This window comes from Streptomyces sp. NPDC050504, assembly GCF_044458065.1.
GTDB lineage: Bacteria > Actinomycetota > Actinomycetes > Streptomycetales > Streptomycetaceae > Streptomyces.
On sequence record NZ_JBITHO010000006.1, the window covers coordinates 1 to 56,264 of the forward strand.

The 56,264-nt window shown below is 70.6% G+C and carries 53 protein-coding genes and 4 pseudogenes (1 of these 57 running past the window's edge); 35 read left to right on the forward strand and 22 right to left on the reverse strand.

Features of this window, described 5'->3' with window-relative positions; genetic code table 11:
* Positions 1-145: 145 nt before the first annotated feature.
* Positions 146-397: a DUF5133 domain-containing protein gene (locus ACIBNE_RS22785; protein ID WP_399274291.1), complete on the forward strand. Its 252-nt coding sequence runs from the start codon at positions 146-148 to the stop codon at positions 395-397.
* A 223-nt stretch (positions 398-620) separates the two neighbouring features.
* On the opposite strand, the gene ACIBNE_RS22790 is transcribed toward ACIBNE_RS22785, so the two are convergent.
* A complete protein-coding gene (locus ACIBNE_RS22790) occupies positions 621-1,289 on the reverse strand; it encodes a flavodoxin family protein (protein WP_399275405.1) in 669 nt (222 codons plus the stop codon).
* Between the two features lie 188 nt (positions 1,290-1,477).
* Between ACIBNE_RS22790 and ACIBNE_RS22795 the strand changes: the two genes are divergently transcribed.
* On the forward strand, positions 1,478-3,934 hold the full coding sequence (locus ACIBNE_RS22795; protein WP_399274293.1) for a molybdopterin oxidoreductase family protein: 2,457 nt from the start codon (positions 1,478-1,480) through the stop codon (positions 3,932-3,934).
* Between the two features lie 96 nt (positions 3,935-4,030).
* Here ACIBNE_RS22795 and ACIBNE_RS22800 read toward each other — a convergent pair whose 3' ends face one another.
* The 4 genes from ACIBNE_RS22800 to ACIBNE_RS22815 are packed head-to-tail and all read right to left on the reverse strand — an operon-like array spanning position 4,031 to position 6,882.
* Positions 4,031-4,918 carry an SDR family oxidoreductase gene (locus ACIBNE_RS22800; protein WP_399274295.1) on the reverse strand — a complete coding sequence of 296 codons (888 nt, stop codon included), beginning with the start codon at positions 4,916-4,918 and terminating at the stop codon, positions 4,031-4,033.
* A 35-nt stretch (positions 4,919-4,953) separates the two neighbouring features.
* The gene (locus ACIBNE_RS22805) at positions 4,954-5,952 is read right to left on the reverse strand and encodes an iron-containing redox enzyme family protein (protein ID WP_399275407.1); all 999 of its coding nucleotides are present in this window, start codon (positions 5,950-5,952) and stop codon (positions 4,954-4,956) included.
* Positions 5,949-6,203, reverse strand: a complete 255-nt coding sequence (locus ACIBNE_RS22810; protein WP_399274297.1) for a CDGSH iron-sulfur domain-containing protein — start codon at positions 6,201-6,203, stop codon at positions 5,949-5,951. The genes ACIBNE_RS22805 and ACIBNE_RS22810 overlap by 4 nt, the downstream gene beginning before the upstream one ends.
* Positions 6,187-6,882, reverse strand: a complete 696-nt coding sequence (locus ACIBNE_RS22815; RefSeq protein WP_399274299.1) for a HemK2/MTQ2 family protein methyltransferase — start codon at positions 6,880-6,882, stop codon at positions 6,187-6,189. Before ACIBNE_RS22815 ends, ACIBNE_RS22810 begins: the two co-directional genes overlap by 17 nt.
* Before the next feature lie 572 nt (positions 6,883-7,454).
* Between ACIBNE_RS22815 and ACIBNE_RS22820 the strand changes: the two genes are divergently transcribed.
* Together ACIBNE_RS22820 and ACIBNE_RS22825 are read left to right on the forward strand one after the other, a co-directional pair.
* Entirely contained in the window at positions 7,455-7,601 is a 147-nt protein-coding gene (locus ACIBNE_RS22820) for a hypothetical protein (protein WP_399274301.1), read from the forward strand.
* Between the two features lie 661 nt (positions 7,602-8,262).
* A complete protein-coding gene (locus ACIBNE_RS22825) occupies positions 8,263-8,601 on the forward strand; it encodes an ANTAR domain-containing protein (protein ID WP_399274303.1) in 339 nt (112 codons plus the stop codon).
* A gap of 354 nt (positions 8,602-8,955) precedes the next feature.
* Here ACIBNE_RS22825 and ACIBNE_RS22830 read toward each other — a convergent pair whose 3' ends face one another.
* The 3 genes from ACIBNE_RS22830 to ACIBNE_RS22840 form a co-directional block, all read right to left on the reverse strand.
* Complete coding sequence (locus ACIBNE_RS22830) at positions 8,956-9,633, reverse strand: ANTAR domain-containing protein (RefSeq protein ID WP_399274305.1); 678 nt, start codon at positions 9,631-9,633, stop codon at positions 8,956-8,958.
* A 148-nt stretch (positions 9,634-9,781) separates the two neighbouring features.
* Complete coding sequence (locus tag ACIBNE_RS22835) at positions 9,782-10,522, reverse strand: ANTAR domain-containing protein (protein ID WP_399274307.1); 741 nt, start codon at positions 10,520-10,522, stop codon at positions 9,782-9,784.
* 354 nt (positions 10,523-10,876) lie between these two features.
* The gene (locus ACIBNE_RS22840) at positions 10,877-11,836 is read right to left on the reverse strand and encodes a hypothetical protein (protein WP_399274309.1); all 960 of its coding nucleotides are present in this window, start codon (positions 11,834-11,836) and stop codon (positions 10,877-10,879) included.
* 247 nt (positions 11,837-12,083) lie between these two features.
* Here ACIBNE_RS22840 and ACIBNE_RS22845 point away from each other — a divergent pair, with 247 nt between their 5' ends.
* Positions 12,084-12,635 (forward strand): hypothetical protein, encoded by a 552-nt coding sequence (locus ACIBNE_RS22845; protein WP_399274311.1) that lies wholly within the window; start codon positions 12,084-12,086, stop codon positions 12,633-12,635.
* 75 nt (positions 12,636-12,710) lie between these two features.
* On the opposite strand, the gene ACIBNE_RS22850 is transcribed toward ACIBNE_RS22845, so the two are convergent.
* Together ACIBNE_RS22850 and ACIBNE_RS22855 are read right to left on the reverse strand one after the other, a co-directional pair.
* The gene (locus ACIBNE_RS22850) at positions 12,711-13,277 is read right to left on the reverse strand and encodes a DJ-1/PfpI/YhbO family deglycase/protease (protein ID WP_399274312.1); all 567 of its coding nucleotides are present in this window, start codon (positions 13,275-13,277) and stop codon (positions 12,711-12,713) included.
* 46 nt (positions 13,278-13,323) lie between these two features.
* Positions 13,324-13,485, reverse strand: a complete 162-nt coding sequence (locus ACIBNE_RS22855) for a hypothetical protein (RefSeq protein WP_399274314.1) — start codon at positions 13,483-13,485, stop codon at positions 13,324-13,326.
* A gap of 805 nt (positions 13,486-14,290) precedes the next feature.
* On the opposite strand from ACIBNE_RS22855, the gene ACIBNE_RS22860 reads away from it, so the two are divergent.
* Both ACIBNE_RS22860 and ACIBNE_RS22865 read left to right on the forward strand, forming a co-directional pair.
* On the forward strand, positions 14,291-14,419 hold the full coding sequence (locus ACIBNE_RS22860; RefSeq protein ID WP_399275409.1) for an LPFR motif small protein: 129 nt from the start codon (positions 14,291-14,293) through the stop codon (positions 14,417-14,419).
* A gap of 668 nt (positions 14,420-15,087) precedes the next feature.
* Positions 15,088-15,564: a hypothetical protein gene (locus ACIBNE_RS22865; protein WP_399274316.1), complete on the forward strand. Its 477-nt coding sequence runs from the start codon at positions 15,088-15,090 to the stop codon at positions 15,562-15,564.
* Here ACIBNE_RS22865 and ACIBNE_RS22870 read toward each other — a convergent pair.
* Positions 15,478-15,876, reverse strand: coding sequence for a restriction endonuclease (locus ACIBNE_RS22870; RefSeq protein ID WP_399275411.1), 399 nt, complete (start codon positions 15,874-15,876; stop codon positions 15,478-15,480). The two genes, ACIBNE_RS22865 and ACIBNE_RS22870, sit on opposite strands and share 87 nt — an antisense overlap.
* A gap of 116 nt (positions 15,877-15,992) precedes the next feature.
* Between ACIBNE_RS22870 and ACIBNE_RS22875 the strand changes: the two genes are divergently transcribed.
* Entirely contained in the window at positions 15,993-16,850 is an 858-nt protein-coding gene (locus ACIBNE_RS22875) for an RNA polymerase sigma factor SigF (RefSeq protein ID WP_399274318.1), read from the forward strand.
* 106 nt (positions 16,851-16,956) lie between these two features.
* Positions 16,957-17,370 carry a hypothetical protein gene (locus ACIBNE_RS22880; protein ID WP_399274320.1) on the forward strand — a complete coding sequence of 138 codons (414 nt, stop codon included), beginning with the start codon at positions 16,957-16,959 and terminating at the stop codon, positions 17,368-17,370.
* A 415-nt stretch (positions 17,371-17,785) separates the two neighbouring features.
* Here ACIBNE_RS22880 and ACIBNE_RS22885 read toward each other — a convergent pair whose 3' ends face one another.
* Together ACIBNE_RS22885 and ACIBNE_RS22890 are read right to left on the reverse strand one after the other, a co-directional pair.
* The gene (locus ACIBNE_RS22885) at positions 17,786-18,286 is read right to left on the reverse strand and encodes a MarR family winged helix-turn-helix transcriptional regulator (RefSeq protein ID WP_399274321.1); all 501 of its coding nucleotides are present in this window, start codon (positions 18,284-18,286) and stop codon (positions 17,786-17,788) included.
* Positions 18,287-18,378: 92 nt separating this feature from the next.
* On the reverse strand, positions 18,379-20,490 hold the full coding sequence (locus tag ACIBNE_RS22890; protein WP_399274323.1) for an MMPL family transporter: 2,112 nt from the start codon (positions 20,488-20,490) through the stop codon (positions 18,379-18,381).
* A 135-nt stretch (positions 20,491-20,625) separates the two neighbouring features.
* Here ACIBNE_RS22890 and ACIBNE_RS22895 point away from each other — a divergent pair.
* A pseudogene (locus ACIBNE_RS22895) lies at positions 20,626-20,742 on the forward strand (fasciclin domain-containing protein); the annotation flags it as partial.
* Between the two features lie 344 nt (positions 20,743-21,086).
* Here ACIBNE_RS22895 and ACIBNE_RS22900 read toward each other — a convergent pair.
* Positions 21,087-22,514, reverse strand: a complete 1,428-nt coding sequence (locus ACIBNE_RS22900; RefSeq protein WP_399274325.1) for an erythromycin esterase family protein — start codon at positions 22,512-22,514, stop codon at positions 21,087-21,089.
* A 760-nt stretch (positions 22,515-23,274) separates the two neighbouring features.
* Complete coding sequence (locus ACIBNE_RS22905) at positions 23,275-23,619, reverse strand: STAS domain-containing protein (protein WP_399274327.1); 345 nt, start codon at positions 23,617-23,619, stop codon at positions 23,275-23,277.
* Between the two features lie 224 nt (positions 23,620-23,843).
* Between ACIBNE_RS22905 and ACIBNE_RS22910 the strand changes: the two genes are divergently transcribed.
* The 4 genes from ACIBNE_RS22910 to ACIBNE_RS22925 all read left to right on the forward strand — a co-directional run bounded on the left by ACIBNE_RS22910 (position 23,844) and on the right by ACIBNE_RS22925 (position 26,353).
* Entirely contained in the window at positions 23,844-24,617 is a 774-nt protein-coding gene (locus ACIBNE_RS22910; RefSeq protein WP_399274329.1) for a GAF and ANTAR domain-containing protein, read from the forward strand.
* Positions 24,618-24,894: 277 nt separating this feature from the next.
* Complete coding sequence (locus tag ACIBNE_RS22915) at positions 24,895-25,341, forward strand: DUF4383 domain-containing protein (protein WP_399274331.1); 447 nt, start codon at positions 24,895-24,897, stop codon at positions 25,339-25,341.
* Between the two features lie 523 nt (positions 25,342-25,864).
* The gene (locus ACIBNE_RS22920; protein WP_399274333.1) at positions 25,865-26,059 is read left to right on the forward strand and encodes a hypothetical protein; all 195 of its coding nucleotides are present in this window, start codon (positions 25,865-25,867) and stop codon (positions 26,057-26,059) included.
* 72 nt (positions 26,060-26,131) lie between these two features.
* Positions 26,132-26,353 carry a hypothetical protein gene (locus tag ACIBNE_RS22925; RefSeq protein WP_399274335.1) on the forward strand — a complete coding sequence of 74 codons (222 nt, stop codon included), beginning with the start codon at positions 26,132-26,134 and terminating at the stop codon, positions 26,351-26,353.
* 134 nt (positions 26,354-26,487) lie between these two features.
* Here ACIBNE_RS22925 and ACIBNE_RS22930 read toward each other — a convergent pair whose 3' ends face one another.
* From ACIBNE_RS22930 to ACIBNE_RS22940, 3 genes are all read right to left on the reverse strand, one after another.
* Entirely contained in the window at positions 26,488-27,714 is a 1,227-nt protein-coding gene (locus tag ACIBNE_RS22930; protein WP_399274337.1) for an alcohol dehydrogenase catalytic domain-containing protein, read from the reverse strand.
* Between the two features lie 173 nt (positions 27,715-27,887).
* Complete coding sequence (locus ACIBNE_RS22935; RefSeq protein WP_399274339.1) at positions 27,888-28,154, reverse strand: WhiB family transcriptional regulator; 267 nt, start codon at positions 28,152-28,154, stop codon at positions 27,888-27,890.
* Between the two features lie 928 nt (positions 28,155-29,082).
* A complete protein-coding gene (locus ACIBNE_RS22940) occupies positions 29,083-29,553 on the reverse strand; it encodes an SRPBCC family protein (RefSeq protein ID WP_399274341.1) in 471 nt (156 codons plus the stop codon).
* A gap of 1,301 nt (positions 29,554-30,854) precedes the next feature.
* Here ACIBNE_RS22940 and ACIBNE_RS22945 point away from each other — a divergent pair.
* Both ACIBNE_RS22945 and ACIBNE_RS22950 read left to right on the forward strand, forming a co-directional pair.
* Positions 30,855-31,448 carry a TetR/AcrR family transcriptional regulator gene (locus ACIBNE_RS22945; RefSeq protein ID WP_399274343.1) on the forward strand — a complete coding sequence of 198 codons (594 nt, stop codon included), beginning with the start codon at positions 30,855-30,857 and terminating at the stop codon, positions 31,446-31,448.
* A complete protein-coding gene (locus ACIBNE_RS22950; protein ID WP_399274344.1) occupies positions 31,445-32,233 on the forward strand; it encodes a GAP family protein in 789 nt (262 codons plus the stop codon). The genes ACIBNE_RS22945 and ACIBNE_RS22950 overlap by 4 nt, the downstream gene beginning before the upstream one ends.
* 24 nt (positions 32,234-32,257) lie before the next feature.
* On the opposite strand, the pseudogene ACIBNE_RS22955 reads toward ACIBNE_RS22950, so the two are convergent.
* Positions 32,258-33,075 (reverse strand): annotated as a pseudogene (locus tag ACIBNE_RS22955) (IS5 family transposase).
* A gap of 647 nt (positions 33,076-33,722) precedes the next feature.
* Here ACIBNE_RS22955 and ACIBNE_RS22960 point away from each other — a divergent pair.
* The 3 genes and pseudogenes from ACIBNE_RS22960 to ACIBNE_RS22970 form a co-directional block, all read left to right on the forward strand.
* Complete coding sequence (locus ACIBNE_RS22960) at positions 33,723-34,433, forward strand: AAA family ATPase (RefSeq protein WP_399274346.1); 711 nt, start codon at positions 33,723-33,725, stop codon at positions 34,431-34,433.
* 695 nt (positions 34,434-35,128) lie between these two features.
* Positions 35,129-35,572 (forward strand): hypothetical protein, encoded by a 444-nt coding sequence (locus tag ACIBNE_RS22965; protein ID WP_399274348.1) that lies wholly within the window; start codon positions 35,129-35,131, stop codon positions 35,570-35,572.
* Positions 35,573-35,787: 215 nt separating this feature from the next.
* Positions 35,788-36,072: pseudogene (locus ACIBNE_RS22970) on the forward strand (aquaporin); the annotation flags it as partial.
* Positions 36,073-36,349: 277 nt separating this feature from the next.
* Here ACIBNE_RS22970 and ACIBNE_RS22975 read toward each other — a convergent pair.
* Positions 36,350-36,643 carry a DUF1330 domain-containing protein gene (locus tag ACIBNE_RS22975; RefSeq protein ID WP_399274350.1) on the reverse strand — a complete coding sequence of 98 codons (294 nt, stop codon included), beginning with the start codon at positions 36,641-36,643 and terminating at the stop codon, positions 36,350-36,352.
* Between the two features lie 188 nt (positions 36,644-36,831).
* Here ACIBNE_RS22975 and ACIBNE_RS22980 point away from each other — a divergent pair, with 188 nt between their 5' ends.
* The 5 genes and pseudogenes from ACIBNE_RS22980 to ACIBNE_RS23000 all read left to right on the forward strand — a co-directional run bounded on the left by ACIBNE_RS22980 (position 36,832) and on the right by ACIBNE_RS23000 (position 42,864).
* Complete coding sequence (locus ACIBNE_RS22980) at positions 36,832-37,734, forward strand: LysR family transcriptional regulator (protein ID WP_399274351.1); 903 nt, start codon at positions 36,832-36,834, stop codon at positions 37,732-37,734.
* 392 nt (positions 37,735-38,126) lie between these two features.
* The gene (locus ACIBNE_RS22985) at positions 38,127-38,486 is read left to right on the forward strand and encodes a hypothetical protein (RefSeq protein WP_399274353.1); all 360 of its coding nucleotides are present in this window, start codon (positions 38,127-38,129) and stop codon (positions 38,484-38,486) included.
* Positions 38,483-38,730, forward strand: a pseudogene (locus tag ACIBNE_RS22990) (transposase family protein); the annotation flags it as partial. The gene ACIBNE_RS22985 and the pseudogene ACIBNE_RS22990, both read left to right, overlap by 4 nt.
* Positions 38,731-40,177: 1,447 nt before the next feature.
* Positions 40,178-41,794, forward strand: a complete 1,617-nt coding sequence (locus ACIBNE_RS22995) for a PP2C family protein-serine/threonine phosphatase (protein WP_399274355.1) — start codon at positions 40,178-40,180, stop codon at positions 41,792-41,794.
* Positions 41,791-42,864: a B12-binding domain-containing protein gene (locus ACIBNE_RS23000; protein ID WP_399274357.1), complete on the forward strand. Its 1,074-nt coding sequence runs from the start codon at positions 41,791-41,793 to the stop codon at positions 42,862-42,864. Before ACIBNE_RS22995 ends, ACIBNE_RS23000 begins: the two co-directional genes overlap by 4 nt.
* A gap of 190 nt (positions 42,865-43,054) precedes the next feature.
* On the opposite strand, the gene ACIBNE_RS23005 is transcribed toward ACIBNE_RS23000, so the two are convergent.
* Positions 43,055-44,002 carry a LysR substrate-binding domain-containing protein gene (locus ACIBNE_RS23005; RefSeq protein WP_399274358.1) on the reverse strand — a complete coding sequence of 316 codons (948 nt, stop codon included), beginning with the start codon at positions 44,000-44,002 and terminating at the stop codon, positions 43,055-43,057.
* A gap of 182 nt (positions 44,003-44,184) precedes the next feature.
* On the opposite strand from ACIBNE_RS23005, the gene ACIBNE_RS23010 reads away from it, so the two are divergent.
* From ACIBNE_RS23010 to ACIBNE_RS23060, 11 genes are all read left to right on the forward strand, one after another.
* Positions 44,185-45,600 (forward strand): 2-hydroxymuconic semialdehyde dehydrogenase, encoded by a 1,416-nt coding sequence (locus ACIBNE_RS23010; protein ID WP_399274360.1) that lies wholly within the window; start codon positions 44,185-44,187, stop codon positions 45,598-45,600.
* Positions 45,597-46,427: a 2-keto-4-pentenoate hydratase gene (locus tag ACIBNE_RS23015; RefSeq protein ID WP_399274362.1), complete on the forward strand. Its 831-nt coding sequence runs from the start codon at positions 45,597-45,599 to the stop codon at positions 46,425-46,427. Before ACIBNE_RS23010 ends, ACIBNE_RS23015 begins: the two co-directional genes overlap by 4 nt.
* A complete protein-coding gene (locus ACIBNE_RS23020; RefSeq protein WP_399274363.1) occupies positions 46,424-47,176 on the forward strand; it encodes a 2-keto-4-pentenoate hydratase in 753 nt (250 codons plus the stop codon). Before ACIBNE_RS23015 ends, ACIBNE_RS23020 begins: the two co-directional genes overlap by 4 nt.
* Positions 47,173-47,616, forward strand: coding sequence for a RidA family protein (locus tag ACIBNE_RS23025; protein WP_399274365.1), 444 nt, complete (start codon positions 47,173-47,175; stop codon positions 47,614-47,616). Before ACIBNE_RS23020 ends, ACIBNE_RS23025 begins: the two co-directional genes overlap by 4 nt.
* A complete protein-coding gene (locus ACIBNE_RS23030) occupies positions 47,613-48,185 on the forward strand; it encodes a 3-hydroxyanthranilate 3,4-dioxygenase (protein ID WP_399274367.1) in 573 nt (190 codons plus the stop codon). Before ACIBNE_RS23025 ends, ACIBNE_RS23030 begins: the two co-directional genes overlap by 4 nt.
* Positions 48,182-49,204 (forward strand): amidohydrolase family protein, encoded by a 1,023-nt coding sequence (locus tag ACIBNE_RS23035; protein ID WP_399274369.1) that lies wholly within the window; start codon positions 48,182-48,184, stop codon positions 49,202-49,204. The genes ACIBNE_RS23030 and ACIBNE_RS23035 overlap by 4 nt, the downstream gene beginning before the upstream one ends.
* Positions 49,201-50,115: an acetaldehyde dehydrogenase (acetylating) gene (locus ACIBNE_RS23040; protein WP_399274371.1), complete on the forward strand. Its 915-nt coding sequence runs from the start codon at positions 49,201-49,203 to the stop codon at positions 50,113-50,115. The genes ACIBNE_RS23035 and ACIBNE_RS23040 overlap by 4 nt, the downstream gene beginning before the upstream one ends.
* On the forward strand, positions 50,112-51,167 hold the full coding sequence (gene dmpG / locus ACIBNE_RS23045; protein ID WP_399274373.1) for a 4-hydroxy-2-oxovalerate aldolase: 1,056 nt from the start codon (positions 50,112-50,114) through the stop codon (positions 51,165-51,167). Before ACIBNE_RS23040 ends, dmpG begins: the two co-directional genes overlap by 4 nt.
* Positions 51,161-52,396 carry a kynureninase gene (kynU, locus tag ACIBNE_RS23050; RefSeq protein ID WP_399274375.1) on the forward strand — a complete coding sequence of 412 codons (1,236 nt, stop codon included), beginning with the start codon at positions 51,161-51,163 and terminating at the stop codon, positions 52,394-52,396. The genes dmpG and kynU overlap by 7 nt, the downstream gene beginning before the upstream one ends.
* 142 nt (positions 52,397-52,538) lie before the next feature.
* Positions 52,539-54,305: an LVIVD repeat-containing protein gene (locus ACIBNE_RS23055; protein WP_399274377.1), complete on the forward strand. Its 1,767-nt coding sequence runs from the start codon at positions 52,539-52,541 to the stop codon at positions 54,303-54,305.
* A 74-nt stretch (positions 54,306-54,379) separates the two neighbouring features.
* Complete coding sequence (locus tag ACIBNE_RS23060) at positions 54,380-55,834, forward strand: amino acid permease (protein WP_399274379.1); 1,455 nt, start codon at positions 54,380-54,382, stop codon at positions 55,832-55,834.
* 184 nt (positions 55,835-56,018) lie between these two features.
* Here ACIBNE_RS23060 and ACIBNE_RS23065 read toward each other — a convergent pair whose 3' ends face one another.
* Positions 56,019-56,264: the 3' portion of a quinone oxidoreductase family protein gene (locus ACIBNE_RS23065; RefSeq protein WP_399274381.1), read on the reverse strand. 765 nt of this gene lie beyond the right edge of the window; only the last 246 of its 1,011 coding nucleotides appear in the window; its start codon lies off the right edge, out of view — the gene reads right to left on this strand; the stop codon is at positions 56,019-56,021.

Below are 56,264 nucleotides of genomic sequence, written 5' to 3' on the forward strand. Positions count from 1 at the left end.
GCCGTTTCTCATGAACATCTGCCGAGGTTCGGACTCTCCCTCGCCTCCCAAACCGATGGACAAACGCTGCCGATGGAAGTGAACAAAGCCAGGCAACCGTTCAACGCCACCCCGTCACGTCTGTGAGAGGTACGGAGGAAGAACCATGTTGATGGCGCACCCGGCTGTGCTGGCCGATCTCGTGGAGCGGTACGAGACACTGAGCGTCCTGTACGCCAAGAGCGGCACGGAGAAGACGCGGCGGCGGATGGAGGACGTCGCCTACACGCTGTGCGTGACCACTGGCACCCGGCACGTCGAGGCGGCATTGGCCGCCGCGCGCGACCGGCTGCCGGGCGCTCTCGCCCAGGGCGACCCGCTCCTCACCGTCCCGCCGCGCCACGACGTGATCGGCTGACGAGGAGTCGACCGGTTCCTCCGTGGAACCAACGCGTGTGGGCGCGGGAAGGACCCCCACTCGGCGGGACGAGCCGAGTGAGGGTCAGGGGAAGGCACGGGCGCCGTCCGGCATCAGAGGGCACCCAACCATGCGGGTTGACCTCGCGACCGGGCCCGTCCTTGCGGCAGGGCCGACTCGCGGTCGGCAACGCGTGCCGCGCGAGGGCCCACCGGTGGAAGGGTCATGAAGGGTAGTTGGCCTGTTTGAGCAGGCGGGCCAGGTGGGCGGTGTTCGCGGCCAGGGTGGCCGTGGTGGCCGCGGTCTTCTCCGGGGTCGCGGCGAGTTCCTGGTAGTCCGTCCCTTGCATGGCCTCGCCCACCCAGTAGGTGACCGCGTTCGCGGGCAGGGTGAAACCCACGTCGTTGAGTCCCTGGTAGACCTCGGCACTGACGTGGTGGGCGCCGTCCTCGTTGCCCACGACGCAGACGCCCGCGACCTTGCCGTAGGTCAGCATGCGGCCCTGGGCGTCGGACTGGGAGAGCTCGGCGTCCAGGCGTTCGAGGACGCGCTGGGCGACACTCGAAGGGTGGCCGAGCCAGATCGGGGTGGACAGGATCAGGATGTCCGCGTGCAGGACGTCCTCCCGGATCTGCGGCCAGGCGTCGCCGTCCCCCATGTCGATCTCCACGCCAGGCTTGACGTCGTGGTCGACGATCCGGACGAGCCGTCCCTCGACACCGTTTTCGTCCAGTGCCTTCAGGGTCTGCTCGGCCAAGAGGTAGGAGCTGGAGGGCTTCGGCGAAGAGCCGGCCGGCCCGGCTGAAGGCGAGAGCGTGCACACCAGAGCGAGCGCGCGCAGGGGCATGGAGGGAGAGGAAGGGGTGCCGTCTGAGGCCCGTGTCGTATCCATGTCCGTCCGGGTGCCCGATTCCGCTCTGCTCATTTCTGCTCGTTGCGTGCGGTCCCGCTCCGACGCCCCCCTTTCCTGCCTCAGGACGGCCGGGTTAGGCGGCCCAGACGCCGGGGTACCCGGGGCGGCCGGTGCGAAGCCGTGCGGCTGCGGGCGGTCCGCGGCGGCGAGGGCCCAGGGAGGAAGGCATGGAGACTTCGGTGGACCGCGTCGCGCAGCCGTGGGGCGGACGCACCCCCTACGAGCGCCACCGCCCGTGGCCCGTACGCGTGGACTCCTTCCTGGCGGCGGGCGTCGCGCCCGAGGCAGTGCAGCGTTGGGTGCGGGCGGCGTCGGTCCTGCACTCGGACGGGGACGCGATGGACGTCGCCGTCGTCGACGGGCGCATGGTGGGCGTACGCGGCCGGGCGGGCGACCGGGTCAACCACGGCCGCCTGGGTCCCAAGGACCTCTTCGGGTGGCAGGCGGGCTCCTCGCCCGACCGGCTGACGCGGCCGCTCGTCCGCCGGGACGGGCAGCTGGCGGAGTGCGACTGGGACACCGCGATGGGCGCGGTCGTCGCCCGGTCGCGGGAACTGCTGGCGCGGCACGGCCCGGAGGCGATCGGCTTCTACACCAGCGGACAGCTGTATCTGGAGGAGTACTACACCCTCGCGGTCCTGGCCAGGGCCGGGGTGGGCACCTACCACCTGGACGGCAACACCCGGCTGTGCACGTCCACCGCCGCCGAGGCGCTGAAGCAGTCCTTCGGCTGCGACGGACAGCCGGGCAGTTACGACGACATCGACCACGCCGACGCGATCGCGTTCTTCGGACACAACATCGCCGAGAGCCAGCCCGTGCAGTGGATGCGCGTGCTCGACCGGCTGGAGGGCGGGTCGCCGCCCCGGCTGCTGTGCGTCGACCCCCGCCCCACCCCGGTCGCCCGCGGGTCCGCCGTACACCTGGCGCCGCGGCTCGGAACCAACGTCGCCCTGCTCAACGCCCTGCTCAACGAGATCATCCGGACCGACCGCGTGGACCACGACTACGTCGCGGCGCGCACCGTGGGCTTCGACGCCCTGGCCGCCCGCGTACGGAACTGCACCCCCCGGTGGGCAGCCGACGTCTGCGGCGTACCGGCCGCCCGCATCGAGGAGGCGGCCGAACTCCTCGGCGACGCGGAAGCGTTGCTGTCCACCGTGCTCCAGGGGGTCTACCAGTCCCACCAGGCCACGGCCGCCGCGGTCCAGATCAACAACCTCCACCTGATCCGCGGCATGCTCGGCCGTCCCGGGGCCGGAGTGCTCCAGATGAACGGGCAGCCCACCGCGCAGAACACCCGGGAGTGCGGGGCCGACGGCGACCTCCCAGGCTTCCGCAACTGGCAGAACGAGCGCCACGTCGCCGACCTGGCACGGGTGTGGAACGTTGCCCCGGAGGCGATTCCGCACGACGGCCCGCCCACCCACGCCATGGAGATGTTCCGCCTCGCCGAACAGGGGACGATCCGCATGCTGTGGATCAGCGGCACCAACCCCGCGGTGTCCCTGCCCGAGCTGTCCCGGATCCGCTCGGTCCTCTCCCGCGAGGACCTCTTCGTCGTCGTCCAGGACCTGTTCCCGACCGAGAGCGCCCGACTCGCCGACGTGGTCCTGCCCGCGGCGACGTGGGGCGAGAAGACCGGCGTCTTCACCAACGCCGACCGTACGGTCCACCTCTCGGAGAAGGCGGTGGAGCCGCCCGGCGAGGCACGCCCCGACCTGGACGTCTTCCTGGACTACGCGGCCCGCATGGACTTCCGGGACAAGGAGGGCGGCCCGCTGGTCACGTGGCACGACGCCGAGTCGGCGTTCGAAGCGTGGAAGCGGTGCAGCGCCGGCCGACCGTGCGACTACACCAGCCTCACGTACGCGAAGCTGCGCGGCGACGGCGGGATCCAGTGGCCGTGCGACGACCGGGCGCCCGAGGGGACGGCGCGGCTGTACGCGGCCGGCTTCGACTGGGCCCGCCCCGACTCCTGCGAGTCCTACGGCAAGGACCTGGCCACGGGAGAGGCGGACGACGAGGCCGGGTATCGCCTGCTCAACCCCCACGGCAAGGCGATGATCAAGTCGGCCGCCTACCAGCCGCCCGCCGAGGAGCCCGACGAGGAGTACCCCTTCCAGCTCACCACGGGCCGGACCCTGTACCACTTCCACACCCGCACCAAGACAGCGCGGGCGCCCCAGCTGGACGCTGCCGCACCCGACGTGTGGGTGGAGGCGTCCGTCCACGACGCGGCCGCCCTCGGGCTCGACGAGGGCGACGTGGTGGAAGTGCGTACGCCCAGGGGCGCCGTGCGGGGGCGGCTGCGCGTCACCGACATCCGGCGGGGTCTGCTGTTCCTGCCCTTCCACTACGGCTACTGGGACACCAAGGACGGCGACGCCCCGGGGGACGGAACGCCCGGACGCGCCGCGAACGAGCTGACGGCCACCGTGTGGGACCCCGTCTCCCACCAGCCCCTGTTCAAGACCGCGGCTGCCGCGCTCCGACTGGTCGAACGGGCCGACGGCCACTGCGCACCGGCACCGACCACCACGGCGTCCGCCCCCGCGCGCCCGGGTACCGTCCCTCCGACGCGAGGCGGGGCGGACGCGCGTGCGGCGCAGGACACCGGTTGAGGGCGTGCTGGAGCACGTCTCCCGGCCCCTGCGGTCACCGCGTGTCCCTCCCCCGCAATCACCTCACCGACCGTGAAGCCGGAGTCGGCGTTCAGCTCAAGGAAGTGGTGTGCCGCCGGTGGCGTTGAGGATTTCCGCGGTGATGAAGCTGGCGCGACTGGAGGCGAGGAAGACGTAGGCGGGTGCCATTTCAGCGGGTTGGGCGGGTCGTCCGAGCGGTGCTTGCTTGCCGAATTCCGTGGTGTCGGGGAGCGTCGCGGGGATCAGCGGCGTCCAGACGGGGCCGGGTGCGACCGCGTTCACGCGGATTCCGTCGTCGACGAGCATCTGGGCGAGGCCCTGGGTGAAGGTGACGATGGCGCCTTTGGTCATGGCGTAGTCGAGGAGGTGCGGGCTTGGTTTGTAGGCCTGTACCGAAGTGGTGTTGATGATCGACCCGCCTGCCGGAATGTGGGGTACGGCGGTTTTGCACAGCCAGAACATCGCGTAGAGGTTGGTACGGACGACACGGTCGAACTGCTCGGTGGTGATGGCGCCGATCCCGTCCGGCTGGGACATCTGGTAGGCGGCGTTGTTGACCAGGACATCGATGTGGTCGAACTCCTCGACAGCTCGCCCTACCACCGCGGCGCACGCTTCTTCTTCGCGGAGGTCACATGCGACGGCGATCGCGGTACGCCCGGCGTCTTCGATCAGGCATGCGGTTTCGCGGGCTTCGTCTGCTTCTTCGGGGAGGTGGGTGAAGAGGACGTCGGCTCCCTCACGGGCGAAGGCGAGGGCCACGGCTCGGCCGATGCCCGAGTCGCCCCCGGTCAGAATCGCCTTGCGGTCCTTGAGGAGACCGGTGCCTCGGTAGGAGTCCTCGCCGTGGTCGGGCCGCGGGTCCATGGGACCGGTCCAGCCCGGGGCTTCCTGGTCCTGCTGGAGAAAGTCGGGGCGGGGGTGGGCGGTCTTCGGGTCCTGCGGGCCGCGGTTGTCGTTCATGGCGGTGGTTCTCCTTCCTCGGCGGTCGGGCACGGTCATGGGGCCCGCAGCGCGCTTTCTCCGCGACGCCAGGCGTTCAGGAGGCGGACCGCCAAACGGTGTTCGAGGTGACCGGTGGCGCGGATGCCGAAGGCCACGTCGGGGTCGAGTGCCGGTTCCGCGGCCAGCAGGCCCCCGACGACCTCGCGGCGCACCACCTGTTCGTGGACCGCGTACGCCTCCACGTGCTCGTCGTAGAACCGCTGGGCGGCCGGCCCGGCGCCGATCCGGTGCAACGCGGCGGCGAGCCGTCGAGAACCGGGCGGGGACGTGATCTCCACGGCCGCGAAGTGCCCGACCAGGGCGCCGCGCAGCGACCGGTGCAGCCCCAGCAGCGACATGAGGTTCACGGTCGCGAGCGCTTCGGCGGGGGCCTCTTCGAGGTAGTGCCCGTAGGCGGTCTCCAATCCCAGGTCGGCCATCAGCTCGGCGAAGAGGCGGGCGTGGACGTCTTCGGCCCGGCCCGCCCCGAACTCGTCGTACTCGATCGCCGCCATCGCCGCCTTGGCCCGACCGTGCAGGCGGGGAAGGACCCACGCGTGGGGGTCGGCCTCCTTCAGGTGGTACAGGGAGCGCAGCGCCGCGTACTCCTTGAGCTGCCACGGTTCACCCTCGCGCTCCAGGTGGTGGCTGACGCTCGACGCGTCGGGTCCCACGGGCTCGTACAGCAGGGCCTCCAGCGCTTCCTCCGTGTCCGGGCCCGGTGGTACGTCAGTGCGCAGGGCTTCCAGGAAGCGCTGTTCGAGGGCACGCCGCAGGGCGAGCAGGCCGGGGTCCCACTCTTTCTCGTCGTCGACGCCGTCGAACCCCTGGTAGTGCAGTTCGTAGAGCAGGTAGAGGGCCAGTTGCAGGTCTTCGCCGTACGGGTCAGCGGTCCGCGCCCACTCCCCTGCCTGCGTGACGGAGGCGTCGTAAAGGAGCGCTGCGGCGAGCACGGCCGTGATGCCGCCCCGGGGCAAGGGGAGCCCGGGGGCGTGGGTCCGGGGTTCCGTCAGGGCCACGGCCGCACCTCCCCCGCGCCAGGTCCTGGAGTCCGCGCCGGGTTGTCGGGCACGGTCCGGCGGCGGTGGCTGGTGTCGCACCACGGGTAGGTACGGCTGCGGCGGCAGGTGCAGACCGCGACCGTGAAGCGCCGCGACGTGTGGACGGTGCCGTCGGCGTCGACCACTTCGACCGGCCCTTCGATCAGGAGGGGCCCGTCGCGGTCGACGGTGATCCGGCGGGGGCGTTCAGCGGAATTCGGCACGGACGACCACCAGTTCTTCGAGGCCCTCGTCGCCCACCATGCCCTGGCGGCGCAGCCACGCGCGGCGTGAGCGCAGGACAGGACCGAAGGGGACGAGGGTCCGGTCGGTGACCTCGGCGGTCATGCCGAGGTCGTCGAGGCGTTCAAACGTGGCGTCTACCCCGCAGAGTCCCGAGTGCACCATCAACAGCGTGCCGTGCGGGCGCAGCATGCGGGGTGCGGCGTCGCAGACGCGGTCCACGACCGTGCGCCCCGCGGGCCCGCCGTCCCAGGCGCGCGCCGCACCACGCCGGGGAAGGAGTGCGGACGATGCCGGTACGTAGGGCGGGTTGCTGATCACCAGGTCGTACACCTGTCCGGGCACCGCGGCCGTGAGGTCGCCCCGCCGCACCGCGATCCGCCGACCGTCGAGCAGGGCGTTGACCCGCGCTGTGAGCACGGCCCGGCGCGTGATGTCGACGGCCGTGACGCGCGCGCCCAGCCGCGCGGCCGCCAGGGCGAGGACGCCGGAGCCCGTTCCCAGGTCAAGGACCGTGGTGCCGGCGCCGATGTCCTCCCGGGCGAGGGCCTCGGTAAGGAGCAGGGTGTCGTGCTGCGGCCGGTAGACGCCTGGAGGCGCGAAGAGGAGCGACGGCCCCCTCGCCGGGGCCTGAGGCGGCGTTCGCGCTTGGATGGTCATGCAGCATGTCCCGTCGGTCGGTGTCTCGGAAGCGCCTGCCTCCTTCCCCCTCTCGGACAGCCCCTGGCGCGCCACCGCTTGGTCAATCGCAGATGGGGATCCTTGAAGAACTGGGGTGTCTGAAACTGAGGTTCCCTACTGGTGCCCCGGCTTTCGCACCTCACACCTGCGGAGCGGTTTGGAAGGTCACGGCGGCGGGCTGCCCGGCACGCCCCGAGAAGCCGTACCAATGCCTGGTCAAGGGGGCGTGCGGGTGCGCACGTTGTTCACTCTGTACTTGCTGACGGTGGTCGGCGGCCTCGCGTGCTGCACGTACCTGGGGCTGATGCACCGATGAGCAGGGTCCGGTGCTTACGGCCCGGCCCGGGAAACGGCATGGCCCGGTCGGCCGGGTTCGTCGCGCACGGCGCTTCTCTCCGGCCGGTACGCGTGCGCATGCCATGTATGTACAGGGCACCGCATCGACGGGCGTGCCGGTGCAGGACGGCATGACGGCATGACGGCATGACGGCATGACGGGCAGTCGCCGACAGCCCGGTAGGACACCAAGTGTCTCCCGGCCGAGCACGCTGGTGGACGCACGCCCCTGGCTTAGGGCCACACTCGCCCAGGTCAAGGCCGTCGAACGCGACGATCCCGCCCACGGCAACGCGTTCAAGGCATACGCGGGGCCCACCATCACCGGTGAGATCGAGCGTTACGTCCGCGACCACTCCTGAGCAGTGCACATCCCGCACCGGGTACAGAACTTGCGCGGCCAAGTCCGCGAAGCACAGCGGGAACTGGACAGATCCCCCGTTGTCCCGGACCCCGAGAGCGCGAGCAAGCACGGAGCGGGACAGGAGACTTCGGCCCGGCGGGTCCAGGCGTACGGCCATCGGGAAGCGACCACAGCAGTCGTACGTACCTTCTCGTCTCCGGGGGGCCGCCGGGCCGGGCACGAAGCGCCGCTGTGCCCGTCACCTGCTGCAGGCCCTTCCACCCGTGCCCCTTCAGAGCGGGACCCGGAGGTGATCCCGCCAGGGGGGCACGGTGGCTCTACGGACCCAGGGCCTCGGTGCACATGTCGGGCAGGGGCCGACCGGCGGCGAACGCTTGCTCCCACAGCAGGGACAGTGCCTGGTCAGAGGGATCCGGTCGCGTACGGGGAGGACGCCGACCGTCTGGTGAGCGTGTCCCCCGTGGGCATTGGAGCAGCGCGTCCGGGCCGTGGGTACCCCTCATAGCCATCCTCCGTTCCCGCGGACAGATCCAGGGACGGGTCGGGGGCTGTGCGAACGGCCGACGGTGGAGCGAACCTTCAGGTGTGAACGGCCCGTACGCGGACAAGCGCCTTGCGTGGAGACCTCTACTTCTACAGCTGCGCTTGGGAGGTGCGTGGTGTCGGCTGCCCACGGCACGAGCGGGAAGAGCACGGCAGAGCGGGTGAAGGAGCTGGAGAACGAGGTCCTCCAGCTGAAGAAAGCCCTCTTATCCCGCGCGGTCATCGACCAGGCCGTCGGGATCGTCGTCGCGACCGGCGCCATGCCCCCGGACGAGGCATGGGACGTACTGCGCGAGACCTCGATGCGCACCAACACCAAACTCCGCGTCCTGGCCGAACAACTCGTCGCCTGGGCCCACCACTCCCGCGACCTGGACCCCGCCCTGCACCAGGAGCTCAACCGCCGCTTGGCGCCCCGCCACCGCGACACCACGCACGGCGAACCCCCTGCCTAACGGAATGGGCTGCCGCCCCGCTCTCCGGCCCGCATCCGGCCGAAGAGCGGAGGGCGGGCTCACTGCCGAACCCTTCCGGAACAAGCTCGGCAACCCGCCGGGACCGGGTAACCCGACTACGCCGTACGTAACTTCCCCAAGGCCAGTCGCACGGTGAGCAGCCCCTGGCCGGGTCCGCAGACGTTGCCGGAGCCAGCCCTGTCGGGCTGAAGGGCAGCCGGAGGCCCATGGCGGACCGCGCGCCGGACTGCTGCGGCCCTTGACCGGGCGGCAGGCGCTGCTGCTCGTACAGGTAAAACTCCTTGGTCTTCTCTCCGCTTCCAGTACCACAACGCCGAAGTCGTGAGGTGCGGTCTAGTTTTCGAGGCTGAGGCGGCCGGCGAGGATGTCGCGGGCCACGTCCCGCAGGGTGCGGTTGTGGTGCCAGGCGTGAGCGCGCAGCCGCAGGAGTGCCTGGTCGACGGAGAGGTGGAGGCGGACGCTCAGGTAGCCGGCGGCCTGGTGGACTTCGGCGCGGTGCAGGTCGAGGCTGGCGGGAGTGGTGTGGAGGAGGAGGTCCAGGGCGATGCGGGCGAAGCGGTTGATGTCGTGTCTCTGACCGGGCGGGAAGGGTCCGGGGTCGGTGCGGTAGCCGGTGAGGATGCCTGGGGTTGCCACGCCCATGCGCAGCGGTGTGGTGATCACGGCGCGGGCGGGGGTGCGGGCTGCGGCCGGGGTGAAGGCGGGCCAGCGGGCCTGGGGTTCGGTGGCCAGGTCGGGGACGGTGATGGTGCGTCCGGTGCGCAGGGCGTCCCAGTTGGGTCCCTCGCCCAGGGTCGTCTGCAGATCGTCCAGAGCAGGGCCGAGCGGGTTGGCGGGGTCGAACCAGAGCAGTTCCAGGTCTCCCCGGGCCGAGCGCAGGCTCAGGGTCAGGGCCTGCAGATCCAGCAGGGGCGCGAGGGCCGCGGCCGGGGCGGCGGACAGGTCCTGGCCCGCCAGGACCGCACGGTGCAGGCGGGCCAAGCAGCCGGGGAGATCTTCGTGGCCTGGCATCACCCACCACCTGGCACAGAAGTGGTGAAGGCCGGTGCGGTACGCGGACCGGCGGGCGCGGGGCGCGGGGCGGCGCCGTCCAGGAGCGATGTCGCGAGATGCGGGCGGAAGACTGCAGCCAGCAGGCCCGTGGGGGTGCGCGGGTGCTTCACCGGGTGGGGTCCAGTTCAGCCGGCGTGTTTCCCCGGGCGATCTGGGTGGCCAGGTCTGTGATCTTCTGCTGCCGGGAACGAGCGTGGGCGCGCAGCAGGGTGAACGCTTCGTCCATTCCGGTGCCCAGGCGGGCGGCGAGGACGCCCTTGGCCTGTTCGATGACGATGCGGCTGTCCAGAGCGGTCTGCAGCTGGGCGATGGCCTTCTGTTTGTCGGCCAGTTCGTGGCGGTGAGACAGGGCGACCGCGGTGACGTCCGCGAGCGTCTGGGCAAGGCGCAGATCGTGCGCGGTGACGTAGGGCGGGTGGGTCATGAACAGGTTGAGGGCGCCGAGCTGGAGGTGCGGCAGGCGCAGGCTGACCGCGGCCGCCGCGGTGACGCCCAGGCGGCGGGCAAGGGGAGCGAAGCGCGGCCAGCGCTCCTGGCCGACCCCGGACAGCGGGGTCAGGGGCAGCGGCCGCTGGGAACGGGAGCTGTCCAGGCAGGGGCCCTCGTCCAGGTCGAATTGTATTTCCACCAGCTCGCGGCAGCGTTCGTCCGAGGCGGTGGCATAGAGGACATGGTCCTCGCCGTTCACGGGATCCAGGACGGTAATACCGCTCCAGCGCACCGGCAGCAGGGCACACGCGTGGGCGGTCAGGTCGTGCAGCAGTTCCAGGGGATCGAAGTCGGCCGGGCGGTGGACCAGGCCGAAGACGGCCTCGGCAATGGCCAGTTCACGGGAAGTGGTGGGCATGGGAGCCTGCCGATCGGCTGGCTCCCGGCTCCGAAACAGCAGCGGGGACCGGGGTGCGTCCGAAGACGGGAGGAATGGGCCGGCCCTTTGGCCGGGGGTCACGCCCGCTGACGGGAAACACGCTGCTCGCCTCAATTCCGGGACAGCCCGTCCAAGCCGTAGCCCTCTCCGGCTCCACCCGGCGGCACGGCCCTTACGGTACGCACACCGCCTACCCCCCAACCGCATCCCCACACCAGGCCCACGGCAGCGCTCCGGCACGGTCACGGCACTGCCGGCTCCGGACGGCTTCACGCGTCCGGGCGACGAGATCCTTGTGCCGCGCTGTCGGGGCTCTTCCGATATGCCAGTGATTCAGAGTCCGCCGAGACCGGGCGGGTCGAAGTTGATCACGGGTGGAGGCTCCTCACGAGGCTCATCGCGGTCGGGTGGTGGTGCCGGGACCAGGGCGAGGGGGTGGTGGTCGGGAAGCGCGTCCAGCCCGCGCCTGGCGATGAGCCGCGTCTGCGCTTCCTCGGGGTCGAGTTCGGCATTCCACAGAGCTCGTAAGGCGGCTTCGCCTTCGTCGGTGGTCCCCCATTCCTCCGGGGGCCGTGATCGGACGCGCCATACGGCCAGGGCGAGAAGGGCCGTGACGTGCAGCGCGAGCGGCGGCCAGGCGCCGGAGACGACGGCCACCGCCCCTCCCAGCGTCACAAGGGCTCCGAGCAGACAGCCCCTGAGCCGGTGCGCGGCCCGCCGCCGCGCGCGCCAGGCCGTGGCTTGTGACGAGTCCGCCGGAACTCCGGCAGGCAGTCCGCGCTCGCGCAGCAGGCCGTCGGCCACAAGCCGTCGGTGCATGGGCTGGAGCGGGGAACGGTCCCTGTCGATCAGACAGATGTAGGAGGCGAGGCTGCCTTTTTGCTGGACGAGCAGGTCCAGAACCATGGCCTCGATGTCATCTTGGGGAACGGGGTCATTGACCTCGAAATAATATTTGGCGTGCTCTTTGCCGACGAGGGCCAGTCGTCGCTGTGTGTGCATCCGCACGAGAGCAACGGCCAAGGTGTTGCCGGTTCCGTAGTGGTGATTGAGATAGGCGTATTCGTAGAAGGTCACTCCTTCGTCCGGTTCGCGGACGGGATCCGCGGTGGCAGCGAGCTCCTTCCAGCGGATCTCCTCCACGTGCCAGGACCACAACACCACTGCTGTCGACAGTGCTGTCAGTACGAGGCCGGACACAGTGCCGGGCCAACTCCCGATCATTTCAATCTCGCCCCCCATGAAGCCAGTCATGACCGGTTTACTGGTATACCAGCACTGCTGGTCCGTCACCCCGTTCTGTCCTGTATCGGCTGGGAAGGGGACGGGGCGCAGCGCGTTGCGTGACCGCGGAAGGACTGGCCGTACAAGAGGGGCACTGCATCGGCCCGACGGCCGTTACGGGCGGAGCCCCGCGCCAGGCGTGAGCTCGGGCCGCCGTGGGTACGAGGCGGGTGTCGCTGGGTGGGCCAGCCGAGGGGGGTGAGCCGTGGGCCGGGCGGTACCGCGCAAGGTGACGGCACTCGCCGAAGAGCACGGGTTGGGTGAACTCGTAGGCGCCGACCGGTGCGTCCCGCTGGGGGTCTGGCTCGCCGGTGGGATCACGGCGCCTTTCTGGCTGCTTCTGCCGGTCGTCGTGCTAGCGCGCCTGTGGCTGGGCGACTGGGACGAGCGCACCGCCTGGCTGGCCCTGGTGGCGCCGCTCCTCGCTGCCCTGTTCGTCTGCGGGCACCGGTTCGGCTGGCGTCGCGGGGTGCTGTACCGGTTCGACAGGGGAATCGTGCTGTACGGGTTCCGGTCGGTCCGCGCGTACACCTGGGCCGAACTGACGACTCGGACGCACGCGTACCGGACGAACGAAGGAGACCGGTTCGAGCACGAGGTGCGGCGCGAGGAGCTCGAACTGCGCGCCCTCGACGGCGAATCCGTCTTCGCCTACGACCGCTTTCCGACCGAGGTACGGGACCTGGTCCTTTCGGCACACGAGCCGCAGGACGCGCTCCCGGCCGTGGGCGGGAACGGGCCGCAGGAACCGGAAATCCACGCCCAAACGGCTCGGGGCACGCCGTCACACACACCGAGAGTGATGTGAGGAACTGCCACGACGCTGGGCCACGCAGATCAGCTTGCTACCCGGATGGTCCGTCGGTGCCCTGACCGCCCCCGATCACCTGCCGCTGAGGTGCTCGCGGACGGCGGCGACGAAGTCGTCCAGATCCTTCGGGGTACGCGAAGTGATGAGCGGATAGCCGCCCGCCCGGTCCACCACCACCGGTTCGTCCACCCACGCCTTGGCGCCCGCGTTGGTGACGTCGGTGCGCAGGGACGGGTAGGAGGTGAGGGTCTTGCCCCTCAGCACGTCCGCCTCGACCAGCGCCCAGGGGCCGTGGCAGATGGCGGCGACGGGGCGACCGCCAGCCGCGAACGCCTTCACGGCATCGACGGCGGCTGCCTGCAGGCGCATTTGGTCGGCATTGAGGGTGCCGCCGGGGAGAAGCAGCAGGTCGTGCGGGGGCGCGCCCAGGGCCTCGAAGGTGACGTCTGGGGCCACGCTCTCGCCCGGTTCCTTGTCGCCTCGCAGCGTCTGAACTGCGTCCGCACTGACTGCGGCGACGGTGACGGCGGCACCGTCTTCACGTAACTTCCGCAGTGGCACGAGGAGTTCGTCCTGCTCGACGCCATAGTTGGTGACCAGGGCCAGGACGCTGCGGCCCTCAAGTCGTCGGTCGGTCATGAGTTCGACCTTTCCGTACGGGCTGTGTGGGGCGGGCGGAGGCCGGTCATCCGTCCGCCGGGTAAGGGTGTTCTTTCAGGAACTCGGCAAGATGGACGGTGTTGACGGCGCGTGTGTGCGTGGTGCCCGTGGACAGATCCCGCACCAGGTCGGCGAAGGGACGGGCGTGGATCTCCTCGCCCCGGCGGCACCGACCGTTGCCGGTCAAGGCTCCTGGGGTGGCGGCGGTCCGCGCGGGTCGGAGATGACCAGCGCATTGAAAGCGGCCTCTTCCGCACTCGCGCCTGCTCCAGCAGCTGGGCGGGCGTGCACTCCTCACCAACCAGGAGATGCCCGAAACGCGTCATGACCTGCTCCTCATTGCTCCCTCGCGCACGGCACCGAAGCCCGCTCTCCCGTGTGCCTCGTGGGATTGCAGCTCGATCCGTGCTCGGTATGCGCGGGGTGCGCGGCCGCCTCCTCGGCACGGACGCCCTTCTCTGCCTGTGCCCCTGTCCAGGAACACCGCACGAGTCCCTTCGAAGGCTCCGCGTACCCGAAGGAGGCACTCCAAAGCCCCGCTGTTCCGATGCGCCGCCGCCCGTTGCGGCGTGGGCGACTTCGCGGGCGGGATCCAGTCCGCCGCTTCCTTTCGCCACTGTCACCGCCCTTGGACAGTTCAGCGGACCGCTGTACGCCGTCATGGCGAGATCTGTCCCGCGTCGACAGCGGGCTCGCCATGCTGTGGCTCAACCGGGGAGTGAGCCGTGGATCGATGAGCGCGGTGACGTCCGTGACTCTGTCCGTGACGGCCGGAGTGCTCGTCCCCGGCGGTCGGCCCAGCCCTCTGGTGCGGATGGGGCATTGCCGTGGCCGCGCTGTGGTCGGTGTCCAGCGGTCTCAGTGCCACGCCACGCGGTAACGGCCGGTCGGCCTACCTCCGGCCACTGCCCGGAGACCGCGTTTCCTGTGGTCACCAACGGGCACCCGCTGATGTGAACACCCCCTACGCCACGACGAAGCAGGTGACCTACATGTTCAAGGCCATCGCGGACGTGATCCGCTCCATCGGCGGTGCCGTCGCCACGGTCGTGACACTTCCGTTCCGTGCCGTGGCCCGTCTCTTCGGCGGGGCGTCCCGCACAGCCCACGGCCACCGCTGACTCTTTTCGTCCCGGCTCCACGGGCTCAGTCCCCTGTTCCGCACCACGCCCGGGGCGGAAAAGGCCCGCGTTGCTCAGCGGCGCCCCTTGAGCTGCCCGACACCGGCCACGCCAACGGTTGCGAGTGCGATCTGGATGACGATTTCGGCCCAGACCATGCCCTTGGTGCCGTCGACATCAAGGGCCACGGTTGCCGGGACCCGCACACAGCGTGTCCGCAAGGCCGTCCGTGCGGTTGCGGACCTCATCGATGTCACTCTCCGCGTGCGGCAAGCGCAGCGTGTCGTACTGGTCAAGCAGGTCGGCCAGAACCACTGTGAGCTGCACTGCGCGTCGTCGATGAGGAAGGCGGGTTCTTCCACGCGGCGCAGGCCGCGTTGGCACGCTCGAAGGCACGGTCACCGACGGCGAGTCCGTGCTGCCGCCCAGGAGATCGACCGTTTGCCGCTGGTGTGCGGACTCCGACGACGCCGCCCACGTACACGCCGACGCAAGCCGGGTACCGAGATGCATATCTTGTCGGACTCGAACGGGTTGCCCCGGCCTTTGAGATCTCTGAGGCGAACGTCCAGGACAGCGGAGGGTCGAAGCCGCGTCGCCTTGTATGAGACCGCAGTTCGGAGCCCTCACGGCAGCTGTACGGGCATACGTGGGGCAAGATGGGCTGCATGGCCAACGACCGGAGCGCGGACTTCCTCCTGACGCGGGGGGCGACAGGCAGCTTCGTACCGAAGGACGGCCCGCTTCCGAAATCCGACGTGCGGGCGTTCCGGGCCGCACTTTACGCCGCCGCCCGCATCGCCGGAGGCGAGGTCGGCGAGCTGGAGGAGCAGGCGTACCCGCGGACCTTCCACACCGCCTCGGTCGTCGACCGCACAGGCGAGCACGTGATCCTGTGTCACGCCCATCACCCCTGGATCGCCTTCGCTCAAGAACGCCGAGACTGGTACCGAGAGGAGTTCCTCTCAGCTCCGCCATGGGCCCGCGCCTTCACGGAAACGGGCTTCGCAGTGCTGAGCAGCGAGCTGCTCGCCACGCCACTCACCGCCATGGACACTTCAGGTCTTACCCGGAGCGAGTGGCGCCAGGTTCGCTCGTACGACATCGCCACGTTGGGCGGAGCGCTCTTCAACGCGTGGGATTGATGGTCGTGCAAGCGGTCGAGCAGCCCTGTCCCGGGCGTCCAGCACGTCCCGGTGAACCGCCAGACCGAGCGCGGCTTCGGTGAACACACGGCCGGTGGTGACGAACAGCGCGCCGTCCGCGCCGTGCTCGGGGCGGACGTCGCCGACGAACCTCAGCGTGTCGTGCGAGGACACGCCGTCCTCGGACGCGTACTCCTTGACCTGAACCACCAGGACGACTGCCGTCCCAAACGTGCGAACAGGGCCATCGAAGGCGGTGGCGGGATTCTGACGGCGCGTCCCGGTCAGCCCTGAGCGACGTAGGCAGCGGATTCGGACTGACGGAGGCGGTGTGCGCGAAGAGGCGGCATGGTTCGCGTCGAGGGGGGTATGCGCGCTGCCGTCGGCACCGCGGGTGCTGGCCGTGACTCACAGGGAGGGGCAGGAACATGGCCGTGACGACGGTATCCGGTGCGAGGACCAAGACTGAGGCGGCCGTCGCCGGGCTTCCGGAGGTGGCTGAACCGCTGAAGGTGGCGCCGAGGGACGCGCGGGTGCTGTCGAAGCAGTTCCTGGAGCGGCTGGCCGTGGTGGAAGAGGGAACGCCCGAGTACCAGTACGCGCGTAACACTCTGATCGAGATGAACACGTCCCTGGTGCGCTACGCGGCAGGCCGGTTCCGCAGCCGCGGCGCGGACCAGATGGAGGACATCGTCCAGGTCGGCGTCATCGGGCTGATCAAAGCGATCGACCGGTTCGAGGTGGTGCGCGAGGTGGAGTTCACCACGTTCGCGATTCCTTACATCGTCGGGGAGATCAAGCGGTTCTTCCGCGACACTTCCTGGGCCGTGCACGTGCCTCGCCGCTTGCAGGAGGCCCGGATCGAACTCGCCCGTGCCACCGAGGAACTTTACTCGCGGCTGGACCGCATGCCGACGGTCAAGGAACTGGCCGAGCTGATGAGCCTGTCCGAGGAGGAGGTCGTCGAGGCGAGGATCGCCGCCAACGGCTACAGCTCCGCGTCCCTGGATGCCGCCTTCTCCAGCAACGAGGACGGCGAAACCGCTCTGGCGGACTTCATCGGCGCCGAGGACGCGGCGATGGAAATGGTCGAGGATTTCCATGCCCTGGCACCCCTGATCGCCGACCTGGACGAGCGGTCCCGCCGGATAATCCACTGGCGGTTCGTGGAAGAGCTCACCCAGACCCAGATCGGCGAACGCCTGGGCTGCTCCCAGATGCACGTCTCACGCCTGCTGTCGCGGAGCCTCAAGCAACTGCGCCAGGGCATGCTCACAACCTGCTGATACCACTGAAAACACCGGCCGGCTCCCCTCGCTCGTCCAACGGGCGGGGAGCCGGCCGGCCGCTGTGCAATCCATGAACGCCGCACGAGGAAGAGGAGCGCCCGCGATGAGCGAGGCCCAGTACCAGGCCGTGGACAAACGAGCCGTCCCTGCTGTCGACGCACACCTGGAGATCCTTCTGCGGCTGGTCGAGGCGCAACCCGAGGCCCGGATGGGGATCTGTTTGACCACGCCGGGTGGTGTCATCGGCGGTCACCTGGTCTCCGCACAGTCGTGGGCGCAGCGCTGGGAGGACGCGGTACGGGATGCGGACGAGGGGCAGCAGGCAGGTGTCATGGCGCAGTTGCCGCAGATGGTGCAGGCGGCACAGCCCCACGGGGATGCCACGGACGATGGCCTGCACCGGTTCCTCCACCTGGTGGACGTCACGTTCATGTCCGTTCCCGGCGTCCCCACCTCGCCGGTGTGGCGCGGACGGGTCAGCGACATCTGCGGATGGTCGCTGGGCGCCCCGTCCTGACCTCGGCGCCACAGCGGATCCCAGATGACGTAGCCGGCTTCCTCAAAGCCCGGGAGCCCGGGGCTTGGCGCTCCGGGCGGCGAGCTCCGTACGCGTGGTGGTCAGGAGCCCCTCCCTCCGGGGCAGAGTGCCCGCGGCCCACCGCCTCACGGCCGAGTACCTGCCCGTACGCGGGTGCGCCGTTCGGCTCGTGCGGCACCCGCTCGGCATCCAAGGCGTGCAGCAGGACCCGCGTCGGCGGGAACGCCCGTGCCACCAGTGCCCTCCACCCCGTCCGCGGCCGTGGTGGGACTGCGGGTGGACCTGCTCACAGCCACACCGACGGTTCAACGACGGTGCCACCCTGCGATGTGCGCCACTTCGCCGTAGGGCGGCCGGATTTCCCCGGGGCGGGCAGCGGCCGCTCCCGTACCGGTCACGGGTCGTGCGGTTTCGGTCCGAGCTGTGTGAGTTCCTCGTTCATGAGGGTGAGGAAGCGCAGCACCGTCTGCCGTTCCTGCGGGGTGAACTCGTCCAGTGCGCGCCGGGTGGCCTGAGCGAGCGGGCGGAAGTGCTCCCGTGCTGCCTGGCGTGCGGGTTCCCGGTAGTGGATGAGCACAACCCGGCGGTCCTGTGTGTCACGGGTGCGGTCGATGTGCCCGGCACGTTCGAGCCTGTCCAGACACGCGGTGACGGCGCCCGAGGTGAGCCCCAGGCGCTGGCGGAGGCGGGTGGGCGTCATGCCGCCCTCCGCGTCGAGGACTGCCGCGAGCGCGTGTACGTCGGTGGGATGCAGCCCCTCGGAGGACGCGAAGCGGTGCACCACGGCGTTGGTCTCGCTCGTCATCCGGCGCAGGAGCATGGCGACGGACATCAGGTCGGGCGACGGTTCTCCGGAGGGTTCTCGGGGATCTTGGCGTTCATTCTTCGTGCTCACGGATCCAGGCTATCGATCTCGCCCGTGCGCTCCCGGATGCGCGGTGGGCATCCGGCCGGCGAGCGCTGCCGTACGCCCACCGCGCCGACCGGCTACCCTCCGCTGCCGGCGCCCTCGCCGTCATCGCCGTAGATCGGCCCGTGCGCTGTCGTGCGGCTGAGGCGTCCGGGCCACCATGCGCGGGAGCCGATGTCGCGCGCCAGAGCGGGAACGAGGAGCGACCGCACCACCAGGGTGTCGAGCAGCACGCCGAAGGCGACGATGAAGGCGATCTGCAAGAGGAACGCCAGCGGGATGACGCCGAGCGCGGCGAACGTGGCCGCCAGCACCACTCCGGCCGATGTGATGACCCCGCCGGTCGCGGCAAGTCCGCGCAGAACGCCTTCCCGCACGCCGTGCCGCAGGCTCTCCTCGCGCACTCGGGACATGAGGAAGATGTTGTAGTCCACTCCGAGGGCGACGAGAAAGACGAATCCGTACAGGGGTACGGAAGCGTCGGTGCCGCTGAAGCCCAGCAGGTTCTGAAACACCAGCGACGCCACACCGAGGGTGGCGAGGTAGTTCAGGGCCACCGTGGCGACCAGGAGCAGCGGCATGAGGAGCGAGCGCAGGAGCATCGTCAGGATGGCCAGGATGACCACCAGCACGACGGGAACGATGAGAAGCCTGTCCTGCTTGGCGGTGGCCTGCGTGTCGTACTGCTGGGCGGTGTGGCCGCCGACCAGGGCCTGTGCGTCGGGCAGTGCGTGCACTGCCGCGCGGAGCCGGACCACCGTCCGTTTCGCGGCTTCACTGTCCGCGGCTTCCGCGAGGGTGGCCTCGATGCGCACGCGGCCGTCCACCACCAGCGGCGCGTCCGGCCGCGGTCGGCCGCCATCGCCCAGCACCGCCGCGTCGGCGACTCCCTCGGTGCGCCGGATGGCCGTGAGGGTCTCCGCGAGTGCGGACGCGTTGGTGACGATCACCGCCGGGTTTCCGGAACCTCCGGGAAAGTGGCGGGCCAGGTCCTCCCCCGCCGCGACCGACGGGGCTTCCTTGACGAAGATCTCGTCGAGCGGCACCCCTTTGGAGTTCAGGGTCGGGGCGAACGCGGCGCAGACCAGCAGTGCGGTGAGCGTCAACGCCCAGACCCGCCGCGGAGCGCGATCCACGCACGCCGAGACCCGGCTCCACAGACCGTGGGAGCTCTCCTCGGCAGCGGGGCGCGGCCGGGCGGGCCAGTATGCGGCGCGGCCGAGCAGCAGCAGCGCCGCGGGAAGGAAGGTGAGCGCGCTCAGCAGGGCGCAGACGATGCCGATGGCTCCGACCGGGCCCAGCGCACGGTTGTTGGTGAGATCGCTGAACAACAGGGCGAGCAGCCCGAGCGCGACGGTGGCGGCGCTCGCCGTGATCGCCCCGACCGACTGGCGCAGCGCGGCCCGCATGGCGGCGAACCGATCGGGTCGACGGGCCAGTTCCTCCTTGAACCGCGCGGCCAGCAGCAGTGCGTAGTCGGTGGCGGCTCCGATGACCAGGATCGACAGGATCCCCTGTACCTGGCCGTCGACGCGCACGACTTCGTGATCGGCCAGGGCGTAGACGACAGCGCAGGCCAGGCCGAGGGAGAAGACGGCTCCGACGATGATGACCAGGGGCAGCAGCACGCTGCGGTAGACGATCAGCAGGATGAACAGTACGGCTGCCAGGGCAACGCCCAGCAGCAGGCCGTCGATGCCCGCGAACGCATCGGAGAGATCGGCCTGGCTGGCCGCGGGCCCGGCGAGCTGGACCCGCGCGCCGGGAAGCTCGGAGGCTTTCTTGACGCGCTCGATCACGACGGGCAGTTCTTCTCCGAGGTCCGGACGGAGTTGGACCACGGCCCGCAGCGCCTGACGGTCTTGAGAGAGCACGGCAGGCAGGGGACGCCCGACGATGCCGGACCCTCCGGCCTGGCGGGCCAGAGCCGCGCTCGCTTCGGCCTGTTGCGGTGCGAGGTCCTTGCCGCCCGCGGTCCACAGCACGATCAACGGCAGCGTCTCGGCCTGCCGGAAGGACTGTTGCGCGTCGACCACCTTCGTCGATTCGGCGCTGCGGGGAAGAAAGGCCGTCTGATCGTTGGTGGCGACCTCACCCAGCCTGCCCGCGAAGGGGCCGAGCGCACCTCCCAGAGCCAGCCAGACAACGAGCAGGATCGCCGGGGCGATCCAGCGGACGCGCGGGGTCATGTGCGGCTCCTGCCAGGAGAGAGTACCTTGACAATAAAGTATCTCAATCATTAAGGCATTGGCGCGCGCCCGGATGCCCAGCCCCTCGGACGGCACGGGGACGATGAGCGGACCTTTCGGTCCGGCTGAGCGACGGCACCCAAGGACGACGCCTTCGCGAAGATCCCGAAGGCGGACCTGGACAAGGCCCTCAACAACAAGGCCCAGCTCACCGAGAACCTGATCTGGCACGTGGTCGGCAAGAACCTCGCCCTCCCCCAACGGGTACGCCATCGACACCGCCCCCATGCCCACGAGCTGACTCGACAACGACGATCGGCCGGACATAGTCCGCGGTGACTGTCATGACGACATCCTTGGGCGCCGCGCTCCGTACGGGCGAAGGCGACCTTCGCCCGTACGGAGCAAACGAAACGGCTCGCCTTCACCCCGGCGGCAGGGAGGTCGTCGAAAAGAAGGCGACGGGCACTGGTGACTGCCGCGGTCCCGCATACGGCAGCGACCAGTGCCGTCGTCCCGCCGCCACGGAGAGCACTCCTGTGGCGCAGATGCCTCATCGGTCGGCTTACGCCACGCCGCTCGGCGCGGGATTGGTGCTACTTGAGCAGGTGGGCTGCTCCGACCTGGTGGAGGTGGATCACCATGTCATGTGACCGCGCGAGCCGGATCTGCGGAGCATCGGCGATCCCGGGATAGGTGGCGCCGATGTTCTTGACGGTGTGCGGTGCGGCGAGCCAGGTCCGGGCGGGCGCGGGGGTGTCGCGCAGGTCGACCATGAAGTCCCGGTGGCGCACCTTGTCGAGGGTGTGCTCGGCGGTGCCGGGTGCGGCCGGGCCGACGGTGAAGCGGCGGGCTTCGCCGTCGTGGCCGAAGGCGTTGAACGAGCCCCGGTCGAAGGTGAGGCCGACACTGAGATAGCCGCCGCCCAACTCCTCGCGGAGGAAGCCGCCCTGGACCTTCGGGTAGGTGTCGGGAACATACGTGTTGAGGGCGATGTGGCTGTTGTGGGCGGCGAGCACGATCTTGTCGCCGGTGTGCCGCTGCCACCAGGCGACGTTCTGCGCCATGATCCGGTCGCGGTGGAGCATGGCGCGGCTGATGTCCTGTGGGCTGTCCCAGTCGAAGGCGTACAGCGTGGTCATCTGGTGGATGGCGGTGGCGTGCTGGACGGCCCAGGCGTGCGCGTCGGCGCCGGTGCCCGTGGCGGGCCGCTGCGTGAGCAGGTCCACCGCCCGGCCGGTCCGCCCGGCGAGTTCCTTCCGTTCGGCCAGCGGCTTCGACAGGTAGTCGTTGACGTACGTCTCGGCGTCGGTGGCGGGCCGCAGGCCCCGGTACAGCTCGGTCAGCTGCGGCACGATGCCGGGGCGGGCCGAGGCCGCGTAGGCCTTCACCTTGTCGTACAGCTCGGGGCCTGCGAACCCGCTGTCGTCGCCGACGAAGCGGACCGGGTCCTTCGGATGCTTGACGTTGTACGCGCGCATCCACTGGAGCAGGTCGCGGTACTCGGCGTTGTTCCACCACCGGTAGGTGCCCCGGAACTCCTCGTCCATGATCTGCTTCAAGTCGCCCTCGCCGCGCAGGAGGTAGGCGTCGAGCCGCAGTCCGGTGCTCCACGGGGCTTCGAGGGCGAAAGCCCGGAAGCCCTTCTCCTCAACCAAGTACCGCAGGACCCGGTGCTTGACGGTGAAGAACTCGTGCGAGCTGTGGGTGGCCTCGCCCAGGCCCACCACCCGGGCATCGCCGACCATCCGGCCCAGCGGACGGAGGTCGGCAAGTCCGCCGCGCGGCCCGGTGGTGCGCAGCGGATGCGCCATTCGGCCCAGGGCCGCCTCCGGCGTACGGAACGACGGGGTCACCGTCTGCCCCGGGCCGGTCGGCACGGCGGCGCTGGCCGAGGCGGGTGCGGCGGCCGCACCAGGCACGACAGGAGAGGTGGCGGCAGAGGCAGAGACGGTCGGCGCGAGAGCCAGGGCGGCACCGAGCGGGACGAGCAGAGCGGCGAACAGGGCCTTGTGCGTGTTCATGACTCCAACTCTCACCGCGCGGGGGTGCCCCGGGCCATGGACCCCGCACCCCTACCGGCCCGGGAGCCAGCCCCACCCGCGACGACCGGGACCAGGCTCCTGGATCCGGCCGTGCCCGCCCGCCCCAGCGCCGCCGACGAGACACCGGGCACAACGAGCAAAGACCGCGGTGAGAGAGGGGCAGGCTCGACGGAGGACTGAGCCCGCCCCAAGGAGCGTGGCCGGACGGGGGAACGGCCTCACCCAGGACACCCCGAGCTACGGCCCCTCCCCCACCGTCGTACACGCCGTCGAACGGGCCGGGCGTTGCCGACGCCTCGTGCCGGACTGGCCAGTAGCACCCGCGTGTTCGCGCCGGGCCGGGAACGGGGCTCAGGCAGTGAGACGTTCGTTCAGTGCCTGTTCGCGCACCTTCGCGTGCAGATGCGGGTCAGGAGGCGGGAGACGTGCGTCTGGAGGCTCCCCGTGCCGGACCGTCAGTCTCGGAGGTCCGGGATGGTCGAGGAGGCCTTTCGGTAAAACCACGGGCCCGGCCAGGAGTACGTTCGCATTCCAGACTGCTCGCATCCAGGGGCGCCGTTCCGCCGCGGTCCCGTCCGGCGCCGCGGCGGGATGCGCCGGGGGCCACCGCCGTCGGTGGAACGGTGGCCCCCGCCGGGCGACGCGGCTCCCCTCCCCGCCGTCCCGCTCGGTCCCGGCTCCGTGCTCCGGCGTGTGGGAGTCCGCCTCGGTGAACGGCCGGCCGGGAGGTGGTTGGGGCTCAGGGTCGGTACAGGGCGCTGGGCAGGTCGGGGTGGACGTCAAGGGCCTGGTCGGCGCCGGTGAGGGCCAGCACCCGGCGGGCCAGCGGTCGGCGGGCCGCGACGCGCAGCCTGCGCCGGCGACGGGCGGCGACAGCTCCTGCGTGTTCCAGGACCGCGACGCCGGTACTGGTCAGGAAGGAGGTGCGCACGTCCAGCACCACCGCAGGCTCTCGGCCGTTGGTGACGAGACCCTCCAGTTCGTCGCTCACTCGGGGTGCGTTGGCGAGGTCGAGGATCTCGTACATCGTGATGATCTGGTTCCCGGCAAGGTGGTACACCGGCAGGGACACGGGCATGGGCACGATCGGCTCCAGGCAGCTCTCGTTCGGGGACCGGCCGCTGCCTGACCACGCCTCACACCGGACAGTAGCCAATTCGCAGCTGAACGTGAAGGGGGCCCAAGGTCTTTTCACACCCCAGCGACCGGCCCGCTCGACCCGACCGCCGCAATCGCCCTGGATCATCCGCGGGAAGACGGGTACCCGGCGAAGCGTCCCCCGCTCCCTCCCCATGAGGAGTCGACGTCGTGACCGCACCTCCCTCCCCGGACCCCGCCGACTTCGACGGGCAGGCCCTCTACCAGCTCCAGGCCCTGCTCCTGGACTCCGACCAACTGGAGGAATTCCTGGACGACCTGGTCCACCTCACCACCCGCACCCTGCCCGTGGAAGACCTCCACTGCTCGGTCACCCTGGAGCCGCAGGGCCGCCCTTACACAGCCGCCGCCAGCGACGAATTGGTCCTGCGCTTCGACCAGGAACAGTACGAAGCCGGCGAAGGCCCTTGCCTGGAGACCCTGCACACCGGCCGACCACACCACGCCGACGACCTCAGCCGCGAACAGCGCTTCGGTTCCTTCCCCTCCCGTGCGCAGACCCACGGCATTCGCAGCATGCTCGCCCTGCCCCTCACCCCGCCCGGCCAGAAAACAACCGGCGTGATGAACCTCTACGGCACACGCGTCGGCAGCTTCCCGCCCGCCGTCCGCGACCACGCCGCCATCTTCGCCGGCCATGCCGCCGGAGCCCTGGGCATCGCCCTCAAAGTCACCAGCCACGCCCAACACAGCGCAGACCTCCAGGCCGCCCTGCGCTCCCGTACCGTCATCGACCTGGCACTGGGCATCATCATGGGCCAGCAGCGCTGCACCGCCGACCGGGCCTTCCAGATCCTCAGCCGCGCCTCCCAGAACCGCAACACCAAACTCCGCGACGTCGCCGCCGGAATCATCACCCAGGTCACCGGCCAGCCACCCCCCACGAGCCCGCTCTTCGCCCCCCGCACCCCGCCCCGCCCGTGAACCCGGGCCGCAGCGCCGTGACAACGCCGTGCGCCGGTCGGCTTCATCGCCCTGAGTTCGCTGCTGTTCCAACTCCGTTGCGAACCGACTCCGGGGCAGAGGCGACTACTGGTGAGCGACGCGCCGCTCCCTCGCGATCCCGGCGGGCGGCAGCCCACCGCAGGGCAAGCGGCTTCCCTGCTTCGCGCATACAACGGGCATCAGGGGTACTTGGCCGGGGCCCACGAGGGCGCCCCGGTCCGCCGGACCGGTCCCACTTCCGCAAGGGACGTGTAACGTGACCGCCCATCACGGAGCGACCGCCCGACGCAGCCGCACCAGGGTCCAGCAGGCGGCCCTCGGCGTCGGCACGGTGTTCCTCCTCGTCGGAGTCCTCGGGTTCGTCCCCGGGATCACCACCCACTACGACACCATGGATTTCGCCGCCCACCACTCAGACGCCAAGCTGCTGGGCCTCTTCCAGGTGTCCGTCCTGCACAACCTCGTCCACCTCCTGTTCGGCGTACTCGGCATCGCCCTGTCCCGCACCGCCGCGCAAAGCGGCGCGTACCTCATCGGCGGCGGCGTGATCTACCTGGCGCTTTGGCTGTACGGCCTGCTCATCGACCACGACAGCGGAGCGAACTTCGTGCCCGTCAACACGGCGGACAACTGGCTGCACCTGGTGCTCGGCCTCGGCATGGTCGCCCTGGGCGTGCTGCTCGGACGGGACAGGCAACGCTGACCGTCGGCGCCGTGGACGACGAAGACGTTCTCGCTCCAGTCGCGATAGCCGGTCGCAACCACCACACCGCTCCCCGTGCCCACGGTCTGCTACGCCGTGCTCACTACCCCCCTGAGGTCACGCACTGCCCCCAGCATGCCGCAAGACCGCCTGCGGGCCGTGTGACCGGGGCGCGCCCGGGTACCCGACGATCCCGCCTCCGCAGGAGACACCATGAACCTCGCGCCCCTCACCCCTCTGCTCGACCGCCCCGGTCCTTGGGCCAGCGCGTCCACGCCGACCGTCACCGTGAACGAATCGGCCGCGCCTCGGCGCGAGTTCCGGACCAGCCACGTCCAAAAGCGGCCCGAAGCGGCTGGGTGACGACGACGTGCGCCGCGCCGTGGAGGACGCCCTCGCACAGGAGCGGCAAGGCTCTCCGTCGGTCCCCGCCTCCGGGAGCGATCCGCCCCCGGCTCGGTGGTCGCCTCTTCCGCGCCCGGCACCGCTGCTGGAGTGCCCACCCAACGAGCCCGCCTGCCTCATGGCGTACCAGGCCGTCGTGCGCGGACTGGCGAGTGGCCGGGACGAGACCGGGGCCGACCTCCTCGTCCCGGACAGTGACAAACGCGAAAGGCTCGCGGTCCACGGTCCTCTGCCGCAGCAGTGCTCCACCCAGGTGCGGGAGACCACCCGCAGAGGACGCTCCGAGGAAACGAAACGCTGGACGTACGAGTGAGGGACGTGCCGCCGCGCCCGGCCGCCGCCGGGCACGGAAAGGGAACGTCAAAGACACCGAGAGGGCGACGACATGAACAACCACCAGGGCGACAGCGCTTCCACCGCCGCCGAGGAGATCGAGCACGAGGCGCGGGAGGCGGGCGACCCCACCCCGGCCGAGGTGCGCCACCAGGACCGGAAGGACGGCGAGGCGGGCGACGCCCTCACGCCGAACAGGCGGGCCCAGGAGGAGACTACGAAGGACCAGGAGGCTGAGAAGGACGCCGGGAAAGACACGTCGGCGAGCGACTGACAACCCCTCCCGGGCACGGTGACGACCGGGACCAGCACGAAGCCGCTGATGATCGAGTGATCTCGGAGACGCAGCCCCGTTTTCCCTGCCGACGCCCACCGCCCGGCACCGGCCGCGCCGCGCTTGCCATCCGGTCAGGACTCTGAAGGCTTCCCTCCGGCCCGAACGTCCCCCTTCCCGTTCCGCGCGACCGGATCGGCGACGTCGAGCGCGACCTTCGTCCACCCTTCCTCGCGCCGGTCGAAGTTCTCGTACGCCGCGATCACATCGGCCGTCACCGCCCACTGAGTGATGAGAGGGGCGAGGTCCAGGGCTCCGGAAGCCACCATGGCGACGAGGCGCGGTATGTACCGGCGGTGATTGCAGTTTCCCATCTGCAGCGTGAGGTTCTTCTGCATGGCCTGTCCGACGGGAAAACGGTCGGCGTGCGGCGGGTAGACACCGACGATTCCCACGGTGCCGGCCTTGGCCGCGAGGTCGACCGCCCAACGGGCCGCGAGACTCGGCGCGTCACCGGCGATCCATGTGCCGCGCTCGGCAGAGCCCCGGTCCGGCGCGACCTCCTCGCACTCCTCGTCCCATTGTCCTTCCATAGAAGTCAGGGATTCCGCCGCAGGGCCACTACCTGGGCGCTCGGCATCAATGCCGACGGCTTCGATGACACGGTCCACGCCTGTTCCACCGGTCATCTCGCGTACCTGTCGCACCGGGTCCTCAACGTTGAAGTTCACCGTCTCCGCATGCTGGGTTCGTGCAAGGGCGAGCCTGTCGGAGACCCCGTCCACGACGATGACCCGGCCCGCACCCTGCAGTCGCGCCGCGATGATCGCGCACTGTCCCACAGGCCCCGCTCCGACCACGGCCACCGTGTCACCGCTTCCGACCCTCGCGAGCTTCGCGCCGAACCACGCGGTGGGGAAGACGTCGGACAGCAGGATGGCCTGCGCGTCGTCCACCGAGTCCGGCAGCGGTACGAGCCCGGTGTGGGCGAAGGGAACACGTGCGTATTCGGCCTGAAGGCCGTCGAGACCGCCCGCCGCATCGGGACCGCCGAAGAACGTCGTGCCACCGAGCGGGCCCGCGGGGTTGGCGTTGTCGCACTGTGCGTAGTAGCCGGCCCGGCAGTAGGCGCACACTCCGCACGCCACGGTGGAAGGGACCACGACGCGGTCGCCCCGCCGGAAGTTCCGCACGCCGGGTCCGGTCTCCTCGACCACGCCCACCGCCTCGTGCCCCAGAACACGACCTTCGCTGAGTCCCGGCAGCGTGCCGCGCACGAAGTGCAGATCCGTGCCGCAGATCGCCGCCGTGGTGATCTTCACTATCGCGTCGTACCGGTCCTGGATCTTCGGCTCCGGCACGTCCTCCAGCCTGATGTCACCCACTCCCTGCCACACAACCGCCTTCATGATCCGCTCCTTACTCGTCCGGTGTGCTCGACTCGGCCGGTCCGCCGTTTCGTACAGCGGCGCAGCCTGCTCCTGGTAGCTCCCCCTGCTCGTGCTCGCCAGGGCGAGACGCACTCCACGGCCCCCTACGGCACCGCTCGCCGTCCGCCGGATGCTGCGGCTCTGCTCTGGGCACGACGCAGGAGAGCCCTCTCCTCGGGACACGTACCGCCCCACACTCCTGTGGCCTGACCGGTATCCAGCGCCCACGACAGGCACTGCTCGGCGACCGGGCAGCGAGCACAGACCGCCTTGGCCGCCCGCGTGTCGCGCAGCGCCGGGCCCGACGTCCCGACCGGGAAGAACAGCTCCGGGTCCACACGCACGCAAGCCGCGCTGCGCAACCATTCCATGGCTTCTCCTCACGGTCGGCAGTCGGCAGGATCCTCCTCGTGCCCTGCCTGGGTGCCCCGGCAGGATCGTTGGAAACCGGCACCGCGGCAGCCCTCCCGAAGTCCACGCGATCCGCGTGGTCCCTGCGCACGCGGTGTGCGGCAGAACGTCCCGGGTACCCGCCCGAGGCACCCGAACCGCAAGTCGGCCAACCTGGTTGGGCCAGGGGCCCGGAAAGGAGATCCAGCCATGTCTGTTCCGTCCAAACGCACGATCGTCTCGTGCTCCGCTGGAGGACGGTCCCCGGCGCAACAGCGTGAGCCGCAGCCCGGAAGGGATGCGACTCTGCGTACGTGTCTACCCGCGCAAACCGTACGAAGCGGCACGCGAAGCACGCGTGAAGAGCAGCACATCGTCCTTGGCGAAGACTGATCGCGGTACCGGACGCGCAGGAGGTACCGGACGGGGTACTCGGGGCGAGCCCGAGGTCCCGGAGCCCCTGGCCGGTCCCCCGAGCCGGTCGGCACACCCGGCGTGCGCCGAAGACGTCATCGCACTCCAGGAGCCGGGCCCCTGCCGATCACCGGTGCGCCCCGGGCCACCAGTACCGACACCCTGGACGCCCACGCCCATCGCTGCCTGTACACGGGGTTGTGACACGCACGCGTAAGGGGACGGCCTCGCGCATCCTCACCTCCGCGTCCTCGGCTTCGGCTTCGGCTTCGGCTTCGGTGCGGCATGTCCCATCTCAGTCGCAGGGCTTCGGGCAGGCAGCCGGGGTCCTGACTACGGGCAGGCTCGCGCTTACCGGCCGGGGGCACCCGGCGCGCTCAGGGGCGAGCCGGTTCGACTGTTGTGGCGCTCACTTGCCCGTACGGAATGGATGTCCGCCCACAGACGTTGCGCAACGGACCACCGGGCCGTCGGCCCCAGCCCCGCCCGTCGGCCTCACCGCCCTTCAGCGCCGGTGGATCGGGCCAGCGTTCCGGGGGCCTTCTCGCACAGCCGTGCCAGCCTGGCCAGCATCGCCCGGTGGCGCAGCTGGATGACCGCTTCCACGCCCGCGTTGTGCAGCATCCCGCCCACGCCGCGCAGCGGATGCTCGTCCACGATGACCAGGCACTCCTCACCCCACTCCAGCAGGGAGATCCCGATCCTGGCGGTGCCCAGGAAGCCCGCCTTCGCCTCCAGCTCCAGGCTGCTCCCGGGCGTGCCGCCACGGACCACCGTCTCGTTGGTCAGCCGGAGGGGGCCCAGCCGGATCTCGTACCGCAGGGACGAGCCTAGCTGGGGCCACTGGCCGTGCGCGGGCCGTGAATCCGACGCGCCGACCACCCACTCCGCGTACCGTTCGCCGTCGGCGAGTACGTCCCAGACGACCTGCGGCGGCGCGCTGATCAGTCGGTGTCGTCGTGCCATGATGCCTCCAGGCTGCTGTCCGGCGGTACGGGACGCGCTCGGCCGAGGGCCACGGGCCAAGGCTCGGGCGCGTCCATCGCGGTCGCGGCTGCCGCGGACCACCTCTCCGCTCGTGGCTTACGTCCGGTGTGCTTGCCGTGCTCCATGCGAACAGTTCGGGGTCCGCAACCGTGCACACTGCGCCGTCCCACCACTTCACCGTTCTCCTCGCGCGGCTGCCGTCCGTTCCCCACATCCGCGTCCTCACCACGGTGCCACGCCCGGGTTCCCGGGTGGCCTTGGCGGAAACCACCGCTTTCCTTCGCACTGGCCGACTCAGGCGCAGGGCATCACTACCGCGACCGCCACCCTGGACCACGCTCTGTCCGTCCACCACGCCGTCATCGACGACCCGCCGCCCCCGATGGCGCCCTTGCCCGGCACGCCCGCCACAACCGGGAACACGATGCGTGGGCGCCCGTACGAGGAACGGTCCCCGCTCCGGGGCGAGCTCCCCCGCGCCTGTCGTCCGTCATTGGCCAGGCGGCACCGCGCGGTTCGGGTCGCGACCGGCTCACCCCCGCTGGCTGCACGCTTCCCGTATATGGGCCGACGCAGCCGTCGCTCTGGCCGGCGGAGACGGCGAAGAGCGAGACCTCCGAGGGCGAGGCCGCCACGTCAAGGATCGTCACGCACCTGCTGCGCGCCGCCGGGCTCGAAGTGACCGCCGGGGTCAACGGCTTGGGCGTCATCGGCGTACTGAAGGACGCGCCGCCCGGACGTACCGTCGCCTACCGCGCCGCCAAGGACGCCGTACCGGCGGAGGGAATCTTCCCCGCCGCCACCCGGCCCGCCCACGCCTGTGGGCATGACGCCCACACCGCCGTCGGCGTCCCGCTCTACAGTGCCTCGAACCCGACACCAGGGCCATCGCCATCGGCGTCCGCACGATGGCCGGGCGCCTCGCCGCGCGGGCGCGGGTCTGACCGCCAGGTCGCACTCCGTGTCCGTCCGCGTCCACGTCTCCGCCGTATCGAGCGGCGCGCGTCTGGGCCCAGCCGGGCCGCAGACGCGCGTCGACCGGCCGCGCGAATGGAACTACCCCGCCCGGAACCCCGAGCGGCCCCTGGCGCCCGCTCCTCCCCGCCCCTTTCCTCCTGGGGTCGGGCGAGTGCCACCCGAAGGTTGCCCGGCCTCCGCGCACTACGGAGCCTCCGCCCTGTCCGACAGTTTTCAACCGGCGAGGAACCCCCTCGGCCGGAGTGGAGGTACGACGCGAACCTGGATCGACGCTCAAAAAAATATTGCGGTACTATTTTTTTATGACGTTACACGCAGACGCTGACACGAGACGCGGCCAGGTCGCCTCCGCGCTGATGGCCGTGATTGCCGAACGGGGACTGGCTCGGACCACCCTCGCCGACGTGGCGCGGACGGCGGGTGTGTCCGTGGGGCTCGTCCAGCGCTATTTCCGCTCGAAGGACGAACTGCTGAGGTTCGGGATCGCGTACGTCTACCGGCGGACCGAGGAACGCATCGCGGCCATCCCCGTCGAGCCGCCGATCCGGGCGTTCGTCGTACGGATGATGGAGGCGTCCCTGCCCCTGACCCCCGAGCGGCATGCCGAGCTGCGGGTCTGGCTGAGCTTCGTACAGGCGTCGTTCACCGACGCCGGCATGGCCGCGATCCACCGGGACGCCACTGCGCGGCTCCTGCAAGGCGTCGAGGAGGCTCTGCGCGGCGCGCAACGGGCCGGTGAACTCGCCGCGGACGTGGACGCCGAGGCGGAGGCGGCGGCACTGGTCGGGTTCGTGGACGGGCTGTGCCTGCACCACGCGGCGACCGGCGACGGCTTCGGCGCGCCCCGCATCAGCGCCGCCCTGTCCAACTACGTCGACCGGCTGTTCGACCGGTGAGCGCGACGCTGGCACTGGCCTTGGTCGGACTGGGGCTGCTGGACAGCACCAGCTTCGGCACCCTGCTCATACCGATCTGGCTCCTGCTCACCCCCGGGCGGGTGCGCGCCGGCCGGATCGCCGCCTACCTGGCCACCGTGGCGATCTTCTACTTCTGCATCGGCGTCCTCCTGATGCTGGGGGCCGATGCGGCGCTGCAGGCCGTACAGGAGGCTTTGAGGGACATCGCCCCGACGCACCTTCTGATCGGGCAGCTCGTCATCGGTCTGATCGTCATCGTCGCGAGTTACCGGCTGGAGGCCCGCGTCCGCAGCCGGTCGGGCAAACCGGGCCGAATGCGGCGCTGGCGGTCTTCGGCGATGTCGGGTGCCGTGCCGGTGGGCGGAAGTCCGGGCGCCTCCGGTACGGACGGTGCGGTTCTGAACGACCGGGACGCACCGGGCAGAGGCATACGGGGCCTGATGAGCCTCGCACTGGTGGCCACGGCGCTTGAAGCCGTCACCATGGTGCCCTACTTGGCGGCCGTGGGCCTGCTCGCGAACGCCGATCTGACCTGGCAGGTCACCGGCGGAGCGCTGGCCGGCTACTGCGTAGTCATGATCCTCCCCGCAGTTCTCCTCGGCTCCGTCCGGATCGCCGCACACGACCGGGCCGAGCCAGTACTGCAACGGATCAACGACTGGTTCACCCGCAACAGCGCCAAGACGCTCGGCTGGACCGTCGGAGGCCTCGGCATCGGCATGACCCTCAACGCCGTAATCACTCTCCTCGCTCCACCCGCCTGAACCCCACCGTCAGTCTTAGAGGTCCTAACAGAGGCGTTGGACGTGTTGGTGGGTGATGAGGCAGGTGGCAAGGCTGAGGAATGCTTCGTGGATGTCGTCGCGTCGTTCCCATCGGACGCGCAGGCGCCGGAAGCCGTGCAGCCAGGCGATCGTCCGCTCGACGACCCAGCGGTGGACGCCGAGGCCGGAGCCGTGTGGGATGCCGCGTCTGGCGATCACCGGTTTGATGCCCTGGGCCCAGACGAGACGGCGGTATTTGTCGTGGTCGTAGCCGCGGTCGGCCAGCAGCGTGTCCGGTCGGCGCCTTGGTCGTCCGACCAGGCCGGCGACGGACGGGATCTTCGCGAGCAGGGGCATCAGTTGTGTGATGTCGTTGCGGTTTCCGCCGGTCAGCGACACGGCGAGTGGGATGCCCTGTCCGTCGACGAGGACGTGGTGTTTGCTGCCCGGACGCGCGCGGTCGACCGGGCTGGGTCCGCTTTTGGGCCCCGTCGGGCGGCCCGGACGTGGCTGGAGTCGATCACCGCCCGCGACCAGTCGAGCTGCCTGGCCGAGCGCAGCTTCTTGAGAAGGACCAGGTGCAGCTGGTCCCACACTCCGGCGTCGTTCCAGGCGGCGAGCCGTCGCCAGCAGGTCATGCCGGAGCCGAAGCCGAGCTCCTGGGGCAGGTACTCCCACTGGATGCCGGTGTGGAGCACGAACAGGATTCCGCACAGAGCCTGCCGGTCGGGCACCCGCGGCCGTCCCGACACCAGCTTCGGCGCCGGAACCGGCAGCAACGGCTCGACCAGCGACCACAGTTCGTCTGACACGATCCACGGCCGGGAGTTCCTCTTCGCCACGAACGGACCAACGAGCAACCAAGCCGACAGTCACATGATCAACAGCTTCTGTTAGGACCTCTTAGCCTGCCGTGTTGAGGGTGTCGAGTCCGTGCAGATGGCCGGCCGTGCCCTGCAGAAAACTGAAGGGACGGCGGCCGGTTCGGGGTGAGCACGCGGGCGGCGTCGCTGCTGGAGTTCAGCACCCCGAGCGCACCGGCGGCGATCTATGTGGGGCTCGCGGTCGTACGTGGAGACGCACGGGCGCTTCCTCCCTCCGGAGAACACGGTGCGGCAGGAGCACTCCATCGGGCCATGGGCGAAGCACCAGCCGGCGGCCGGGAAGCGAGTGCTGCTGGAGATCCTCGGCCTCGAACCCGCCGGGGCGGAGACCGCAAGCAGAACAGTCAAGCCAAGGGCTCCGATGGTCTGGGCGGCAAGGTGCAAGGGGTGGACGGCGGCTGTGGTCGCGATGGTCCCGAGCAGGGCGGCGCTTCGACGCGGCCACACGGCGTGGACAAGTCCAGCTGGGGCTGAAAGGTCTCGTGAGCGCCCGTTCGGCACGAGGTCGCACTGGATGAATAGGGGCGGTCGTCCGGTTGCCTTTCTAGCCGTGCCGGTCGGCGCACGGGACCGCGCTTGGACACCCCCTGGGCGACACTGGTCGAGTGATTGTCGAACGTGCGTATGCCCACCTCTCCTCGTACGACGAGGACGTCTGGCCCTGGTCCGTGCCCTGCGTCCGGCAGCTGCTCGACGAAGGGCTGCGCTTCACCGCGCCGGTGACCTTCCTGGTCGGTGAGAACGGGTCGGGGAAGTCGACCCTGGTCGAGGCGCTGGCGGAAGGGTTCGGCCTGGACTCCTACGGCGGATCCCACGACTGGCGCTACGCATCCCCGCGCGCCAAGTCGGCGCTCGGCGAGCGGATGAGGTTCGACGCGGCCTCACGCGGGCGCCGTATGGTCAGCAACTGGTCAGCTCGCAAGGGCTTCTTCCTACGGGCCGAGACCGCCCTGGACGCTCTGGACAGAGAAGGGTTCTCGCCGGACTCGGTCAGTCACGGCGAGGGTTTCCTCGCGGCGTTCCGCGGCAAGTTCCTTCACGCCGGGCTCTACGTCCTCGACGAGCCGGAGGCGGCGCTCTCCTTCTCTTCGTGCCTGGAGCTGATCGGGCACATCGACCGGCTGGCCAAGGAGGGCGGCCAGGTCATCTGCGCCACACACTCACCGTTGCTGACCGCACTGCCGGGTGCGGACATCGTCGAGGTCGGCGGACACGGGATACGGAGGGTCGCCTGGCGGGAGCTCGGCATCGTGGATCACTGGCGCCGCTATCTCGCCGACCCGCACGTCTATCTGCGACATATCGTCGAACCATAAGGGCGCCCCCCTTGCCCACCCAGGAGATAGATCGTCGTGGGTCTGGCCGGTGGGCGCGCCGCCCTGGGCCGCGCGGTCGTCGTGACCACGTGCATCACCGCCTCCGGCAGGTCCGGGGGGCACGTTTCCATGAAATGGGGGTGGTAGCCGGACCGTGCGGCGTCCTGCTTGACGCAGTAGTGCGCGTTGGCGTCGTACGGGGAGTCGAACCGCAGCGACGCAGGAGGCAGAGCGTGCCTGTCGCGCCAGCCCAGGCGTCCGTGCGCATTGCGGCCGTAGTGGTTGCACCCACACCTGGCGCAGGATCTCTGCCTGCGGCAGCCCGCGCATCCGGGGCGGGGCGTCGGATGTCCAGGCGGCGGCCAAGACTCTGCATCCGCCCCGGCCGAAAGCCGAGGCGGCAACCAGTGCAAGGCTGCTTGGGCGAGTTGCTCAAGTGCAGCCCGCAAGCTCTCGCCGGCCAACTCCAAGCGGCTGAGCCTGTGTACGGCGGCGAGCACATGTGTGGGATCGGTTCGCTGGCGGCCTCCGGCTCGCACGGCACCGAGTGATCGAACCCGGAACGTTCGCAGCCAGCGTGAAGGCGATGTCAGCGACCTGGCCCCGCCGCAAACCAGCTCCCCGACCTGGCCGAAACACACCCGGATGACGCATACCGGATGCTCCACACGCACGTACTGCGTAGCGTGCCGAGCATGAGACGCTTTCTGGCGACATCCGCGCTTTTGACGCTGTCGGTTCTCCCGCTCAACGGCGGCCTCGCGCAAGCCGTCACAGCCCCGCCGCCTCCCCCGGCGGATGCAGCACAGGCCGATACTCCGACGGATACGGCGCAAGCCGAGACTCCTGCGGATGCACCACAGGCCGAAACCCCGACAGATACCGCAGAAGCCGAAACTCCTGCGGATACAGCACAAGCCGAAACCCCGACAGATACCGCAGAAGCCGAGCCTCCCGCGGATACAGCACAAGCCGAAACCCCGACAGATACGGCACAGACGGATGGTCCGGCCGATGAACCGGAGGCGGATGCTCCTGCGGACACGCCGCAGGCTGCTACTCCCACGGCTGACGAGCTTCCCGGTCCGCCGGACGATTCCTCCATCCAGGAGGACTCCACCGGCGAGGACGCTTTCTGACCTAAGCGCCGGCCATCCGCTACGTCTACGTCCGCGTCCGCGTCCGCGTAGAGGCTCAGGCCAAGGACGCCTACTGGTTCACCATTCCCGACGAGATCGTGGTGAGCCGACGGCAACAGCCAAGCGTTTACGCGGTGACCACCGATCGTCATTGCTCGCACCGACGTGGTCATCGTCTGCTGCTCCAGGCTCGTCCAGGCGCGAACGGGTACACACTGGTCCGCCGCCGCGCCGCCGAATTCCTGGGTACCTTGCTCTTGGTCTTCTTCGCCGTCGGCGCCGCCGTTCTCGCGGGCGACAGCATCGGCACTCTTGGCATCGCGTTGGCCTTCGGATTCACCTTGCTGGCCCTGGCGTATGCGCTCGGCGCGATCTCGGGCTGCCACGTCAACCCGGCAATAACGTTCGGAATGCTGGTGGCCGGGCGCATCAAGGGCCGTACGGCTGTCGAGTACTGGGCCGCCCAGTTGCTGGGCGGCATCGCTGGCGCCGGGACGCTGGGGCAGTGCTATTGGCGAATGTCCGGTGGCTTTCGCGCTACCGGCACCCCCGCTGCCGACAGGAGCCGGTAGCGGCTCGGCTGTTGCGGGTCTTCTCGTAGCCGGGGCCGATGCGGCTGGCGACCGGCGGCGCCAAGCCCTCCTACAGGACATCCCGGTCCGGACGCCAGCATGGAGCTGTCACGCGGGGCACGGCTTCGAACTCGTCTCGTGAGTCGTCGTTCAGCACCGCGTGCGTATCAGGTGACGGATGCCCAGCGATGGCTGGGCCCGCCGGTCAGTCGATGCTTTCGACGATGCGGAAGTCGCGCTCGAAGCCGTCGGGAAGGGCCACCAGCGCCTTCTGGTACGCCTCGCTCTCGTATGCCGCGACCGCCTGCTCAAAGCCGTCGAACTCGACCAGAACGACGCGTTCGGTGATTCCGGCCTCGTGGGCGACGACTCGACCGAAATTGGACAGGACGCGCCCGCCCCCAGCCCGGACGGCCAGCCCAGCCAGCTCGTTGTAGTCAGTCAGCCCCTCAGGGTCGGAAATGGCGGGGTAGACACTGACCCAGTAGCCCTTAGCCATGGAAGCCTCCTACGTTCGGCCGGACACTTCCGACTTCGAAACGGCACTCAGATCGATCGATCCCGGCGACGGGTACTGCGGTCAGTTGAATCGTCATATGCGCAGGTTAGGACTTGATGTGCGGTCGGGGGAAAGACCGGTACGGGATAGGCTCAGAACGGATCGTTATCAATCGGCAGGGAGGGCACGTGGCGCCGGATACGGTGAGCCTGCGGTACTTCCTGGTGCTGGCGCAGGAGTTGAACTTCACCCGCGCGGCCGCACGGATCGGTATCGCACAGCCCGCACTCAGCGTCCGGATACGCCGATTGGAGGCGGAACTCGGCACGTCCCTGCTGATCCGCAACACGCGTAGCGTCGAATTGACCACGGCCGGTACCGCTTTGGCGGAGTCCGCGCCACCCGCGCTGGCGGCGTTGGACCGGGCATGGGACACCGCCCGGAGCGCGGCGGCCGGTGAACTGGGCACTCTGCGCATCGGACACAGCCTCAGCGCCGGGGCCGAGACGGTACCGGCCCTGGTGGACAGGCTGATTCGCGGCAACAACGGACTTGAGGTCGGCGCGGTCCCGATGGCGACACCGGAGATCTCCCCCGCGGTCGCCGACGGCCGCATCGACGCCGGGATCACCCGCGGTGAACAGCCGGGCGCTGGCGTGCGCCGGTTCCTGCTGCGGCGTATGCGCGTCGGGGTCCAGCTGGCGCAGCACCATCCGCTGGCCGAACACCCGGAGATCGAGATCGCCGACGCGGCCGCGTTTCCGCTGCGGCTCCCGGACCGTGCGGCCAACCCCGTGATCCACGATCAGCTGTCCGCACTGTTCCGAGACACCCGACCACACCCCCGATTTCACACCCCCACAGTCTCTTTCGACATGTCCCAGCGCGACCTGCGCGACGGGGCCACTCTCGCCCCGGCCGGAGAAGCCGCGGCCACGGCACAACCGGCCGGTCTCACCTGGCGACCGCTGCGAGGCGCGCCCAGCCTGACGATCCACCTGGTCCTCCCACGCGAGCAGACGCCGCTACACCGTCGCATCCGTGCCATCGCCAAAACCCTGGCGCACGAGCTGCACTGGCTGCCGGACTGACGTGCAAGCGGTCACGCGGTCACGCGGGGCAGACGCCTGCGGTGGCGAGGCCGAAGACCCTGCGCCCGGCGGACTGCGCGGTGATGACGACGGTGGCGGTCTCGCTGAATGTCCGACACGACCTCGCTACGCCGGCGGATCAGCATCCGACGACGGCCCCGGATCCGGGTCCCGGTCCGGTCCGAGTCGTACACCGCAGCGACATCCTCGCCCAGCCCGAGATCTCGGCGGACACCGCGCCTTCGCCGACGCAGAATCGGAAAAGCACGGGTAACCGGGGAATCGTTGACCTCCAGCCCAAGGGCTGTCCCGCAAAGGCTGCCGGCGCCCGCGCCAGGTGCTGAGCGGGATACTCGCGAGACTCCGACGCGGGGCTGTGGCAGCCTGCGGACATGCCGGAGCTGCGGGTTCATGAGGGCCGTCACTATGCCGTCCAGTACCACTACGCCTTGCCGGACGACGCATGGTGTGTGGAACTGAGCGAGGCCGTCCTTGCGCCGGCCGCGTGGGCTGAGATCCCCAACGCGGAAACGCATGTGCCTGGAGTAGCCCTTTTGGTGGCAGTGATACCTGACGAGGATCCGAGCCTGGAGCCGACCGTCCACATCCACAGCCACGACGAGCACGTCATCCCCTACGAGATCATGCGCTGGTTCATGGAGCACGTGGGCGAGCAGGTTGAACGCTGCCGCATTGCGTTCGGGCAGGGAGCACCTGAAGCAGCGGAACGATCACGCGGTGATCTGGTGTGATCACGACGTCGGAGCCCTTCTGGGCTGCCCCGTTCAGCGAGCTGAGCCCGAGTCGGCTCGACACGCTGATCACAGCACTCCGGCGCGAGGGCGCAGATCCGGTGAGCACGGGCCGGCCGTGGAGTCTGCCGCTGGAGGACCGCGTGCTGCTGGTCGCCGCGTACTGGCGGACGAAGCTGGGCCTGCGTCAACTGTCTTCGCTCTATGGGGGGTGTCCAAGTCTGCGGCCGACCGCATCGTCGAGACCTGGAAGATCCTCCGCGACTGCCGTCTCAAGCGCGACGGCGTCCGCCACGCGACGCTCGGCATCGCCCGCCTGCACAACCTCACCCTCGCCGGGTGACTACGAACAGGCAGGTCAACGCACACGTCGTAGATCATTTATGGGACAACGCTTAGCCAAAGGTGCGCCCGCGCCGCCCGCACCGTGGCGTTGCCAGTCCCCTGCGCGGCCAGTTCTATCTGCCGGATGACGTGATCGCGGGCGTACAGCGCTTCGGGTGCGCCGCGGAAGCCGTGCGCGTGCTCGGTCTCACCCCGGGTTCGGGAAAAAGCTTGTCGATGCTGCCGACGGCCAGGACAAGCCGGTCGCAGGGGAGTTCGCCGCTGCTCCCCTCCGGGCCCGTTCAGTGCGCGGCTCCCGCTTCCAGGTCGACGCGGCCCGCCTTCCCGAAGACCGCACCACACCCGCGAGGGCGACCGTCAACGAGACAGTGCCCCTGCGGGATTCCAAGAGCCCGGCCGCACCCTGGAGCAGTTGCAACAGGTCGAGGCAGTAGTTGATCGGGTTGAACACGATGTGCCGGGGCCGCTGGGAAAGCACTCCACGCGGTCCGTCGGGGTTGTGGCACGACGTCGTGCTCATGCACCCCGGGTCCCCGTCGATTCGCGGGCCGGTCGAGGCCGCGCCCCCGGCACGGCCTCGGTGAACTCCCATGACCGCCCGATCGGGATCCGCCGCCCTCGGCCGTACCGGGACGTAGGCCCGCTTATGGCAACGGCGGCGGCCCGTGGCGACTTCCGCCTCTCCTGAGGCAGGACCCTCCTCATCCGAAGGATCGTGAACAGCGCCCCGGTCAAGGCTCGTGACGGGCAGAACGAAGGGCGACACGCCGAGAGAAACCCTGTCCGGGGTCCGCACCTACCGAACTAAATTGATCATGAAATAACCCAGTCGTCATCCTGTACGAGTTCCTGCGAGAAAGACACAGAACCTTGCTCAACAACCGCTGGCTGATCCGCCTCGTCACCCTCCTGACCTGCATCCCCTACCTGCTCACGCTGCACGCCGACTCCTGGCGGACCCGCCCTCGACGCAGCCAGCCATGACCGTACGGATGTCTCCGGCCGCGTGCCCGCCACGCGGCCGGAGCAGTCACCACGCCCGCGCCGTGCACCGCGCGCGGCAAGTGCCGGGGGTAAGGCACCGACACAGCCAGATTGTCCGCCCGTCATTCTTTTTTCACTTGTGTGGATCGTGGGTACGAGGTCGGCGGCAGTTGCCAGACGGGGGCCGTGTGCGGGACGGTGGCGTGGGGGAAACGTTTTCTAGTGAGTGGATGAGGTGAGGGGTCCGCGCTGCGGATCGTCGTATTTTGGTCTCCACCCAAGCGCAGTCCACTACTGGTGCGGAGCCTGAGACTCCGTGGGGCAGGGCCCCGTACCCCGTCCTGGTCACGGACAGCCAGGGAATGATCGTCCTGTACAACGCCGTCGCCGGGATGCTCCTGCCCGCGGCCCGTACCGGAGCCCGGTTCGCCGATGTCGTCCCTGCCTGGCTCGCCGTTGCGTGCGACAGAATGCGCGTACCGGCCCCGCGTACCGCCTCCGCACCGGATGCGCCCCCGGCCGCTGGTGTGATCGGTGAACGGCGTTTCGAGGCGCACCCAAGCCCCCGGTCCGACGGAGCGGTGGCGTGGTGGCTCGTCGACGACACCGATCGCCAACTGGCGCGGGAAGCCCTGCACATGGAGCGGGAGCGGACGGCCTTCCTCGCCAAGGCGTCGAGCGTCCTGCTCTCCTCCCTGAACCTGGCGCGCTGTATGGAGGTGACCGCGCAGCTTGCGGCGGAAAACCTGGCCGACGCGGCGCTCACCATAGCGCCGTCGCGAGGATGGCGGCTCCCGGTGGTGACCTGTGTGCGGGGCGAGGCGCCCGTCATGTCGCACGAGCTGGTGGACCCGGACGACGTCCCGGGGCTGGGCGAGGCGCTGCGGGGGTTCCCGCCCGTGCCCTCGCGGTGGATCGATCCGTCGTCGGCGCCCGAGTGGATGGTGCCCGACGGGTTCGGTCCGGTCGGCTCCGTGGTGATCACTCCCCTGCCCGGTCACGGCGTTCCGGCAGGAGCTCTGGTGCTGCTGCGCCGCGCCCGGAGCGCCGCCTTCACCGAGGCCGAGGAGGTGTTCGACCGGCTGTTCGCCGCTCGGGCCGGGGCGGCGATGTCGGCCGCCCGGCTGTACGCGGAGCAGACCGCGATCACCGAAGTGCTGATGCAGGAGCTGCTGCCGCCGGTCCTCCACCGGATCGCGGGCGTGGACTACGCCGGCGGGTACAAGGCGTCCGCCGACCACGAACGGATCGGCGGGGACTTCTACGACGTCCATCCCGCCGCCGTAGAGGGCGAGGCCTCGTTGGTCACTCTCGGGGACGTGTGCGGCAAGGGCCTGGAAGCCGCGGTGCTGACGGGCAAGATCCGCAACACGCTGCACGCCCTGCTGCCCCTGGCACACGATCACCAGCAGATCCTCAGCCTGCTGAACACCGCGCTCCTCAACTCGCAACGGACCCGGTTCGCGACCCTGGTACTCGCCTCCGCCGTCCGAGAGCGGGACGACGTACGGATCCGGCTGACCAGCGCCGGGCACCCGGCACCGCTGATCGTGCGGGCGAACGGCACGGTGGAGGAGGCCGACACTCAGGGCACCCTCGTCGGAGCCATGCGCCAGGCCCCGGCCCGCACCACGGTCGTGTCCCTGGCGCCCGGCGAGTCCTGCGTCCTCTACACGGACGGCATCACCGAGGCCAAGGGCGGTCCGATGGGGGACGTGCAGTTCGGCGAGGAACGTCTCAAGAGGGCCCTTGCGGAGTGCGCGGGCATGCCCTGCGAGGGCATCGTCGAGCGTGTGCAGATGCTGGCCTCGCAATGGGTGGGCCCAGGCCGTCACGACGACATGGCCGTCGTCGTCATCTCCGCACCGCGCGTCATCTCCGCACCCCACGCCGTCTCCGCACCCCGCGCCGTCTCCGCACCGCGCGGCCCCCGCCCCGGTGCCGCGGACGGGCCCGACGGAGGGTGGCGCACCGTTTGAGCACCAGCACACCGCCCCGCCTCCCCCTTCCCCACGACCGCGTCGTCCGGCAGGTCAGCGCCGATCTGTGGGAAGCCACCGTGGCCGGGGACGAGTCCACCGCGACCGAAACCGTCCTGCGCGCCCTCGACGAGGGCCTGGATCCGGAGGCCGCACTGCTCGACGTGATCGCCGCGGTGCAGGGCAGGATCGGCGAGGAATGGGCCGCCAACCGGATCACCGTCGCCCAGGAGCACGCCGCGACCGCGATCAACGACCGCGTCGTGACCGCCGTGGGCAAGCGGACCGCCGTCGATGCCGACCGGGCGCCGGGCAGGATCACCGTGGCCTGCGTCGACGGCGAGTGGCACGCGCTGCCCGCCCGCCTGTTGGCCGAGGTCCTGAGGATCCGGGGCTGGCAGGTCGACTACCTCGGGGCCCAAGTACCGGCGCCCCACCTGATCTCCCATCTGCACAACACCGCGGCCGACGCGGTGGCCCTGTCCGGCTCGATCGCCACCCGGCTGCCGACCGCGCACGCCGCGATCACCGCTTGTCAGGCCATCGGCGTTCCCGTCCTCGTCGGGGGCGCCGCCTTCGGGCCCCGGGGCGAGTACGCCCGGCTGCTGGGCGCCGACGCCTGGGCGCCCGACGCCCGCGCCGCGGCCGCCCACCTGGCCCGGGGGCCGATGGTGCGCCCGCTGCCCGACCACCAGCCCATGGACGACCTGCCGCATCTGGCGGACCAGGAATACACCGTGGTCTCCCGCAACAGCGCCGTCCTCGTGCGGGCCGTCTTCACGGGCCTGCACGACGCGTTCCCCGGCATGCGCGCCTACGACGAGGTGCAGCGCGAGCGGATCGCGGAAGACCTCGCGCACATCGTGGAGTTCCTCGCCACCTCTCTCTACCTCGGTGACGAGGAGCTCTTCGGCCGCTTCCTCACCTGGACCGCCCGTATCCTCACCGCGCGCGGCGTTCCCGCGCGAAGCCTGCCCCCGGCCCTTCGGCTGCTGGCATCGGAGCTCAAGGACTTCCCCCGCGCGACGAGCACCCTCCAGTGCGGCATCCGGGCACTGGCCGTCGGCTGACGACCGGATGCCGCACGTCCCAGGCGCTCGTCGGCCGCACGTCCGCCGAGCACCTGCTCGCACAGCGCAGTGGGGGCGACAGCCGTACGCGACCAATCCACATCGCACCCGAAAGACCCCTTGAGGTGCGTACGGTGTCGGCCCCGGGGCATGATTCGCCGGAAAGGCCCCTGAGGGCGCCGGGTGGCCGTCAGTCCGACTCCGTCGGCCCGCACAGCGTCTCGCGCAGGAGCGCTGCCTCCTGGTCGAGGTGGTCCAGGAGTGCTTGCAGGGCAGGGGTGCGGGTGCGGTGCGCGGCCTCGGTGGTGCCCACCGTCCGGCCCACCGAGGGCAGTTCGACGGGCAGCGCGGCGAGGTGCTCGTCGGCGCGCAGGACCAGTTCGGGCAGCAGCGCCACCATGTCCGTCCGCAGGAGCAGCGCGCGCATGGTGAGGATGGACATGCACTCGACCCGGTCGGCGGGCAGCGTCAGGCCCCGGTCGGCGAAGAGCGCGCCGAGTTCCTGGCGCAGGGCGGTCTGTTCGACCGGGAGGATCCACGGGTAGTCGAGGGCACAGGTGAGCGTGACGTCGGCCGCACCGAGCAGGGGGTGCCCCGAGCGGACGGCGAGCCTGATGCGCTCCCGGTAGAGCCTGCGCTGGCGCAGCCCGTCCCCCTCCTTGAGCGCGGACCCCACCCGGCCGACGATGACGTCCAGTTCGCCCGCGAGAAGAGCGGGCTGGAGGACGTCGGGCGTCCCTTCCCGTACGACGACCGTCAGCCGGGGCCGTTCGCGCTTGAGTTCGGCGACCGCCCGGGGCAGCAGCACGTTGGTGCCGGCCAGCAGGGCGCCCACCGTCACCGTGCCGTCCAGGCCGTGCCGCAATTCGGTGAGGTGCTCCCCCGCTCTGCGCATCTCCGCGATCACCGCGCGGGCGTGCTCCGTCAGGGCCTGGCCGTAGAGCGTCGCCCGCATACCGCGGGGCTCGCGGACGAAGAGCGGCAGATCGGCGATGCCCTCCAGTTCGCGCAGGGCGCGGGTCGCGGCGGGCTGGGTGAGGTGGAGGGTCTCGGCGGCCCGCACCACGCTGCCGTGGTCGACGATCGCGACGAGCAGCGTCAGGTGCCGGAACTTCAGTCGGCCGTCCAGGAGGTCCATCGCCGTGCTCCTTCCGGGAGCGGTCGGGCAGGCCGGGCCTCGGCATACCCATCTCGGTATATGAGGGGCGCATTTTGGCATTGGTTCGGCATAGCTTGGTGGGCGCATGCTACCGGCACACGCCGGGGCACCAGTTCCGAATCCCCGGCCCGGCAACGGAGGTCCCCAGGGTGCCCTCACCTGTGCGGCATTACGTAGGAGGCGGGTTCGACACGTCGGGCGACCCGTTCCCGCTCGTCGACCCGGCCAACGGGCGCACCGTCGGCGAAGCGCCCGCGGCATCGCGGGAGTTGGTCGATCGCGCGGTGGTCGCGGCGCGGCGGGCCCTGCGCGGGCCGTGGGCGTCCTGGAGCCCGGCGGAGCGCTCGCGGATGCTGCACCGGATCGCCGACGGCATCGAGCGGCGCTTCGAGGAGTTCGTCGCCCGCGAGTGCGCCGACACCGGCAAGCCCCGCGAGCTCGCGTCGACGGTCGACGTCCCCCGCGCCATCGCCAACTTCCGCTCCTACGCCGACCTCCTGACGGGGCGCGCCGAGCGGTCCTGGCACACGCCCACCCCCGACGGCAGGGGCGCGCTGAACTACACGGTGCACAAGCCGCTCGGCGTGGTCGCGGTGATCTCCCCGTGGAACCTGCCGCTGCTGCTGCTCACCTGGAAGGTGGCCCCGGCCCTCGCCACGGGCAACACGGTGGTCGCCAAGCCCTCCGAACTCACCCCGGGCACGGCCTGTCTGCTGGCGGAGGTGATGGCTGAGGCCGGCGTGCCCGCAGGGGTCTTCAACCTCGTCCACGGCGAAGGCTCCGGCGCCGCCGGGCAGTGGCTCACCGAGCACCCGGGGGTCGACGCGGTCGCCTTCACCGGTGAGTCGCGCACCGGCACGAGCATCATGCGGGCAGCCGCCGAGCGGCTGGCCCCCGTCTCCTTCGAACTCGGCGGCAAGAACGCCGGTCTCGTCTTCGCCGACGCGGATCTGGAGCAGGCCGTGGGGGGCACCCTCCGCTCGGCCTTCACGCACAGCGGGCAGGTGTGCCTGTGCACCGAGCGGGTGTACGTGCAGCGGCCGGTCTTCGAGGAGTTCACCGACGCCCTGGCCGCCGGTGCGGGGACGCTGAGCGAATACGGACCGATGATCTCAGCGGCCCACCGCGACAAGGTACTGGGCCACCTCGCCAAGGCCGCGGCCGACGGCGAGCTACGAGCGGGCGGCGGGGCGCCGCGCTTCGGGGACGAACGCGACGGCGGCTTCTGGGTGGAGCCGACCGTGCTGACGGGGCTGGCGGAGGACCACCCCGCGGTACGGGAGGAGATCTTCGGGCCCGTCGTGCACCTGGCGCCGTTCGACACCGAGGAGGAGGCGCTGGCGCTCGCCAACGCCGGGCCCTACGGGCTGGCCGCCACCGTGTGGACGGGCGACGTGAGCCGGGCGCACCGCGTGGCCCCCGCGCTCGACGTGGGGATCGCCTGGGTCAACACCTGGAACCTGCGCGACCTGCGGACGCCCTTCGGGGGCGTGAAGGCCTCCGGGATCGGCCGCGAGGGCGGCGACCACTCCCTCGACTTCTTCTCCGAGCCGATGAATGTGTGCGTGAAACTGTGAACCCACCGGACGAAGGAGCGGCCACCGCGGTGGCGCGGGCCGCCGAACGGCTCGACGCCGCACGCCGTACGGGCGTCCCGTGCGCCCCCGTCCGCGACCTGCTCCCCGCCGGGGACCTCGCGGCCGCCTACGCCGTACAGACCACTCTCAGCGACCACCGCCGCGCCGAGGGGCGCCGCGTCACCGGCTGGAAGATCGGACTGACCTCCGCGGCCGTTCAGTCCCAACTCGGCGTCAGCACACCGGACTTCGGCGTCCTGATGGACGACATGGCCGTACCAGACGGCGCGGAGATCCCCTGGGAAGCGGTGCTCCAGCCCCGCGCCGAGGCCGAAGTCGCCCTGGTCCTGGCGGACGACCTCGTTCACGAGCGGCACACCGTGGCCGACGTGATCCGGGCGACCGCCTTCGCGCTGCCGGCCGTCGAAGTGGTCGGCAGCCGGATCCGCGACTGGGACATCTCGGCCGTCGACACCATCGCCGACAACGCGTCCAGCGGCGCCTACGTCCTGGGCACCCGACCCGTGCCGCTGCGCGATCTCGACCTGCGCACCGCCGGGATGGTGCTGGAACGCCGGGGCGAGCCCGTGTCCACCGGTGCGGGCGCCGCCTGCCTGGGACACCCCCTGCACGCGGCCGTCTGGCTCGCCGACACGCTCGTACGGCTCGGCACCCCGCTGCGCGCCGGGGACACCGTGCTCACCGGCGCCCTCGGCCCCATGGCCGCCGTGGAGCCCGGCGACGTCTTCGAAGCCCGCATCGACGGCCTCGGCTCGGTGCGCGCCGCCTTCCGGAGCACCGCGCCGCGGCGGGAGGACACCCGATGAACACCGTAGAACTCGCCGCCGCCCTCGACGCCGCCGCCCTGGCGGGCCGCGCGCTGCCCGGCGACGGCAGCGGACCGCGGGACACCGACGACGCGTACGCCGTCCAGGCCGCTCTCCTCGCCCGGCGGCTGGCCCGCGGCGAGCGGCTGACCGGCTTCAAGCTGGGGTTCACGAGCCTGGCCAAGATGCGTCAGATGGGCGTCCGCGACCTGATCCACGGGCGGCTGACGGACCGGATGGAGATCCCCGACGGAGGAATCCTCGACGTCTCCCGGCTGATCCACCCCCGGGTCGAGCCCGAAGTGGCCTTCCTGCTGGGCGACACCCTGCTCCCCGGCGGCGACCCCATGGCGGCGGTCGCGGCCGTGGCCCCGGCCCTTGAGGTCATCGACTCCCGCTACGACGGCTTCCGCTTCTCGCTGCCCGAGGTGATCGCCGACAACACCTCCGCCTCCGGCTACGCCGTGGGCCCCTGGTCCGCCCCGGGCGAGCTGGGCAACCTCGGCGTCCTGGTCGAACTCGACGGGCGGCTCGCCGAGACCGGCTCCACCGCGGCGATCCTGGGGCACCCCGTGCGCGCCCTCGCTGCGGCCGCCCGGCTCGCCGGGTCACTGGCCCCCGGCACCGTCGTCCTCGCCGGAGCGGCGACGGCCGCCGTACCGCTGCCGCCCGGGACCCACGTGCGCGCCGAGGTCGCGGGCCTGGGCACCGTCCGCTTCACCACGACCACCCCCGAGGAGCACCCGTGATCGTCCCCGGCGCCGCCCCGCCCCGCGGGCGCTTCCCCCACTTCCGGCGCGCGGGCGACCTGGTCTTCGTCTCCGGCACCAGCTCGCGCCGCCCCGACGGCACCTTCGCCGGCGCGAAAGCGGACGCGATGGGAGTGACGGACCTCGACATCCGCGCACAGACCCGCGCCGTCCTCGACAACATCGCGCGCCTGCTGGCCGCCGCGGGCGGCGGCCTCAGCGACCTGGTCTCCGTCACCACCTACCTCACCAGCATGAACGACTTCGGCGGCTACAACGAGGTCTACGCCGAACACTTCGACGAGCACGGCCCCTCGCGCACCACCGTCGCCGTCCACCAACTCCCCCACCCGCACCTGCTGATCGAGATCAGCGCCGTCGCCCACATCCCCCGGACCCCCGTCACCCGCATCTCCCAGGACAAGGAACCGCGCCCATGACCATGAGACCGTTCAACCTCCAGGCCTGGATCGAGGAGCACCGCCACCTGCTCAAGCCGCCGGTCGGCAACGTCCAGATCTGGCAGGACGCCGACCTGATGGTGACCGTCGTGGGCGGCCCCAACCGCCGCACCGACTTCCACGACGACCCGATCGAGGAGTTCTTCTACCAGCTCAAGGGCGACATGGTGCTGCGCGTCATGGAGGAGGAGGGACAGCCGCCGCGCGACATCCACATCCGCGAGGGTGACGTCTTCCTCGCCCCCGCGCACCTGCGCCACTCCCCGCAGCGGCCGGAGGAGGACAGCATCGGGCTGGTCGTGGAGTTCGCCCGGCCGCAGGGCCAGCGCGACGCCTTCGAGTGGTACTGCACCCAGTGCCACCACCTCGTGCACCGCAGCGAAGTGCAGCTCACCTCCATCGTCGAGGACCTGCCGCCGGTGTTCAACGCGTTCTACGGCGACGAGAGCGCCCGCACCTGCGAGCGCTGCGGCGCCCTGCACCCGGGCAAGGACTGGCCCGACGCACTGCGCCCGCGCACCCGCCGCGACGGGACGGACGGCGCATGACCGTCGTCGACATCCACGCCCACGTCTTCCCCGAGATCGGCCGCGCCGAGTCCCGGCTGCTCACCGGCTCCGACGACAGCCCCTGGCTGCGCACCACCGACGGCCCGGACGCCGGGATGATGATGGCCGGGGCCGCCGAGTACCGGCCCGTGCGCCGCACCCTGTGGGACCCCTCGGAGCGCGTCGCCGACCTCGACCGGCTCGGCGTGGACATCCAGGTGCTGTCCAGCACCCCGCTGCTGTTCGGCTACGGGCTGGAGGCGTCGCGCGCCACCGACTGGTGCCGCACCGTCAACTCCCATCTGATGGGCTTCAGTTCCCACGCACCGCACCGGCTGGCACCGCTGTGCCAGGTGCCGCTTCAGGACACCGAGGCCGCCTGCGCCACGCTCACCGAAGCCATGCGCCAGGGCTTTCACGGCGTCCACATCGGCAACCACATCGGCGACCGCGACCTCGACCACGGCGCGCTGCTGGAGTTCCTCACGCACTGCGCCGAGGAGAACGCGGCCGTACTGGTCCACCCCTGGGACCTGCCGACGGGCCCCCGCTTCTCCCGGTACATGCTCGCCTGGCTGTCGGGCATGGCCGCCGAGACCCAGCTGAGCATCCTGTCGCTGATCCTCTCCGGCGCCTTCGAGCGGCTGCCCGCTTCCCTGCGGCTGCTCTTCGCCCACGGCGGCGGCAGCTTCCCCTACCTGCTGGGCCGCGCCGACAACGCCTGGCACCGCCGCGACCTCGTGCGCGCCGACAGCCCGCACCCGCCGTCGCACTACACCGACCGCTTCGCCGTCGACTCCGCGGTCTTCGACCCCGGTGCGCTGCGGCTGCTGGTGGACGTGATGGGCGCCGAGCGGGTCCTGCTCGGCTCCGACCACCCCTTCCCGCTCGGCGAGGAGGAGATCGGCCGGCTCGTGCGCGACAGCGCGCTCACCGAACAGGAACGGGCGGCCGTCATCGGCGGCAACGCCGTCCGCTTCTTCGGACTGACCCCACTGCTGAAGGAGGCCGTCCGATGAGGGCAGCCGTGATCGGATCGGGCAACATCGGCACCGATCTCCTCATCAAGATCATCCGTGGTTCGGGAAACGTCACCGCCGCCGCGATGATCGGCATCGATCCCGGGTCCGAAGGGCTCGCACGGGCCCGCCGCCTCGGGGTGCCCACCAGCTCCGACGGAGTGGCGGGGCTGCTGGCGCTCGACGGGTTCGAGGACATCGACATCGTCTTCGACGCCACGTCCGCGGCCGCCCACCACCGCAACGCGGCCGCGCTCGCCCCGTACGGCAAGAAGATCGTCGACCTCACACCGGCCGCCATCGGCCCGTACGTCGTGCCCCCCGTGAACCTCGACGAGCACCTCGACGCACCCGACATCAACATGGTCACCTGCGGCGGCCAGGCCACGGTCCCCGTCGTCGCCGCCGTCTCGGCGGTGACACCGGTGCACTACGCCGAGATCGTCGCGTCGATCGCATCGCGCTCGGCGGGCCCCGGCACCCGGGCCAACATCGACGAGTTCACCGAGACCACCGCCCGCGCACTGGAGCGGGTGGGCGGCGCCGCCAGGGGCAAGGCGATCATCGTCCTCAACCCGGCCGAGCCCGCCCTGCTGATGCGCGACACCGTGCACTGCCTCGTCGACGACTGCGACACCGACCGCGTCACCGCGTCCGTGCACGCGATGACCGCGTCCGTCGCCGCATACGTACCCGGCTACCGGCTCAAGCAGGAGCCCCAGTTCCGCAAGGTCCCCGACGACGACCCGCTGGCCCGGCTCGCCGGACGCGGCCGACTGCTGGTCTCGGTCTACCTGGAGGTGGAGGGCGCGGCCCACTACCTGCCCGCCTACGCCGGAAACCTCGACATCATGACCTCCGCCGCGCTGCGCACCGCCGAGCGCCTGGCCGAACGGAGCCCGGCCCGATGACCTCCGTCTACGTCCAGGACGTGACCCTGCGCGACGGCATGCACGCCGTCTCGCACCGCTACACCACCGACCAGGTGCGCGCCATCGCCGCCGCCCTGGAAGCGGCGGGCGTCGACGCCGTCGAGGTCGCCCACGGCGACGGCCTCTCCGGCTCGTCCGTCACCTACGGCCCCGGTGCGCACACCGACTGGGAGTGGCTGGAGGCGGCCGCCGACGTCCTCGACCGGGCCAGGCTCACCACCCTGCTGCTGCCCGGCGTCGGCACCGCACAGGACCTGCGCCGCGCCCACTCCCTCGGCGTCACCTCCGTGCGCGTCGCCACCCACTGCACCGAGGCCGACATCGCGGCCCAGCACATCGCCCTGGCCAGGGAGCTGGGGATGGACGTGGCGGGCTTCCTGATGATGTCCCACATGGCTCCGCCCGCCGAACTGGCCGCCCAGGCCCGGCTGATGGAGTCCTACGGCGCGCACTGCGTCTACGTCACCGACTCCGGCGGCAGGCTCACCATGGACGGCGTACGGGAGCGGGTCACCGCCTACCGCGACGTCCTCGACCCCGCCACCGAGATCGGCATCCACGCCCACCACAACCTCGGCCTGGGCGTCGCCAACAGCGTCACCGCCGTGGAAGCGGGCGCCCACCGCGTGGACGCCTCGCTCGCGGGACAGGGCGCGGGAGCCGGAAACGCGCCGCTGGAGCCGACGGTCGCCGTCTTCGACCTCATGGGCTGGGAGCACGGCTGTGACCTGTTCCCGCTGATGGACGCGGCGGAAGACCTCGTACGCCCCACTCAGGACCGGCCCGTACGGGTCGACCGCGAGACGCTGACGCTCGGCTACGCCGGGGTGTACTCCAGCTTCCTGCGCCACGCGGAGACCACCGCCCTGCGCCACGGGCTCGACACCCGCGACCTGCTGGTCGCGGCCGGGCAGCGGCGGCTGGTGGGCGGGCAGGAGGACCTCCTCGCCGACATCGCGCTCGACCTCGTCCGGCAGCGCGCCACCGACACCCCGTCCCCCACCCGCAGCGAGGAGGTACCCGCATGCTGAACCAGCGCGCAGCCGAGCTGGACGCCGCCGACCCCATCGCCCACGTCCGCGACCGCTTCCTCCTGCCCAAGGGCGTCGTCTATCTCGACGGCAACTCGCTGGGCGCCCTGCCCGCGGCCGTCCCCGCAGCCGTCGAAGACGCCGTGCACCGACAGTGGGGCACCGATCTGATCCGGTCCTGGAACGGAAACGGCTGGTGGGAGGCGCCGGTGCGGACCGGCGACGCCATCGGCCGCCTCATCGGCGCGGCCCCGGGCCAGGTGGTGGCCGGGGACTCCACCAGCGTCCAGCTCTTCAACAGCCTGCTCGCCGCCGCCCGGCTGCGGCCAGGACGCCGACTGCTGCTGACCGACCCGGACCACTTCCCCACCGACCAGTACATCGCCGACTCGGTGGGACGGCTGCTCGGCCTCGACGTCCGCCGGGTCCCCGCGCACGAGGCCCCCGCATTCCTCGCGGCCGACGGCGAGCGGGTGGCGGTGGCCGCCTACGCCCCGGTCGACTACCGCACGGGCGAGCTCCACGACATGGCGGCGCTCACCGCCGCCGCCCACGCGGCCGGGGCCCTGGCACACTGGGACCTCTGCCACGCCGCGGGCGCCCTGCCCATCGAACTCGACGCCATCGGGGCCGACTTCGCGGTCGGATGCGGCTACAAGTACCTCTCCGGCGGTCCCGGCGCCCCGGCGTTCGCCTACGTCGCCCACCGCCACCAGCGGGACTTCGACCACCCGGTCACCGGATGGCACGGGCACGCGGAACCGTTCGCCATGTCCGGCACGTACACCCCGGCCCCGGACATCACCCGGGCCCGCATCGGAACCCCGCCGCTGCTCTCGCTGATCGCGCTGGAGGCCGCGTTGACGGCGTACGACGGTGTGGACATGGCGTCCGTACGGGCCAAGAGCCTGTCGCTGACCGGGTTCTTCCAGGAGTGCGCCGACACCCTCCTGGGCGGCCTGGGATTCACCGCGGCCACCCCGCACGAGCCGGAACGCCGCGGCAGCCAGGTCGCCCTGCGCCACCCCGAGGCGTACCCGCTCGTCTCGGCCCTCACCGCGCGAGGCGTCATCGGCGACATGCGCGCCCCCGACCTTCTGCGCTTCGGCTTCAACGCCCTGTACCTCACGCACGCGGACGTCCTGCACGCCGTGCGGGAGCTGCGGGACATCGCGACCACCGGCGCCCACCTGGCCGCCGAGCACCAGCGGCGCCCGACGGTCACCTGACCGCACCGCAGGCCCGGTTCGCGCGATCCCCCAGGTCATCGGGCACACCGACCGCCGCGCGACCGCACCCCTACCCGGCCCCGCCCGCACGCCCGCACGCCCGCACGCCCGCTCCGCCGCCGATACCCCCAAGGACTGGCCCATGCGATCCCTCCACATGAAAGCGGCCCTGGCCACGGCAGTCGCCGCCGCCCTCACCGCCCCGCTCGTCGCGCCCGGCACCTCGGGCGCAACCCCTGCCGCCATCGCCACCGACCCCGACATCCCGGAGGTCTGTGCCGACCGCCGTCCCGGCCCCGCCGACCCCGGCGCGTACGGCATGCAGCTGGACAAGAGCTTCCGCCACCCCGCCCTCACCCCGGTCGACGAGGAGCACGAGCACTCCTTCCCCGGCCGCAACAAGGAGTACGACACCCGCTCCTACATCAAGAACATGAAGGTCGAAGCCGCCTACGAGGGGCCCGACTTCACCCCCGACTACTTCCACACCTGGCAGAACGCCGTCGACTTCGACGGCCGCCGCTACCTCTTCCAGTACGACCGCTCCGAGGGCCGCGTCTACGACATCACCGACGTCAGGAAGGTGAAGGTCGTCGAGAGGATGAGCCGCCAGGACGTGGACGGCGACGAGACGAAGGCCAACGGCTCCTGGGCCGCGCACGACTACTGGGGCGCGTCCACCATCCAGTGGAACAAGAAGCTCGACGCGTACGTCATGGTCCAGAGCTTCGAGGACAAGCGCCAGATCGATGAACTCACGGACGACCCGGCGCACGACAAGTACAACAACCCCGACGGCGTCGCGAAGTTGCGCGCCAAACCGGGACTCAAGGGCTTCAAGGTGTTCCGGCTGGACGGCCCGCGCAAGAAGGACTGGAAGCTGCTGGCGACCGTCTCCACCGACGCCACCCAGCAGGACCCCCTCAACAGCGACCCGGCCAAGGCCCAGCAGGGCTCGGGCTCCCTGGACGTGCCGTACTGGACCGGCGGGCGGTACATGTTCATCGCCACGGCCCCCGACAACACCTACTCCCGCACCGAGTACCCCACCAATCTGCACTCGGCCGGCTACCAGTCCTGGGACATGTCCGACCCGGCACGCCCCAGGCTCCTGGACACCTGGCACCTGCCCGGCCAGCGGACCGGCGAGGACGCCGCGTACGCGAAGAACCCGCGCTGCGGCAACCGCACCAGCTGGATGGGCGCCCGCATGCCGCTGTTCGTCCCCAAGCCCGTCGAGCAGGGCGGGCGCTACGCCTTCGCGGCGATGGGCGGCTACGGCCTGACCGTCCTCGACATCTCCGACCCGGCCGACCTGAGGGCGGTCGGCCACCTCGACCTGCCGCCGTCCGTATCGGGCACCGAGGGCGACAACGTCGACGTCTCGCAGTACGAGAAGACCGGCATCGTCTACTACTCCGGCTACCCGCTCACCGAGGACTGCTACGAGCCGTACAAGGACGTCTACCAGATCGACGCCAAGGACCCGAAGAACCCCCGCGTCGTCGGTGTGCTGCCCCGCCCGACCCCGCCCAGGGCTGCCGGGATCACGGACTTCTGCCAGCGCCGCGGCAGCTTCGGCCCCAAGCGCACCGGCTACTACACCAACCCCGGCAAGCACGAGGCGGGCGTCCTCGGCTACGGCTTCTACAACGCGGGCGTGCAGTTCTTCGACGTCTCCGACCCCGCCGCGCCGAAGATCGACGCCTACTTCGTCCCCAAGGCCTACGGCGCGGGGACCCCGGACTACGCGTACGGCAACCAGACCCACGGCGTGTACGTCGAGTGGGACCGCAACATCGCCTGGGCGCTGACCAATCACGGCATCTACGCCCTGTCCGCGCCGAAGGTGCTGGGCAAGCCGCAGCTCAACCGACCGGCGAAGCCCTTCCGCAACAGCGAGTTCTGACCCCGAGAGCCCTCGCTCCCCGCTCACGCCGTCCCCGCCCGCACATCTCCCTCCCGTACAGAAGGGCCCGCGCCATGGCCGCTCCGGAAAGACCCGCCCCAGCCCCCGTCCCGTCCCCCGGCACGTCCGACACGTCCGGCACGAGCCAAGCACCGGAGCGGGGCGAAGGTCTCGTCCGTTCCCTGACCCACCGCCAGACCACCATGATCGGCCTGGGCTCCGCCCTCGGCACCGGTCTGTTCCTCGGCTCGGGATCGGCGATATCCGCCGCGGGACCCGCGGTGATCATCTCGTACGGGATCGGCGCCGTGCTGGTCGCGATCATCGCGGTCCTGCTCGGCGAGATGTCCGCGGCGCACCCGGTCCAGGGGTCGTTCGGCGCCGTCGCACACAGGTACCTCGGGCCGTGGGCCGGTTTCGTCACCCGCTGGATGTACTGGTTCAGCGCGGTCGTGGTGATCGGCACGGAGGTCGTCGCCTCCGCGCTCTACATCCGCTGGTGGTGGCCCGGCGTGCCGATGTCCGCGGCGATCCTCGCGATCGCCGCGGTGGCCCTCGCGGTCAACGTCATCAACGTGAAGTCGTTCGGCACCACCGAGTTCTGGCTCTCCACCATCAAGGTGAGCGCGCTCTGCGCGTTCATCCTGTGCGCGGCCCTGCTCGTCCTCTTCGGCCTCCCCGACACCGAGGCCTCCGGCTTCGCCCACCTCACGGACGACGGCGGGTTCGTGCCGCACGGCGCGAAGTCCGTGTGGATCGCCATGTCCGTGGTGATGTTCGCGTACGCCGGATTCGAGGTCGTCGCCATCGCCTCGGCCGAGGCCACCGACCCGCAGCGCACGATCCGCACCGCGATGCGCCAACTCGCCTGGCGGCTCAGCGTGTTCTACGTCCTGGCGATCACCCTGGTCGTGGCGCTGATCCCGTGGCGACGGCTGGCCGGGAGCGACGGCAGCGTCGAGGCGAGCCCCTTCGTGCGGGTCTTCTCCGACATCGGTGTGCCCGCCGCCGCGACCCTGACCAACGCCGTGGTGCTCATCGCGGCCGTCTCCGCCGCCAACGCCCACCTGTACGGCGCGTCGCGCCTGCTGCACTCCCTCGGTGACGACGGCCTGGCCCCGGCGCCGCTGGCCCGGCTGACCTCGCGCGGCGTCCCGGCCGCGGCCCTGGCCGCGTCCACCTTGGGCATCGCGGCGGCCGCGCTCCTCGCCTTCTACGACGTCGGCGGCATCTTCAGCATCCTGATGTCGATCGCCCTGTTCGCGGTCCTGCTCGTCTGGCTGCTGATCCTCGCCTCGTACGTGGCGTTCCGCCGCCACCGCGACGCACACCCCGCGGAGTTCACCGGCTTCAGCGTCCCCGGAGGCACCCGGCTCGCCCCGGTGGCCGGGATGGGAGTGCTGGCGGTGGCCGCCACGGCGATCGAGGTCCCCGACATGCGCCAGGCGGCAGGCGTCGGTCTGGCCTTCACCGCCGTCCTGCTCGCCTGCTACGCACTGACCCGGATCCGCAGGGAACGACGGGCCTGACACGGGTCGGGGCAGCGAACGGGACGGCAACGCCGCCGCCACGCCGAACGACATGCGCGCTCGCGTCGTGCGACAAGGCCTATTGGCCTGCTGAGTGCCTGACGGTGTCGGGGATCTCGGCGATGACGGTCGGCAATGCCCTCGACATCCCGGTCTCCAAGATCCCCGGCCTCGTCGTCCGCGATCAGCTCCGCGTCTCCCCGCGGCTTCCAGCAGCGGCCCCGTCGGGTACGACGAGCAGCTTGCCGGTGGTACGCCGAGCCTCCAGATCGCTGTGGGCCTGGGCGGCCTCGGACAGTGCGTAGCGGCCCGTTACGGTGACCACGAGCGCCTTGGACCGTACCCACTCGAACACATCGGCGGCGCGTCGGAGCAGTTCGGACCGATCGGCGATGAAGTCCCCGAGGCTGGGCCGGATCAGGGTCAGCGA

Bases quoted from the DNA above. Each gene is read 5' to 3' on its own strand.
- ACIBNE_RS22785 (WP_399274291.1), top strand. From the start codon at position 146: ATGTTGATGGCGCACCCGGCTGTGCTGGCCGATCTCGTGGAGCGGTAC.
- ACIBNE_RS22790 (WP_399275405.1), bottom strand. From the start codon at position 1,289: ATGGATACGACACGGGCCTCAGACGGCACCCCTTCCTCTCCCTCCATG.
- ACIBNE_RS22795 (WP_399274293.1), top strand. From the start codon at position 1,478: ATGGAGACTTCGGTGGACCGCGTCGCGCAGCCGTGGGGCGGACGCACC.
- ACIBNE_RS22800 (WP_399274295.1), bottom strand. From the start codon at position 4,918: ATGAACGACAACCGCGGCCCGCAGGACCCGAAGACCGCCCACCCCCGC.
- ACIBNE_RS22815 (WP_399274299.1), bottom strand. From the start codon at position 6,882: ATGACCATCCAAGCGCGAACGCCGCCTCAGGCCCCGGCGAGGGGGCCG.
- ACIBNE_RS22830 (WP_399274305.1), bottom strand. From the start codon at position 9,633: ATGCCAGGCCACGAAGATCTCCCCGGCTGCTTGGCCCGCCTGCACCGT.
- ACIBNE_RS22835 (WP_399274307.1), bottom strand. From the start codon at position 10,522: ATGCCCACCACTTCCCGTGAACTGGCCATTGCCGAGGCCGTCTTCGGC.
- ACIBNE_RS22850 (WP_399274312.1), bottom strand. From the start codon at position 13,277: ATGACCGACCGACGACTTGAGGGCCGCAGCGTCCTGGCCCTGGTCACC.
- ACIBNE_RS22860 (WP_399275409.1), top strand. From the start codon at position 14,291: ATGTTCAAGGCCATCGCGGACGTGATCCGCTCCATCGGCGGTGCCGTC.
- ACIBNE_RS22865 (WP_399274316.1), top strand. From the start codon at position 15,088: ATGGCCAACGACCGGAGCGCGGACTTCCTCCTGACGCGGGGGGCGACA.
- ACIBNE_RS22875 (WP_399274318.1), top strand. From the start codon at position 15,993: ATGGCCGTGACGACGGTATCCGGTGCGAGGACCAAGACTGAGGCGGCC.
- ACIBNE_RS22880 (WP_399274320.1), top strand. From the start codon at position 16,957: ATGAGCGAGGCCCAGTACCAGGCCGTGGACAAACGAGCCGTCCCTGCT.
- ACIBNE_RS22890 (WP_399274323.1), bottom strand. From the start codon at position 20,490: ATGACCCCGCGCGTCCGCTGGATCGCCCCGGCGATCCTGCTCGTTGTC.
- ACIBNE_RS22900 (WP_399274325.1), bottom strand. From the start codon at position 22,514: ATGAACACGCACAAGGCCCTGTTCGCCGCTCTGCTCGTCCCGCTCGGT.
- ACIBNE_RS22920 (WP_399274333.1), top strand. From the start codon at position 25,865: ATGGCGTACCAGGCCGTCGTGCGCGGACTGGCGAGTGGCCGGGACGAG.
- ACIBNE_RS22925 (WP_399274335.1), top strand. From the start codon at position 26,132: ATGAACAACCACCAGGGCGACAGCGCTTCCACCGCCGCCGAGGAGATC.
- ACIBNE_RS22935 (WP_399274339.1), bottom strand. From the start codon at position 28,154: ATGGAATGGTTGCGCAGCGCGGCTTGCGTGCGTGTGGACCCGGAGCTG.
- ACIBNE_RS22940 (WP_399274341.1), bottom strand. From the start codon at position 29,553: ATGGCACGACGACACCGACTGATCAGCGCGCCGCCGCAGGTCGTCTGG.
- ACIBNE_RS22945 (WP_399274343.1), top strand. From the start codon at position 30,855: ATGACGTTACACGCAGACGCTGACACGAGACGCGGCCAGGTCGCCTCC.
- ACIBNE_RS22965 (WP_399274348.1), top strand. From the start codon at position 35,129: ATGAGACGCTTTCTGGCGACATCCGCGCTTTTGACGCTGTCGGTTCTC.
- ACIBNE_RS22975 (WP_399274350.1), bottom strand. From the start codon at position 36,643: ATGGCTAAGGGCTACTGGGTCAGTGTCTACCCCGCCATTTCCGACCCT.
- ACIBNE_RS22985 (WP_399274353.1), top strand. From the start codon at position 38,127: ATGCCGGAGCTGCGGGTTCATGAGGGCCGTCACTATGCCGTCCAGTAC.
- ACIBNE_RS22995 (WP_399274355.1), top strand. From the start codon at position 40,178: ATGATCGTCCTGTACAACGCCGTCGCCGGGATGCTCCTGCCCGCGGCC.
- ACIBNE_RS23005 (WP_399274358.1), bottom strand. From the start codon at position 44,002: ATGGACCTCCTGGACGGCCGACTGAAGTTCCGGCACCTGACGCTGCTC.
- ACIBNE_RS23020 (WP_399274363.1), top strand. From the start codon at position 46,424: ATGAACACCGTAGAACTCGCCGCCGCCCTCGACGCCGCCGCCCTGGCG.
- ACIBNE_RS23030 (WP_399274367.1), top strand. From the start codon at position 47,613: ATGACCATGAGACCGTTCAACCTCCAGGCCTGGATCGAGGAGCACCGC.
- ACIBNE_RS23035 (WP_399274369.1), top strand. From the start codon at position 48,182: ATGACCGTCGTCGACATCCACGCCCACGTCTTCCCCGAGATCGGCCGC.
- ACIBNE_RS23040 (WP_399274371.1), top strand. From the start codon at position 49,201: ATGAGGGCAGCCGTGATCGGATCGGGCAACATCGGCACCGATCTCCTC.
- dmpG (WP_399274373.1), top strand. From the start codon at position 50,112: ATGACCTCCGTCTACGTCCAGGACGTGACCCTGCGCGACGGCATGCAC.
- kynU (WP_399274375.1), top strand. From the start codon at position 51,161: ATGCTGAACCAGCGCGCAGCCGAGCTGGACGCCGCCGACCCCATCGCC.
- ACIBNE_RS23055 (WP_399274377.1), top strand. From the start codon at position 52,539: ATGCGATCCCTCCACATGAAAGCGGCCCTGGCCACGGCAGTCGCCGCC.
- ACIBNE_RS23060 (WP_399274379.1), top strand. From the start codon at position 54,380: ATGGCCGCTCCGGAAAGACCCGCCCCAGCCCCCGTCCCGTCCCCCGGC.